This window comes from Marinobacter sp. G11 (assembly GCF_021282325.1).
Taxonomy (GTDB): Bacteria; Pseudomonadota; Gammaproteobacteria; order Pseudomonadales; family Oleiphilaceae; genus Marinobacter; species Marinobacter vinifirmus.
The window spans coordinates 1-47,338 of the sequence record NZ_JAJSPB010000028.1 but is presented as its reverse complement, the minus strand read 5'-3'; the positions used below and the strand labels follow the sequence as shown (position 1 = coordinate 47,338).

Genomic DNA, 47,338 nt, shown 5'->3' with positions numbered 1-47,338 from the left:
AGATCAACCGCAAGAGTGTGATTGTTCTGGCCGAGGACGGCCCCAAACAGTACAAGGTCTCGCCGGAGTTATTAAGGCCTCTGCGTGACGTGAAGTAGGTCAACTACGTCGTGGAATGAACGCTTACGAGGCTCTGGCGTTATCGAATGACCCAAAGCATGAGCCGGCGTGGCAACTGCTGGGACAACGCCCCGATGGAGAGGCTGTTCAGGAGCTTGAAATCTGAATGGATACCGGCACTGGGTTACCGCAGCCTATCCGAGGCTCAGAAAGATGTTGGGAGCTACTTGATGGGCTACTACAACCGGCAGCGGCCTCACGCATTCAACGGCGGCATTTCGCCTGTTGCGGCTGAGGAAAACCTTAAAATACTGTCCGGGATTAGTTGACCACTACATCTTGTTGGGCGACCATTTCTTTTGCCTTCTCTAGCTGCTCTTCTGAAGGCTCAGGCAAGTCTTGAAACCACTTGCCCCAACGATTCATCAGCGCATTGATTGAGATTTCATCATAGCTGCCCCTGTAGAGCTGGCCATTGATAATCGATGCGAGCTCGTCCGCAAGTGGTTTATTCTCCACATGTCGTTTGAAAATCCAAATGTATATATCAACGAGCTCCAACCCTGCACTATCCGTTCCGGCAGTGCATGTGATTGGAACAGTAGGCATATGAGACAAGTTCATCTGTGGTAACCCTGGCCCCATCACCCAAGGTACGTCACGAGCTTCGTGGTAGAAGTTAGATATGTATTCCTGAGCGGCATTGAACTGTGACTGACGATCTACAACGACCTTACTAGCCTTACATTTCGCTTTTACCAATCGAGAAGCTATTCCATGCATGACGGATTGAAAGCCAACTAGATTAGGTGATATCTGCAGAGCATCCCTTTTTGTGTCGATATTGTAGGAAATAGAACTGACATGATTAATAGCCCATGACAATCCGTCAGTTAATATTTCTCGAGATCTGGCATCAGGAATATTGTGAACTCGGCCTAAAATAGTTTCACAAACCTCGATTAAAAGCTTGTGGGCTTTCTGGTCGTTAACACTTATGCGTGCATCCCAAGCCTTTTTCAAAGTGTCTTCATCGAAGAGGTAGGCAAGTTTAATAAGAAGTACATATCGTAAAGGTGTCCAGTAAGCATTCCAAGGTACTGCCGGATTCATACCTTGATCAAACACTTGGTCAAAAAAACTTATTAATGCATGGTCCGCCTTTGCAACTCGGCAGAAATCGAAACTGAGATCATACTTTTTCTTAATCTTATTAAGTTCGCTAGCTATCTCTACCAAGCGGCCATTTCCGAGCTCAGCTGCGTGCAATCTTTCCACCTCGAGCTTTCGTCGAAGATGTTTTAAGCTCTTTTCAGCAAGTACATCTAAGTTCAACTTAGAGCGTAATACTCCGTAATATAGGAAGGGTTGAGACTCATCGAAAAGGTTCAATCCGGTCTGACCGCTTTCATCTATATAGAAATACACTCTCTTCTCCTATAGCCTAACGCCAATGTTCGAGGCCCTTTGGGCCAGAACGTACTGCAACTATTTGTTAGGTTACTTGTTAACGGCATACTCCGCGAGCTGGTGGTGGCGCACCAGAGAGTCCTCTATTCCAATGGATGACATGGCGGCGGCGTTATCTTCGATACTGGAGAGACTATAGTGACTAACATGCCAAGTCGGGCGATTTTCGTTGGTAATAGCCGCGACTTCAGAAAAATATGGAAGATCAACGCTTGATAACGAGTGCCCCCAAACATAAATGTCAGACACATTCACCAAACCATCGAAGAAACTCTGATTTCTCTTTATGATTTTATTGGTTGGTTTGAATGTACCCTCAAAATAGTTTTCTATAAGTTCGTAGCCTTCCATGACTCGTGTGTCTACATCATCGAACTCATTCCATTCGTTTAATTTCGGCCGCTCAGTGGCGCTCCAACCATGACCGAGAATAATCTCCTCCTCTCCATCTTCGACTGAGCCATGAATATGGAGTACTTGAGGCTGATACGCTGAGTAAAGCTCTTGAATCGTATTTGTGTAATTGAAATTGAGAAACAATGCGTTCGGCTCTATTTTGAGAAGTTTTCTTTCTGCCTCATCGGGGATTTGAATTGTCTGTACCCAAGAAAAAAACTCTTCTTTCAGCCGGCTTGATACAGCTTGCACGATTTCATTTATTTCATACTGATAGTCATGATGGTATGAATCACTCCAATCATCCGCTCCATAAGATACTAAGAAGTTCGAAGCATGATCTATGACTTGATCCGTGTCGAAATAAGCCAAGGCTTCTTCCAGATTTGCCCAGTTTCCGCTGAGAGCGCAAAGATACTCTTCAACCGTAGATTGAAGATCGGGGTTACGACGAGCTACAAATTCTTTGAAATTTGAAAAGCTGGTCGCGAGGCCATGATGGAGGTCAAATCCATTACCAATTATATAAAGTACCTTGGCTGACAATCTTCGATCTCCTTGGAGCCTAACGCCAGCCAGCATGCGCGGCTACGGAATGGAGGCGAAGCCGCAATGCAGTAGGCGTCGCGTGCCTGGCCTTGTTATGGGCGGCCAACAAAGGTAACCCTGATAATTCCACCGTCAATATCTTCACCCTCAATGGTCTCGATTGCACGGTGCGCTGTCTGATATACCAAAAAGGCATGGCCCATGCTGGGTACACCTCGTGAGACCCACATTAGGGAAACTTCGGCGTAAAAACTGTAAATGAGTGCCCATTTTTTCCCGAGCCAACCAGTATTTTGCCTAAGCATGATGAGAGACCTTTTCTGCCTCTGGATGTTTAGGGCAAACTGCTTTTTTCTGGCTGCGGGCATATCGAACGACAAACTTCCGCGACCACTGAGTGCAGCCAGAACTTCAGTGTGAGTTTTCGGAATGTCATCTCTCATACGAGAGCCCCATAACAGCTTATTAGTTTGCATTCTTATTAAACCGCAACACCATCACCCAGTCCAATACTGCTTCACAACCTGAATAACCTCGATTTTTCAGATCATTACCCCTCCATCTCAGGGGGCTTTTGAGCTTTTGGTTCTGTGAAAAGTGTGCACGCGGGATATTTATGCACGTTTTTGCACGTTAAATCCAGTGGGTCGAATTTTTCCCATGCTGAAACAGATACCTACAGAGATGCATTGTGAAAAGTGAGCAGGGCCGTGCAAATTAAGCCGCAAGAATTTTGGCGTTTTTGGGTGTTTTTTATTATAACTGTACGTACATACAGCATTCAGCCACGGAGGGCGAGCGTGTCGAAATCACCGTTTCTACAATCGGTCCGCACAGAAATTAGGACAAAGCAGTACAGCTACCGAACCGAGAAGTCCTATCTTTACTGGGTTCGTCAGTTCATCCTTTTCAATGACAAGAAGCACCCAAAAGTCATGGGTAATCACGAAATTGAGCGCTTCCTGAATCACCTCGCCGTCAATCGGGGAGTCAGTCCGGGCACTCAAAATCAGGCGCTATGCGCGATTATTTTTGTCTACAAGCATGTGCTGAAGCGGGAGATTGAAAACCTACAGTACAAGATGACGAAAACGCCTCGACGCATGCCAACCGTTCTGAGTCCCGATGAAGTTGCTTCTATTCTTCAAAACATGGATGCAGAGTATTGGCTCATCACTGCGCTTCTTTATGGATGCGGTTTGAGAATCAACGAAGCTCTTTCGCTTCGCGTGAAAGACATCGACCTAAAAAGCCGCAGTTTGCTCGTATTCAACGGTAAGGGACGAAAAGATCGATACACACTGATTCCAGGCAATCTAAGAGAAAACATGGAGCGACAATTCGCCCATGTCAGGGCTGTACATGAGTCCGATCTGGCCGATGGATTCGGGCTTACGTCAGTGCCGGCCTCAGTTCACAAGAAGTATGGACCGGCCATGAAGGACTTTGGTTGGCAGTACCTGTTCCCATCCGTAACAAGATGCGTTCATCCCATCGCTGGTTATGTGTGCCGCCACCATCTTCATCATTCATCGTACTCGCGGCGATTGAGGCAGGCCGTTCTGGCCACGGGAATCACCAAGCGTGTGACGGCTCATACCTTTCGGCATGCCTTTGCGACAGAGTTATTGAGATCGGGGAGCGATATCAGGACGGTTCAGGAAATTCTTGGGCATAGCGACATTCGAACGACAGAAATCTACACGCATGTCATTGGCGATCGACGTGCTGGAACCGTCAGCCCTTTTGATCGTTTGCCAAGTTCTTGATGGGGCATTGCTTACCCGTTTAAGGGGCGTAAAGCCTGGAATTGGGGGTGCGGCGAATGTTCGCTTTTGTTTAGAAGCGGGAGAAAAAGATTCTGGCCAAAATCTGCGTAGCGCTACTCACCCAATTTCCCCCTAAAAACTCTAACGTTTTTACTTTCCAAGATTGCCGAGAGCCGGCGATTTTCGAGTTCAAGAGTCGCGTTTTTCGAAGCAAGTTCGTTGCGCTGCTCGGTCAAATCTACGATTTTTTGCCGTAACTGACGATTCTTGAAACGCTCTTCCTTGAGTTTCTCGTGCTTCTCATCACGTTGCCTCTGGATCGCCTTGTTGGCATTGCCCCGGATGCGCTCCATCAAGTCTGGGTAGTCTTTGTGGATCAAGGCTCGACTGACTCCGGCCTCTTCGGCAACAGCGGCCACCGAGACTTTCCGGCCCTTCTCAACCATTTTGGGCTGGCCTTTTTCCAATCGAACAATGGCCAGGCGAATACGCTTGTGAGTTTCGGATTCAGATGGCTTCGACATCGGCCAGTTGCCCCCTCAGACGGCTGATGTCTACGCCGAGATCGGTCAATACCTTTTCGCAGCGCTCCATGGTGCGCTCGACGGTCTTTGATCCCGAGTCGTCCAGATCATCGATCTGGCGTAGCTCAATCTGTTGCATGTAAAGTCCTTCCCAGAACGGTTTATGGCTGTCATCAATACAGCCGTGCTCACAGCCCTCGCATTGGCCACCCGCACAGTCCACGCCGGTATCGTTGGTGCACCAAGCGATACCGGTGGACCGCAGGTACACGAGCTCGCTGATGGCCTCAATCATCTCTCGCCGATCCTTGTAGGTGCGCACCTTTTCCGAGCGGCTACGCATTTGACGAATGTGACCGGCCATGCCACCGGAGAGCGGCGTATCGGGCTCCAACCAATGGCCGACAATCGCCTGACGCTTGCCGTCAAAAGCGGCGTAAATTTCGTCATAGAGTTCCAGATCCTGCGTCTCGTTCATTGCATACAGGATGGTCATATCCAGACTCCAGTGCTTGAAGTGATCCCTCAGATATCGCAGATCGCCCAGCTTGTGGTGGACAACATAGTTGGCGAAGGTGCGCCGGAATTGGTGAGATGCGAGGTTCCAGTCCAGCCTAAGTTTCTTCGCAAAGTCTTTGAGGCATTTGTTCAGACCCAAATAGCCGAGAAGGTTAATGCGATTGCTTTGGTTCCAACCCTTGGTCAGTCCAACCGTGCCTGAGATAGACCGTAAGCGGGTAATTTCTTCGTAATCTCTCGCCACTTTGGCTGCTTCCATCGCCTGATTCAGTTCGCGTTGCAAAGGCAATGAGAGCCGTTCCAGCACCTTCACGGCTTGAACGGTAATCTCAGGGCACAGCCATGAGGTTTTACCCTCGTGGGTTTTGTCCGAGCGCGAGCCGAGGAAGTAAATCCGCTCACCCTCCCGATCTTCGCTGTACCACTCATCTCGACGGATGTTGCCGAGTTCGTGAGCCCGGATACCGGTCGTGGCTAGAATGATGATAAAACATCCGTCACGCAGGTCGCGCAGTGTCGTGTTCAGTGCACGTAGCCCCTGATCCCAACCTCGGGTTTTCAGGTAGCGAGCCTTCTCTTTGTTAAGATCCGTGCGATTTTTTGAGCGATACTGGAAGGCGGCTAGGGTATCCCGGTGCTGCAACAATTCGTCAGCTCGGCGGAGCAGAGATTCAGCATGTTGGAACAAAGTTCGGAGCACTTCGTCGGGAATGATGTCAGTCTTGGCTTGTCTTGATCGCCCGTCGTATCCCGACAGCGCATGAGCCGAGCTTTCGGGCCAGGGGTGATCAAAACCGCAGGGCGTATCTCGCAGGAATTGCCAGCATCGTTCAACAGCCGATAACTTATTCCACTTCGTTATGCTGGCCAGTGGCTTCCCCGGCTTATGCGACGAGGTCAAACCATGGATGTATCGAACGTAGCGGACAGCGACAAGAGGGGTGACTTGCTCCTGACTGTAAATGCCGTGTTCGCGTAACCAGCTCAACCAAGACACCAAGTGATGGAAAGCGTTTTTGATCGAGCTGTTGCTCAGCGAGTGCTCTCCCCAGATCAAGCGTGCCAAGACGATTTTTGCTTCTGCCTGCAATTGCGTGCCTTTGATCCGGGTAAAATCCAGTTTTCGACTGTTGTCCGGCTGGTTACCGGTGCTCTTCGATTTCGGCAACCACCACTCCGGATCTTCGTACCGTGAGAGCACGTACAGCACACCATCGGCCCGATCCGTGGTGATGATGCCGTGCAGTCCCTCACCGCTGGGCAAGGCTTTAAATAGCCGTTCACGGTCGACCAGAACCTCTGCGCCGTTGATCTCGGTCATATCGCCATCCTCGCCATGCTCAGGTCTCGCCAGAACGGATGCGGCCGGTGTTTGGCCCTCTCTCGCTGCTCGGCCACCCGGGGCGCATCAAAGCTAGGGGCAATCTCCTCATCGATCAGCCGGATAACTTGCTTGAGGTATTTCGTCCAGCGCTTGCCACCGAAGGTGTCGTAGTTGCGCAGAGCGGCCCAATAGAAGCTGAACAGCCGATAGAGATCATCGCCGGTCACCACGAAGCTCTTGCATCGGAAGCAGCCCAGGTAGTCCTGGCAGGGCTCCCCATTGTTGGGGGCGCGGTGCCCTTGGCGGACATCTTTGCAGGACGCGACGGGGGTTCGATCGCTGGCAATGATGATTGGCGTGCTGAGCAGCTCTTCCACTCGGGCTTCGCCGAGGAACCGCATGTTAGTCTCGGCTTCAGGCGGCGCTTCCCAGTAGTGGGCATTGCCAGTCTGAGAGGTGTGTCGTCCCGTTCTGGCCGTGATCAACGGATCTTGGCCAGACATCTCCCACACGCGATTCAGGAGCGTCTGACGCAACCGAGTGACGTTCAACGTGAGCGGCTTCCCATCGTCCGTTTGAAGCTGGTGTTGGTCGACAAGTAGCTTGATGATGTGGTGCAAATGGCCGGCAGTAAGTCGACATGGTTTGCCCGCGTACTTGCCCCGCACTCCCTCGTAGACCAGCAGTCGATCCTGATCAACGAACTCGGCGCGTATAGCGGCATTCCTCGTAACAATCAGATCAATGGCATCAGCGGCATAAAGATGGATACTGGCCATTTCCGACACTTCCTCAGACTTTCTCAGGGCAACCACTTGCGTGGCGTTACCCCGGCGCTTAAAGCCCACTAACAGACGCAAGTTGGATTTGAGCGGGTGGGGCTGTACGCAGTCCGTGGTCAGTTCCAAGATGGGGGCCGGATTCATTCCGGTAGACAGCGCGATGGACAGAACGCAGACGGTCAAATCGTAGCTATTCAGGGGCTCCGAGTGGGCCACAATCCGCTCCATCTCTATGCGCAGCGCTTTGATTAAAAACCGCTTTTCATTTTTGCTGAGCGCCTTCTGGCTCTTACGTCGTTTGTTGGAATTCGGAAATGGATTGGCAGGCCAGACCGCTTTCATATCCACTTCCGGCCAGAATCCAAACCGATGGCATGCCACAAGCAGAGATTTGGTTTTGGTAAAGTGACCTTTCTGCGAACCGTATTCTATGGGCTCGTTTCTCAGGTGCTGAATAAATCGCTTGATCGTTTCGGCGTTGATATCCGCCATGGTAAGACGTTCACCACTAGCGGCATGGAGTAGCGACAGGAAGGGCGCAAAGTGACGAAAGCCAACATTCCAGTAACCCACAATCGTGGTCAGGCTGAGGGACTTCCCCTTGGTTTTGGCGCTCTCTGCGACCAGCTTTTCGAGGGTGAACTGACAGGCAGCGGTGATGTCGTCAAACCCCTGACCGTAAAATGGCCCGAAGTCCGCGTTTCTTGTGTTTGTTGTGTTTTCGGGAAAGGCAACGACGGTGTTCGCCGGTTTTGAAACACGCGCCTGATCAACGGCGGTGGTTGTCGCCTCGGTCGCAGTCTCGCCACCCTCCTGAACCCCAATCTCATACCCATCTAACGTGAAATCCTTTTTCATGCGCAGGCTGCCTCCTTCGCCGTTTCCTCAATTTCTTCCTGATAACTGGTGCGCAGGTCGTCTTCGATATCGTCGAGAAAATGCAGGTATTTTTCCGTCGTCGTGATGCTGCTGTGGCCGAGGCGATCTCGGACATAGATCAAGGGATTGAAAGTCGTGCTCTTTCGGGACATCAAAGATTTCAGGGTGTGCGTCGCGTAGGTATGACGCAGGATGTGGGGATGGCAGGCGAACGACAGCTTCAATCGGTTCAGTTGATTGTTGAGCGAGGTTCGAATGCTCCAGGGGTTGCCCTTGGCGGTTATAAAGAGGTTTTTTGGGTCTGTCCCATGCTTTCGGATTGTTTCATGACGCTCGTGGATCACGTAATCCCAGAGATCCGCCATCAATGATATCGGCACATGGATCGTCCGTGGTTTGTCTCCCTTGGTGCTCATCTCTTGAGGATCAAGTTCAACCACCACATGACTTCGAGCCGAGAACGACTGGGGGGCAGATATGTAATGAACTGGAATCGTCAGCAGCTCTTCTTTACGCAAACCCGTTAGCAACGCCAACCGAACGATCAATCGGAGAGTTTTGTTCTTGGTGGTTTTCAGCAGCTCATCGACCTGCTCTTTGTTGAGGACTTTGATCTTGGTTGGCGTGGTTTTCAGCAGCACATCAGGCTTTACAGCATACCCCCCGGACGTGTCTGTGTGTGCCAGAAAACCCTTTGTCTGCCGAACTCTCACCGTTTCAAGGTCATACGGCAATGTGCTTACCCAACCTTGTTTGAGGGCAAACTGATAAAACTTGATCACGAGGTGAAGTCGTCGGTTTACCGTGGAGGCGCTGAGGTTAAATCGATCAAAGGAAACGTCGCGATACAGGGCTAACAGGGTTTCGTGGTTTCGGTGATCAAGCTCTCTCCAATCAAACCCATTGGCTTCAATGAACTCGAAATAATCACACAGATCCCTTCCAAACGTTTCCCAGCTACGTCTGCTTTGCACACTTCCACGTTTTAAGCAGTGATGAACGAGAAATTCCATTCCTTCGACAAACACATCATGATTGGCTTTGAGGAGAATCGGGAACCCTTCATAGGAATGGCCCCTGATTTCAAACTCTGGTGTAGCAAGAAGAAACTCCACCCTCGGACCTCCAATACTGTATTTTTATTCAGTATAAAGGAGTGGTTTAAGACTGCAACAGGATAGTTACATTAGCTGTGGTACAAAACATGGTCTATCTTTCCTGCTGACAGCCCGGCATCATCGTGCCGGCAGTGAATCGGTAAAAAGTTGCCGCAGTATAGCATTCTGACCCCGGTTAAGGAGACACCCCTGAAACCAGACCATGGCATAGGCAAGCAACAGCCTGGCAGCTTTTACGTTCCCGATCTGTGCCGGGTGCGGGCGGTGTTCCTGATGCTGGTCACCAGCGAACTGTTCGTGCTGGTGTTATCCATTGTCCAGGCGGAACAGGGCTGGATTGACTGGAACTACTTCGGGCTGCTGTCGCTGTTTGTGCAATGGACCACCCTCACCAGCGCAGCGCTGATCTGCCTGCTGCGGCCCCGGCTGGCGCACATGGGCATAGCCGGCGCCACCCTGGCCATCGTCACCATCGTCCTGCTCGATGTACTGGCGTTCAGCCTGTTTGCCGACAAGGTTCTCAACCCGCAACCCGGCGGCATCCTGTGGCAAAGCATCGCCAAGAAACTGCTGCTGGCACTACTGATCTCCCTGATGGTGCTGCGCTACTTCTATCTGCAACACCAGTGGCAACAACAGCAGGAAGCCGAAATGCAGGCCCGGCTCACCTCCCTGCAGGCCCGTATCCAGCCCCACTTCCTGTTCAACAGCATGAACACCATCGCCAGCCTGATCGACAGCCACCCCGAACTGGCCGAAGAAGCCGTGCTGGACTTGTCCGAACTGTTCCGGGCCAGCCTGAGAACCACCGAACAGCTGGTCCCCCTGAGCCGTGAACTGGAACTGTGCCAACGTTACCTTGCCATTGAAGGGCTCAGGCTGGGCGAACGGCTGGCACTGGACTGGGCCATTGAGCCCGGGCTGGAGCAACAGGCGATCCCGCCGCTGACCCTGCAACCCCTGGTAGAAAACGCCATTTACCATGGCATACAGCCCAGGCCGGAGGGTGGCACCGTGCGGATTGAAGTTTCCGCCAAGGATCGATTTGTCTATCTGCTGGTACAGAACCCGGCCCCGGAGGCCGGCGAGAGCCGGCACAGCGGCAACCACATCGCCCTGGACAACACCCTGGCCCGGCTCCGGGCCCTGTTCGGGGAGTCCGCCGTGCTCAAGCGCAGCCGGCAAAATGACATTTATACCGTTACACTAAGGCTGCCCAGGCAGACGGTAAGCCAGTACAAACGCCTTGTTTCACGGTGAGACGATGGATTCACAACCGCAGCAAACCATATTGATTGCCGACGACGAGCCCCTGGCCAGGCAACGGATCCGCAGGCTGCTGGAAGACCTCCCCGGTTACCGGGTGTGTGGCGAGGCCACAGACGGCCACGACACCCTGCACAAAATTGCCGAACTGGAGCCGGATATCCTGCTGCTGGATATCCGCATGCCCGGCATGGACGGCATGCAGGCGGCCGGCCAGATCAGCCAGCTGGACAATCCGCCCGCGGTGATTTTCTGCACCGCCTACGACCACTTTGCCATCCAGGCCTTTGATGTGCAGGCCTCCGGCTACCTGCTCAAACCCGTACGCAAGGAAGCCCTGGCCCAGACCCTCGCCCGGGCCGGACGCACCAACCGGGTGCAGCGCCGCAGCCTGGCCGGACAGACCAGCCACGGCTCCAGCCAGCTGGCGGTTCGCACCCACCGGGGTACCGAGCTGATCGACCTGGACACCATCCTGTACTGCGAAGCCGACCAGAAATACGTCACCCTGCACCATACCCGGGGTGAAACCCTGTGCGATTACACCCTGAAGGAACTGGAGCAGGCCTATCCGCAGCAATTGCTGCGCATTCACCGCAATACCCTGGTGGGCGTGCGCTTTATCCGTGGGCTGCAACGCAGCAGCGACGGCCACCACAGCCTTGCGCTGAAAGGGCTGTCTGCGGAACTGCCGGTGAGCCGGCGCCATACCGGCCACGTGCGCCAGTGGTTACAGGAACACCAGCCCTCCCCCTGACGGGGTATGCCGGGGCAACCACGGGACTTTTTTACTGCCACAAGGTAACCTTGGGGCACATTTTCCCGAACGACAGTGAGTGCCATGTCCAAACGAACCCTTCGCATCGCAACCCGTAGCAGCGCACTGGCGCTGTGGCAGGCAGAATTCATCAAATCCGAGCTGGAGCGGCTGCACGACAACGTCACCGTGGAGCTGGTCAAGATCAAGACCCAGGGCGACAAGATCCTCGACGTTCCCCTGGCCAAGATCGGTGGCAAGGGCCTGTTTGTGAAGGAACTGGAAGAAGCCATGCTGGACGGCCGCGCCGACCTTGCCGTGCACTCCATGAAAGACGTACCCATGGAGTTCCCGGAAGGCCTGGGGCTGGTCGCCATCTGTGAGCGCGAAGACCCCACCGACGCCTTCGTCAGCAACCACTACGACAACCTGGACCAGCTGCCCCAGGGCGCCGTGGTTGGCACCTCAAGCCTGCGCCGTGAAACCCAGCTCAGGGCCAATCGCCCGGACCTAGAAATCAAGATGCTGCGAGGCAACGTGAACACCCGGCTGGCCAAACTGGATGCCGGAGAATACGACGCCATCGTGCTGGCCAGCTCCGGCCTGAAGCGTCTGGGTTTCCACGATCGCATCCGCTACTGCATGCCGGATACCGTCTCGCTGCCGGCCGTCGGCCAGGGCGCACTGGGCATCGAATGCCGCCTGAGCGATGACGAACTGCTGGGCCTGCTGGAGCCACTGAACCATACCGACACCGCAGACCGGGTAAAGGCCGAGCGCGCCCTGAACCGCCGGCTGGAAGGTGGCTGCCAGGTACCCATTGCGGCCTATGCCCTGCTGGAAGACGACAACACCCTTTGGCTGCGAGGCCTGGTGGGTGCAGTCGACGGCACCCGGATTTTCCGGGTGGAAGGCCGTGCGCCCCGCGCTGAAGGTGAACGCCTGGGCCGGGAACTGGCAGAACAGCTGCTGGCAATGGGTGCCGACAAGGTTCTGGCTGAAGTCTATGGCCACACTCCGAGCTGAAGCCCACCTGGCTCAACCGGAACTTGCTGGCCGGCGGATACTGATCTGCCGGCCGGAGCCGGAAGCCGACCGGCTGGCCGAAGCTTTCCGGGCGGCCGGCGCGCGGGTTCGGGTATTGCCCACCGTGGTTCGCGAACCCTTGCCGGAAACCCCGGAACGCCGCAGCCTGCTGCAGGAACTCGATAATTTCCACCATATCATTGCCGTCAGCCCCTATGCCGCACGGCTGCTGCTGGATGAGGTAGATCAGTGGTGGCCGCAGCCACCGGTTGGCGTGCACTGGTATGGCGTAGGCGCCGGCACTGCGGCGGCGTTTGCCGAAGCAGGGCTGCCGGCCGAGAAGCCGGATGACGGCTGGACCAGCGAAGCCCTGCTGGCGCACCCGTCGCTGCAGCACCTGGAACACGAAAAGGTTTTGCTGGCCCGGGGCGAGCAGGGTCGGGAGCTGATTCGCCAGACCCTGGAGCAACGGGGAGCCCGGGTAACGGTTCTGCCACTGTACCGACGCCTCCAGCCGTACTATCCTGCAGATAAGCTGAGTGAGATTTTTACCGGGTTCCGGCCCGAAGCGGTGATCGCCCTGTCCGGCGAAACCCTGAACAATCTCAAAGACATGGCCCGGGAATACCCGCATGCCCTGGACACTGCCCTGGTGGTTGTCCCGGCAGACCGGGTGGCCGAGCAGGCCCGGGCGGCCGGATTCAGCAACCCGGTGGTTCCGGATGGCCTGTCCGACCGGGAACTGGTGAATTGCGTGGCTGTGCGGCTCGGGCCGCAGGCCGGTAACAACGGATAACCAAGCAAGGATGCCCGTGACTGAAACAACAGAACAACTACCCGCCACCGTCGAGCCCGACAACACCGCCGAAAAACCGCGCCTTTGGCCAATCTGGGTGGTCGCCGGTATTGCCCTGCTCATTACGCTGATACTGGCCCTGTGGAGCTGGCAGCAGTGGAACAACCACCAGGCCACCCTGCAGGTGATTACCGACCTGCGCCAGGATACCGCCCAGCTGGAGGACCTCTACGGCAGCCGGGGCAGCGAGCAGAGCCAGCGCATGCAGGCCATGGAGCAGAAGCTGGCCGAACAGCGTGAGCTGATTGCCACCCAGCAGCGCCAGATTGACCACAACGCCCGGGAACTGCTGGAAGCCGGGAACCGCACCCGTACCGACTGGCTGCTGGCCGAGGCCGAATACCTGCTGCGCATTGCCAACCAGCGCCTGCTGATTGAAAAAGACATCAAGGGTGCCTTGTCGGCCCTGGAGTCTGCCGACGAAGTGCTGGCAGAGTCTGACGACATCGGCGTGTTCCCGGTGCGACAGCAACTGGCTAAGGAAGTGCTGTCCCTGAAAGGTATCGAGGGGGTCGACCGCACCGGCCTGTACCTGAAACTGGAAGCCGCCATTGCCAGCCTGCATGACCTGACCGACCAGGCCCTGATCCACGACCGTGCGCCCGGGTTCAGCATGGTCGGAGACGACCAGGCCCCGGAAGACGGCAGCAACATGCTCACCCGCGGCTGGAACCGGTTCGCCGATACCATGAAACAGGTGGTTGTGGTGCGCCGGCTGGACGAACCGGTCAAACCGCTCTTGTCTCCTGACCAGAGCGCCTGGGCCCGGCTGAACCTGCAACTGATGCTGGAAGAAGCCGAAATGGCGGTATTGCGGGGCAACCAGCCGCTGTACGAGCGGGCGCTGAACAAGGCCATCAGCACCGTCAACGACTGGTATGACAACACCAACCCGGCTATCCAGGGCATCAGCGGCACGCTGACCGAACTGGCTGACCGGAATGTGGATCCCCAGTTGCCCGATATCAGCAAGTCCCTGGACCTGCTGAAAGAGCGCCTGGCCGGACGCACCGCTGCCGGCAGCAACGGAGGCGATGAATCATGATCCGCCTGCTGCTGATCCTGCTGATTGCCCTGCTGGTGGGCACCGGGCTGTCTCTGGGGCTGGCCTATGATCTCGGCTATATCCGTGTCAGCCTCGGCAACTATCTGATCGAAACCAATTTCTGGGTTGGCCTCGGGCTGATCGTTGTCCTGGTGGTGCTGAGCCTGTTCCTGATCGGCCTGCTGAAGCGGTTCCGTCAGGGCACCGGCCTGATGGCCACCTGGGTCAGCCGCGGCAACGAACGCCGTGCCCGCCGGCGCACCACCAAGGGCCTGCTGGCACTGGCCGAAGGCAACTGGCCACGAGCCAGGAAACTGCTGGTGAGCTCCGCCAACCATGCCGATACACCACTGATCAACTACCTGGCGGCAGCCCAGGCCTCGTTCGAATCCGGTGACCACGACTCGGTCGACCAATTACTGCGCCAGGCCTTTGAAAGCACCCCCGGCTCCAGCCTGGCGGTCGGCCTGACCCAGGCCCAGCTGCAGCTGGCGGGCAACCGGCTGGAACAGGCCCTGGCCACCCTGCTGCGCCTGCGTAAAGAAGCACCGCACCATCCGTTCGTACTCAAGCTGCTCAAGAACACCTACCTGCGGCTGGAAGACTGGCGGGAATTGTCAAAACTCCTGCCGGAATTGCGCAAGCGCAGCGTGCTGACGGAAAAAGAACTGGATGACCTGGAACGACAGGTATGGCACAACCTGCTGGAACAGGCTGCCACCGACTGCGAACGCCGGCGTAAGGAAGATCCGGAAGCGACCCTGGAACCGCTGACCCGGCTATGGGACGAACTGCCACGCTTTGTACGCCGCGACGAGTACACCATCCGGGACTACGCGGGGTTACTGGCCCGTCTGGGCGATGAGGGGCAGGCCGAAACCCTGCTGAGAAAAGTGCTGCGTAACCACTGGAGTGACGAGCTGATCAACCTCTACGGGCGGCTTGAGGGCCACCAGCCGGATGAGCAGTTAATCATTGCCGAACAGTGGCTGAAAGACCGCCCGAACAATCCGGAACTGCTGCTGGCACTGGGCCGCCTGAGCCTGCGCAACGAACTGTGGGGCAAGGCCCGGGAATATTTCGAAACCAGCCTGCGCCTGAAGCGCAGCCGTGAAACCCTCGCGGAACTGAGCCGCCTGAACGCCCATATGGGCCATGAAGAAGCCAGCATCAAGCTGCTGATGCAGGGGCTGGAGACCGACAACGGCCTGCCCGAGCTGCCGATGCCCCGGGCCTGAGCCTTCAGCGCACAACATGAGCCCTCAGCCGCACAACATGAGCCTTCAGCGCCACAACATAAGCCATCAGCGCCACACTCTAAGAGAGTCAGGCTAAGCAATCAGGCCCTGGGGGCATACTCCAGCACATCCGAGAAAAACGCCTGCTCAGGCAGGCCTTTTTCCAGCAGTGCATCCATCAGAGTATACACCATGGTGGGCGAGCCACTGGCATGAACTTCCACGTTCTGCCAGTCGGCCCCGGACGCCAGTACAGCCCGCACCAACTGGTCATGGTGACCACCCCAGTCATTATCCTCGTCATCCCCGACGACAGGCACAAAGCTGAAATTGCTCCAGTCTTCATGCCACTGCTGCGCCAGCGACCTCAGGTACATGTCCTCGTGCTTGCGCACGCCCCAGAACAGGGTCACGGGGTGGCTGTACCGGGTTTCCTGGAGGAATTCCACCAGGCTTTTCATCTGGGCAAAGCCGGTTCCGGCCGCCACCAGCAGTAAAGGCTTGTCCGGCGCCGCAGCCAGGCAGGCCTTGCCATTGGGCAGTTCCACCGTCACGTCCTGGCCGGAGGTGAGCGCATCAATCACCTTGCGAGCTGAAACCCAGTCCGGGGAAGCCTGGATGTGCAATTCGATATGCTCGGCGGCGGGGCTGCTGGCGATGGAGAAATAACAGGGATCTTCCCCCGGCAGGATGACCGAAAGATACTGACCGGCATGGAAGGCCACATCGCGGCGCCTCGGCAGCTTCAGCTCAACCCGGAACACATCGTGACTGATCGAGCGCACATCAACTACTTTGGCTGCATACTGACGGGGCAGATGGTTCGCAGTTGCCATAATGGCAGGTATCTCCAGTTTCAGGTCGGTCAGGGCAAGCGTCCGGCACATCATCAGCCGATCACCCACCGATAAGGTTTGTTGGTTCCGGGTATTCAGGGCCTGCCCCGTTATCAGGGTTGCCTCACAGATCTCGCAGACACCGTTGCGGCAGGCTGCCGGCGCCTGGATACCCGCAGCCGCGGCAGCGGACAGCAAATCCTCATTGCCCGCCACGCCGTAGCCCAACCCGGCCGGCTGCAACTCAACCCGGTATGCAGCCTGTGCCTTGTCAGTCGGGGCGGGTGTCACGATTTTCAATACCGAGACTGTCCCAGATCTCATCCACCCGCTGTTTGACCTCATCGGTCATGGTAATGGCAGTGCCCCACTCCCGGTCGGTCTCGCCGGGCCATTTATTGGTGGCATCCATCCCCATTTTCGAGCCAAGGCCAGACACCGGCGACGCGAAGTCCAGGTAATCGATGGGGGTGTTCTCCACCAGCGTGGTGTCCCGGGCCGGGTCCATACGGGTGGTGATAGCCCAGATGACATCTTCCCAGCTGCGGGCGTTCACATCGTCGTCGGTCACAATCACGAACTTGGTGTACATGAACTGACGCAGGAACGACCAAACGCCCATCATCACCCGCTTGGCGTGGCCCGGGTACTGCTTCTTCATGGTGACCACCGCCAGCCGGTAGGAGCAACCTTCCGGGGGCAGGTAGAAATCCACAATCTCCGGGAACTGCTTCTGCAGGATGGGAATGAACACTTCGTTCAGCGCCACACCCAGCACCGCCGGCTCATCGGGCGGGCGGCCGGTGTAGGTGCTGTGGTAGATCGGGTCTTTGCGGTGGGTAATACGCTCCACGGTAAACACCGGGAACTGGTCCACCTCGTTGTAATAGCCGGTATGGTCGCCAAACGGGCCTTCAGGCGCCATATCATCCGGATAGATAAAACCTTCCAGCACAATCTCGGCACTGGCCGGAACCTGCAGGTCGCTCAGGCCGGCTTTCACCAGCTCGGTACGGCTGCCCCGCAGCAATCCGGCAAAGGCGTATTCAGACAGGGTATCCGGCACTGGCGTAACAGCGCCCAGAATGGTGGCCGGATCAGCCCCCAGGGCAACCGCAACCGGATAAGGCTTGTCCGGATTGGCCCGGCGAAACTCCTGGTAATCCAGCGCGCCACCGCGATGGCTGAGCCAGCGCATGATCAACCGGTTACGGCCGATCAGCTGCTGCCGGTAAATACCCAGATTCTGCCGCTCCTTGTTCGGGCCACGGGTAATCACCAGCGGCCAGGTCACCAGCGGGCCGGCATCCCCGGGCCAGCAGTGCTGCACCGGAATCTGGTACAGGTCGACCTTGTCTTTCCCGATCACCACGTCCTGGCAGGGCGCGGAACGGAGCACCTTCGGGCTCATGCGCATCACCTGCTTGAACAGCGGCAACTTCTCGATCGCATCCTTAAAGCCCTTGGGGGGATCTGGCTCCTTCAGAAACGCCAGCAGCTTGCCGATCTCCCGCAATGCCGAAACATCCTGCTGGCCCATGCCCATGGCTACACGCTTTGGCGTGCCGAACAGGTTGGCCAGCACCGGCATGTCATAGCCCTTGGGATTCTCAAACAACAACGCCGGCCCACCGGCCCGCAGCGTGCGGTCGCAGATTTCGGTCATTTCCAGGTGGGGGTCGACTTCTGCGCTGATGCGCTTGAGCTCGCCCTGCTTTTCCAGCTGGGCAATGAAGTCTCTCAGGTCGTTGTATTTCATGCTGTGCTCCGCTTCTGATCTACGGTACTACGGAGTTCGGGCTTCTCCGGACTGCCCTTGTAGTTGGTCTTGATACTTTTCTGTTCGGTGTTGGAACAAGGCCGGGAGGGGGTGTCAAAACGGAAAACAGTGGTTTTCCTGATGGTTTTGACACCCCCTCCCGGCCTTGTTCTTCCGACTTCTTTACTCGCGCCCCAAAATCAGGCGCGCAGAGAAATCAGTATCAACGACGCTTCATAGACTGGAAGAATTCGTCATTGGTCTTGGTATCCCGCAGCTTGTCGAGCAGGAATTCCAGAGACGCAGTGTCATCGTCCATGGAGTGCAGCAGCTTGCGCAGGATCCACACACGCTGGATTTCCGCTTCGCTCATCAGCAGGTCTTCGCGGCGGGTGCCGGAACGACGGATGTTGATGGCCGGGTAAACCCGCTTCTCGGCAATCTTGCGGTCCAGGTGCACTTCCATGTTACCGGTGCCCTTGAACTCCTCGTAGATAACCTCGTCCATCTTGGAACCGGTATCCACCAGCGCTGTGGCCAGGATAGTCAGGCTGCCGCCCTCTTCTACATTCCGGGCTGCACCGAAGAAGCGCTTGGGTTTTTCCAGGGCGTGGGCATCCACACCACCGGTCAGCACCTTGCCGGAAGACGGAATCACGGTGTTGTAGGCGCGGGCCAGGCGGGTGATGGAGTCCAGCAGGATGATCACATCCTTCTTGTGCTCCACAAGGCGCTTGGCCTTTTCAATCACCATCTCGGCTACCTGGACGTGGCGGGCCGGCGGCTCGTCAAACGTAGAGGCCACAACCTCGCCGCGCACGGTGCGCTGCATTTCCGTCACTTCTTCCGGGCGCTCGTCAATCAGCAGCACCATCAGGTGACATTCCGGGTTGTTGCGGGTGATGGACTGGGCAATGCCCTGCATCAGCAGCGTTTTACCGGCCTTGGGCGGAGATACGATCAGGCCACGCTGGCCTTTACCGATCGGAGCCACCAGGTCCAGTACCCGGGAAGAGAGATCCTCGGTACTGCCGTTACCCAGTTCCAGGGTCAGACGCTCCTGGGGGAACAGCGGGGTGAGGTTCTCGAACAGAATCTTGTTACGGGCGTTGTCCGGCTTGTCGAAGTTAATCTCGTTAACTTTCAGCAGGGCAAAATAACGTTCGCCATCTTTCGGCGGGCGGATCTTGCCGGAAACGGTATCGCCGGTACGCAGGTTGAAACGGCGGATCTGACTGGGAGAGACGTAGATATCGTCCGGACCGGCCAGGTAAGAGGCATCGCCGGAACGAAGGAAGCCGAAACCGTCCTGTAGAATTTCCAGTACACCATCACCGTAAATGTCTTCGCCGCTTTTGGCGTGTTTCTTCAGGATGGTGAAGATCACGTCTTGCTTGCGCGAGCGAGCCAGGTTATCCAGACCCATTTCTTGCGCAATATCGAGCAATTCGGGCACGGATTTCTGCTTGAGTTCAGTAAGATTCATAGTTTGTTGGATTTTCAGGAATGGAAGTAAACGACAGTTGGAATGACAGGGGTGCCCCTGAACGCATTGATCTGATTAAGCTGAAACAAGGTGCTGGCTCGATGGAGCTACCGGTGCAGATGAAATCCGGATTAAGTATGCTGAAGCCAGAGAGTGGGAACAATCGTTCGCCGGGCAAGCGGCATAATCGACCACCTTGAAGCCTGATGTCAAGACCTGTGACCAAAATTAAACCAGCGGCTTGCCCTGCATCAGACCAATGTCGACACCCAAAATCTCTCTGGCGGCCACCCTCTTCCATTTACCAGCGCCAATCCGGATACTGACTATATTATTGATACAGCCTTCTGGAGTCTTTCCATGAGCAGTGACCTTACCAGCGAACTCAAACCCCTGAACGTCGCCCTGTTAACCGTCTCAGACACCCGCGGCCCCGCCGAAGACACCTCCGGCCAGTACCTGGAGGACCAGATTATCGAAGCCGGCCACCGGCTCCTGGCCCGCCGTATCCTGCCGGACGACGTCTACCTGATCCGTGCGCTGATGTCCCTGTGGATTGCCGATCCGGAAGTTCATTCAGTCATTATCACGGGCGGCACCGGCTTTATGGAGCGGGACAGCACTCCGGAAGCCGTTGGTGCGCTGCTCGACAAGGAAATTGTCGGCTTCGGCGAAGAGTTCCGCCGTTTGTCCGCCGCCGAGATTGCCAGTTCCACCATTCAGTCCCGGGCCTTCGGCGGCATGGCCAATAACACGGTCATTTTCTGCCTGCCCGGCTCCACCGGCGCCTGCCGCACCGGCTGGGAAGGCATTCTGAAAAGCCAGCTCGACAGCCGCCACGGCCCCTGCAATTTCTCAGGGCTGACCTTGCGCAAGCCGGATCGTGCCTGCCAGCGGCTGCACGAAGTAATCGGCTCCCGGGCCGAGCGATAAGGAGACGTTATGGCTGGCCAGAACCTGATCTCCCTGGATGATGCCCTGAACCACCTGCTTGACCGGGCCATCCCGGTTACCCGTGCCGAGGCCGTCAACCTGACAGAATGTCTGGGCCGGATCCTGGCGGAAAACCATTATGTACCGGCCGATGTGCCGCCAGCCGACAACAGCGCGGTGGATGGCTACGCGGTTTACCACAGTGATGTACGTGATGGCGAAGCGCTGACCGTGTCTGACCGGGTTCCCGCCGGTACCGCCCCGGCACCGCTGCAGCCGGGCACGGCAGTGCGCATCTTCACCGGCTCGGAGATCCCCGAAGGCGCCGATGCGGTGGTGATGCAGGAGCGGGTAGAGCGTACCGGCGACAGCATCGTGATCAACGCTACGGTCAGCTCTGGCCAGAACATCCGGCAGCGCGGGCAGGACCTTACCAAGGGGGCCCTGGCCCTGGCCCGGGGTACACGAATCCGGCCACAGGAAATGGGCCTGCTGGCGTCCACCGGTATCAACCGGGTGCCGGTACTGGCGAAGCTGAAAGTGGCCATCCTGACCACCGGCGATGAGCTGGTAGACCCGGGCCAGCCGCTGGCACCGGGGCAGATCTACAACACCAACCGGTATACCCTGCTGGGCCTGCTGGCCGAGGCTGGCTGCGACGTAACCCTGTGTGAAAGCCTGGAAGACACCCGCGATGCCACCCGCCAGACCCTTGCACGGGCTGCGGCAGAGGCCGACCTGATCATCACCAGTGGCGGGGTATCGGTGGGCGAGGAAGACCATGTGCGGGCCGTGCTCGAGGAATCCGGCAAGCTGTCACTCTGGCGCCTGGCAATCAAACCGGGCAAGCCGCTGGCCTTCGGCGAAGTGGCGGGCACGCCGGTTATCGGACTGCCCGGCAACCCGGCGTCGGTACTGGTTACCTTTATGGTCGTGGCCCTGCCCTACATCCGCAAGCGCCAGGGCCGTTCCGATGTTGTGCTGACCGGTGAGCGGTTGCCTGCCGCGTTCGAGATTACCGAGGCCTCGGTGCGCCGCGAGTTTGTCAGGGCCCGCAAGGAGAATGCCGGCTCCGAAGTGCAGGTTGCGGCCTTCCCCAACCAGAGTTCCGGGGTAATGAGTTCCGCCTGCTGGGCTTCGGGATTGGCAATAGTGCCCGAGAATACCCGGGTGGCCCGGGGCGACCTGGTTACGTTCTATTCCTTTAACGAATTGCTGAGCTGATGATGACCGAGCCTACCCTGACCGTTCGTTTCTTCGCCCGCCTGCGGGAGGAACTGGATACCGATTCCCTGAGCCTGCCCGCCAATGACGGGCAAACCGTCAACGACCTTCTGAGCCAACTGGCCAGCCGTGGCGGCCGGTGGGCCCAGCTTAAGGGCGACCAGCCGGTTATGGTGGCGGTCAACCAGGCCATGGCAAAACCCGCTACAGTGGTCAAAGCGGGTGATGAGGTCGCGTTTTTCCCGCCGGTAACCGGAGGTTGAGATGATTTCTGTGCAGACCGGGGATTTTGATACAGGCGCGGAATATGCCGCGCTGAGAGCAAGCGGTTCAGGCACCGGTGCCATTGCCACCTTCACCGGACTGGTCCGGGATTCCGGAGACCTGTCCGGCGTAACGGGGCTGTTCCTGGAACATTATCCGGGGATGACGGAGGCGGTTATTCAGGGGCTGATTGACGAGGCTTCCCGCCGCTGGGATGTCCGTGAGGCCCGGGTGATTCACCGGGTCGGGCGACTAGCGCTTTCCGACCAGATCGTATTTGTTGGCGTGTGCAGCGCCCACCGGGGTGATGCCTTTGCCGCCTGCTCGTTCATCATGGACGCCCTGAAAACTTCCGCCCCGTTCTGGAAGAAAGAGATTACCTCTGACGGCGAGCACTGGGTGGAACAGAAGGAGTCTGATCGTGAACGGACCCAGGCCTGGTCTTCAGACTGACAGGCTCAAGGCACAAAAAAACCGCCCGTGAAGCGTTGTTCAGGGGCGGTTTTTTTTCAACAGCAGATCAGAGGTTGCTGTCGAGGAAGGCGGCCAGCTGTGACTTGGACAGGGCACCTACCTTGGTGGCGTCGACATTGCCGTTCTTGAACAGCATGAGGGTCGGAATGCCACGAATGTTGAACTTGGGCGGAGTCTGCTCATTTTCGTCGATGTTCAGCTTGCAGACTTTGAGCTTGCCTTCGTATTCGTCGGCGATCTCTTCCAGAACCGGTGCGATCATCTTGCACGGGCCACACCACTCGGCCCAGTAATCTACCAGTACCGGAACGTCGGATTTCAGTACGTCCTGTTCAAAGGAAGCGTCGGTGACATTAACGATATTTCCGCTCATTACCTTTTCCTGATTCAGGCGCTCCCGGGCCGTTCTGACCGGCCCCGGCGGAGTCGCTGTTGACTGTAGCAAACGGACTTTTCCGAAAGGGAAAATCCCGCCTGCCCGGATTTCGTTAGACAGATACTTTACGCGATTGGCCGCCTGAATGTGAAGCGGGAAGTATCCCGCGCAGGGTTGATTCGTGTCAGTAATGACCGCAGTCCGTTACTGACACACCCCTGTTTCTTCACTTATAGTACGACCAAGTTCACACCACACAGGATTCCTACCAACGTGACGGCCACCCCCAACGCCGAGAACGCAACACCCGCACCGGACATGCTGGCAGCCATTGACATGGGCTCCAACAGTTTTCACATGGTCGTGGCCCGCCTGGTGCACGGCGAGATCCGCACGGTGGAAAAAATGGGCGAGAAGGTTCAGCTCGGCGCTGGCCTGGACCAGTACAACCGCCTGACCGAGGCCGCCCAGCAACGGGCGCTGGAGTGCCTGAGCCGGTTTGCCCAGCGGCTTCAGGGCATGCCTGCGGCGGGGGTGCAGATTGTCGGCACCAACGCCTTGCGGGTGGCACGCAACGCCCACGAGTTTATTGCCCGGGCGGAGGACGTCCTGGGTTATCCGGTGGAAGTAATTGCCGGCCGGGAAGAAGCCCGCCTGATCTATCTGGGGGTATCCCACACCCTGGCGGACGATTCCGGTAAACGGCTGGTGATTGATATCGGCGGCGGCAGCACCGAGTTTATTATCGGCCAGCGCTTCGAGCCCCAGGAACTGGAAAGCCTGCACATGGGCTGCGTATCGTTCCGCAACCGCTATTTCCCGGACGGCAAGATCAGCCGCCGGCAAATGGACAAGGCCATCATCCACGCCGAGCAGGAACTGCAGAATATCCGCCAGCACTACCGGCAGGTGGGCTGGCAAAGTTCCGTGGGCTCTTCCGGGTCGATCAAGGCCATCGCCAATGTGCTGGCCGCCCTGAAGATTACCGATGGCACCATTACCCGCACCGCCATGGAAGAGCTGCGCAAGCGGCTGGTGGATATGGGCAAGGTGGAAAAACTGGCCGAGCTGGGTGTCCGGCAGGATCGCCAGAGCATTTTCCCGGCCGGCTTTGCCATTCTGCTGGCCGCCTTCCGGTCACTGGACATCGACGCCATGACCTTCGCAGACGGCGCCCTGCGTGAAGGCCTGCTGTACGACATCGTCGGGCGTATCCAGCATGAAGATGTGCGGGAGCGGACCATTTCCGCACTGCAGGAACGCTACCATGTCGACCAGGCCCACGGTGCCGCCGTTGAGCAGACCGCCATGGCCGCCTGGGAGCAGGTCGCCGACCAGTGGGGCCTGCGCACCGATGCCGACGAAGATGTGCTGCGCTGGGCCTGCCGGCTGCACGAAATCGGCCTGACCATTTCCCACAGCCAGTACCACAAACACGGCGCCTACCTGCTGCGTTACTCTGACCTGCCTGGCTTTACCCAGCAGTTCCAGAAAGACCTGGCCACCCTGGTGCGCGGCCACCGGCGTAAATTTTCAGCGGCGGTATTTGAAGGCATCGAGCCGGAAGACAAGCCCCGGCTGCGTTACCTGTGTGTGCTGGTCCGGCTTGCGGTGCTGATCCAGCATCCCCGCAACCTGGAACAACCGCCGGAATTTTCCCTGCACGGCCACGAGAACAAGCTGGTGGTGGAACTGCCCCAGGGCTGGCTGGACAACCGGCCGCTGACCCTGGCAGACCTGAAAAACGAGCGGGATTACCTGGCCCGGCAGGATTTCGTGCTGGAGATCAGCGGCCGCTGAGGCCGGCACTCAGCCGGCCAGTTCTGCCTCCAGGTTTTCCACGGTTTCACTGACCTCCAGCCACTCGGCTTCCACATCGTCCAGTTCCCGCTTCAGGCCGGTCTGCTGTGCCAGCAGCTCCTTCAGCTTCACCTTGGCGCTGTCGTCGTAGATGGCCGGATCGGACAACTGCTGTTCGACCCCAGCCAGCTCCTGCTGAAGCTGCTCCATCCGGGCTTCCAGGTTTCCCTGCTTCTTGCGCCAGGGGCTCAGTTTCTGGCGCAGCTCAGCTTCCTGGCGCTTGCGGACCTTGCGCTCATCGGCGGTCAGGGCGGTGGCGCCGGTGGCAACCTTGTTTTCTGCCGCCTGTTCGACCACCTCACGTTTCGGAGGCTCATCGTCGTCCTTGCGGCGTTCCGCCAGCCAACGCTCGTAGTCTTCCAGGTCGCCGTCGTATTCCTGCACCGCACCGTCTGACACCAGCCAGAACTGGTCCACAGTGTTGCGCAGCAGATGCCGGTCGTGGGACACCACCACAATGGCTCCGTCGAAGTTCTGCAGGGCCATGGTCAGGGCCTGGCGCATTTCCAGGTCCAGGTGGTTAGTGGGCTCATCCAGCAGCAACAGGTTGGGTTTCTGCCAGGCAATGATCGCCAGCGCCACCCGTGCCTTCTCGCCACCGGAGAAAGAACGGATCGGGCTCAGGGCCTCGTCACCGTGGAAATCAAAGCCGCCCAGGAAGTTTCTTACCTGCTGCTCGGAGGCCCTTGGGGCCAGGCGCTGCAGGTGCAGGAACGGGCTGGCGTCCAGGTCCAGCGATTCCAGCTGATGCTGGGCGAAGTAACCGATGGCCAGGTGCTCGCCACACGTTCGCTCACCGGCAAGCAGCGTACCAGTGCCACGCAGGGCATCCATAAAGGTGGACTTGCCGGCGCCGTTCGGGCCCAGCAGGCCGATCCGGGACCCCGGCAACAGGGTGACGTTAATGTTCCGCAGGATCGCGGTATCGCCATGGCCCGCTACGCCGTGTCGAATCGACAACAAGGGGTTCGATACCTTGTCGGCCATGGGGAATTCGAAGCTGAACGGCGAATCTACATGGGCCGGGGCAATCCGCTCCATGCGCTCCAGTGCCTTGACCCGGCTCTGGGCCTGCTTGGCCTTGGTGGCCTTGGCCTTGAACCGGTCAATAAAGCGCTGGATTTCGGCAATCCGGGCCTGCTGGCGCTCGAAGCCCGCCTGCTGCTGGGCCAGCCGCTCGCTGCGCTGAACCTCAAAGGCGGAATAGTTGCCGGTGTAGAGCACCAGTTTTTTCTGGTCGAAATGCACCAGGTGGGTGGCCACCCGATCCATGAAATCCCGGTCGTGGGAGATAAACAGCAGGGTGCCGGAGTAGCGACGCAGCCAGTTCTCCAGCCACAGGCAGGCGTCCAGGTCCAGGTGGTTGGTGGGCTCATCCAGCAGCAACAGGTCTGACGGGCGCATCAGCGCCTGGGCCAGGTTCAGCCGGATGCGCCAGCCCCCGGAAAACGCCGATACCGGCCGCTCCGCATCGCTGTCGGCAAAGCCCAGGCCCCGCAACAGGGCTTCTGCCCTCCGTGGAGCAGACCAGGCTTCGTGCAGGTCCAGCTCGCCGTGAGCGTGGGCGATGGCGTGGTCATCGCCCCGGGCTTCGGCCTCGGCCAGTTCCCGTTCCAGCCGGCGCAGTTCGAAATCACCATCCAGGATAAAATCCCGGGCCGAGCGTGCCGAGGCTTCGACTTCCTGCGCCATATGGGCAATCCGGCAACCGCCGGGCAAGGATACACCACCCTGCTCCGCCGCCAGCTGCCCCAGTAACAGCTTGAATAAACTGGACTTACCGGCGCCGTTGGCGCCCACAATGGCCACCCGCTGGCCGGGTTGAACTGTCAGGTTGACGTTTTCTAGCAACCAGACGCCGCCTCGTTGTAAACTGAGATCGGTTATCGTTAACATAGATTTACTTTATCCATGGAATTCTGCCGGAACGCGCCCTGCCATGACCGCTTGCCAGCCTGAACCGCTGAATCTGCCGGTAACAATGGAACCGGATAACCCACTCTGGCGTTATGCACTGGCCTGTTGGCGAAACCCCGGGCTGGCACAGGGCTGCCTGGAGCTTCAGAAGCAGGGCTGGAGTGTTACCCGAATTTTATGCGCCGCGTGGCTGGGCGTGAACGGGCGCGTGTTCACTGGTATCGAGGACGCTAAGGTAACAGAGTGGCGCGACCGTGTAACCGGTAGCATCCGGTCGGCGCGAAAATCCATTCCCCGGCACCATGAAGACTGCCGGCAACTGCGGGAAGCCCTGGCCAGCGCCGAATTACAGGCGGAACAAACGGAACTGGCCCTGGCCTGGCAATCCATCATGACCTTGAATCCGGAGACCGGCACCATGCAAGACACCACCGCTGCCATCCTGCAAAACCTGGATGCGGCAGCACCGGCCCGGACACCGGAGCCCGATCAGATGAATCAATTACATACGCTGGCTGCACAGCTGGCCGATACTGCCCGGGGAGACAGTCAGCCATGTTCATGAAATGGCTGATTCGCCTGGCCTTTCCGGCACTGGGCCTGCTGTTGCTGCTGATGTTTTTCGGCCTGGGCGACCCGGAGACGGTATCCAAACCCACGGCAGAGAAAAAACCTGAAGAGGTGCCCCGCTTCGAGGGCCTGCTGCCCTCACCCATTCCGGTAGAGGGCCCCGACATTGTATTCAAGTGGCAGGATACCGAAGGCAACTGGCACTACGCCGACCAGCCTCCGGAGCAGGGCTCCTGGAACGCCCTGGCCATCGACCGGCCGAGCCAGACACCCCAGGCCACAGGCGCCGATTCCGCCAACGACTGGCAGGCACCCTACCGCGCACCGTTCAGCCTCAATGGCTCCACCGACAGCAACGGTTCCTGACCTCCCCGGACAACTCCCTTACCACATGTTCAGTGGCATACTGGCGACGAACCCGTTACCTTGTCTTTCTTAACAAATCCAATAGGGCCCGGCGCCCTGATACACGTGTAAAGGACGGAAATATGAAGAAAACCCTGTTAGCTGTTGCCATGACCGGCCTGGTTGCCGGTTGCTCCAATTCCCAGGAACCGGCCAAGGACCCTGCCCTGGAGTCCACTCCGGAAAAGGTCAGCTACGGCATGGGCCTGGTACTGGGCGAGCGCATGGGCAACGACCTGCCAGACCTGCAGATGGAGCAATTTCTTCAGGGTATCCAGCACGGCCACGCCGGCGATGAAGATGCCAAGCGCCTGAGCCGCGAGGAAATCCAGGAAGCTCTGATGGCGTATCAGCAGGATATGCAGGCCCAGCAGGAGCAGCAGGTCGAGGAACTGGCCCAGAAGAACCAGGCAGCCGGTGAGGCGTTCCTGGCTGAAAACAGCGAGCGTGACGGCGTAGAGACCACCGAGTCCGGCCTGCAGTACGAAGTCATTGAAGAAGGCAATGGCACTCAGCCGACCGCCGAAGACCAGGTGCAGGTGCATTACACCGGAGAGCTGATCAATGGTGAGGTTTTCGACAGCTCCCGTGAGCGCGGCCAGCCTGTCACCTTCGGCCTGAACCAGGTTATTCCGGGCTGGACCGAAGGCCTGCAGCTGATGAGCGAAGGCGCCCGTTACAAGCTGTACATCCCGTCAGACCTGGCCTACGGCCCGGGCGGCAACCAGGCGATCGGCCCCAACGAAGTGCTGGTGTTTGATGTGGAACTGCTGGCAGTGAATCCGGGCGAAGAATAAACAAAGGCCCTGAACAGCAAAAAACCGGCCTGATTGCCCAGGCCGGTTTTTTTTATGATTCGGTTGTTGACCCTGCCCGGATCAGGCGGATGCCATTTTGCCGGCGTGGGCGTTGTGCAGGTGTTCGATCAGGAAATCTTCCAGCTCGAACCGGCTCTCAAGTACTTCGCCAAGCTTCGAGACTTCTTCAAACAGGAAGCTCACATCCTGTTCGGTCAGGATGCGGCCATCCACGTTGTCATTGAAGTTCAGCGCCACTTCCGTGGTTTCCTGGATGCGGGGATACACCTTGGCCGCCAGTTCTTCGCCACCGTCGTTGAATTCCCGGGCTTCGCGGATCAGCTGTTCGTAGATTTCAAAATGGCCGGTCGATACATAGTCCACCAGCACTTCGCACAGGCGAATAAACTTTTCCCGGAGCATGTCGGTTTGCGAGTAATCCGTCAGCGCTGACAGCTCACAGTAATGAACCAGCAGTTCCTGGCGCTCTTTCAGCCAACGGTCGATCAGCTCGCTGACGCCACCCCAACGCTCCCTGGCATTCCGGCAATTCTCCAACATGACGCCTGTCTCCCCTCAGTCTTTACGTCAGGCAACCAAGTTACCCCATGGCTGCAGCCTGCCGCAACTGTTTCAGCTATTCACCCAGTTTTTGGGTTGGTAGCTCCGGAACATGACAAACAAGCCAACCAGAATGACCAGGCTGAAGAACACCGCGGTCCAGCCCGGAATACTCAGACCCAGAAAACGCCAGACCACGGCTGCACAGTCTCCGGTGCCTTTGAGGGCGGTCTGCAGCACTTCAAACCAGGGCAGGACTTCGAGCATGTAATCCACTGAGGGGCCGCAGGCTGGCACCTGGTCTTCCGGCAGGCTTTGCAGCCATAACTGCCGTCCGGCTACGCCAAGCCCGGCACCGGCACTGAGCACCATCAGGAAGCCGTAAACCCGGTTACCGAAACCTTTGGGACCATGCAGGAATGCCAGCAAGCTGACCAGCCCGGCACCCATAAAGCCGAAGCGCTGCAACCAGCACAAGGGACAGGGTTCAAGCCCCATCACGTGCTCCATGTAGAAGGCCACCGCAAGCAGCCCGGCGCACACCAGAAATACAAGACCGAAAATCCATCTGCTCGTCAAAACACTACCCCGCATCACAGTTAGGGACTGCACGAAAACTCAGTGAGCAATCCTACCCCATGACGCGGGCAGAGCATAAGCGGTTAAAGCAAAAGGGGAAGAAAAATCGGGGATCAGGCGATGCGGGCAAACAGATCGTCGTCGCCCTGCTGGCCACCGGCCTGCACGGCTTCACCGGCGTCGTCCCAGCCGGCCTCCCAGGCCGCAATCACAACGTCACCGCGATAGGGGCAGCGGGTTTTGTCCATACCCATGGAACCGGCCATGTAACCCTGCCGATACGCCTTGTTCAAGGCTTCCACGTCCCATCCGAGTTTGATGTCTCTTGCCACGGTACAGCCTCCCTTACCTGATGTTAATAAACGTAACAACAGGTAAGGGAGGCGGCAAGCGGCAAAAGCACTTTCTGTGAGTCAGGTCGCTTTCAGGCTTTCAGATAGTCTTCCAGGAATTCGGAGAACGGCTGGGTATCGGCCGCTTCCATCGCCTGCTGCTCCGCCAGCGATTCCCGGGTCATGGCCTGGTAGGCCGACAGCACATCCGGCGCCAGAGTCTCATTACGGAGGGTTTGCTGATGCTGGCGGGACATTTCCAGGGTCCAGTCCCGGTGGCCAAGGCCGGACGCACTCATAGCATCGAGCACCCGGGCAGAAGGTACCGCCCAGTCTGAGCCCTGCAGCTTGTCGCGCTGTGCAGCCAGGGCGTTGCGGTAGGTCTCACCCTGCTCCCAGCCGTCGAGTTGTTCCGCCAGCGGCTGCAGCCGGTCCAGCAGTTCCCGCGCGGCGTTGCCGACAGGCACCCGTTCGCCGTTTGCCCGGCACAGGGCCAGTTCCTGCCAGCGGCCGGAAGCCACGACATCCTTGTAGTTGTCATCCAGCCGCTCGCATTCTTCGTCGCCAATACGCGGCGAGTCGGTCAGCAGGCAATCGAGCAGGAACAGGTCCAGGAAATCAACCTGCGCCTGGTTCACGCCGACCGGCGAGAAAGGATCGAGGTCCAGGCAACGCACTTCGATGTACTCCACGCCCCGGGCATCCAGCGCCTGTATCGGCTTTTCGCCCCGTTCGGTGGTGCGTTTCGGGCGCACCGCGCTGTAATACTCGTTCTCAATCTGCAGCACGCTGGTGTTGATCTGGATGAACTCGCCATCGCGCTGGGTGCCGATGGCCTCATAGGCCGGCCAGTTGGTGTGGATGGCGCGGTCCAGGGTGCGGGTGTAGGTGGCCAGTTCGTTGAAACAGATATTCAGGGAGGCCTGGGCATTGTTGTGGTAGCCCAGATCGCCCATGCGCAGGGAGGTCGCATACTGGCCGTGCCAGGTGCGGTCGTCGAAGCGGCTGAGATCGTACTTCATGTTGGCAACGAAGCTGGAATCCAGCGCCGGAGACGCCCCGAACAGCAACATCAGCAGCCAGCTGCGGCGGCGGAAGTTGCGGATCAGCCAGAAGTACTGGTCGGATTTGAAATCCTGCAGGGAATCGCTGTTGCCCGTGACTTCCTGCCACTTCTGCCAGAAGCTGTCGGGCAGCGACAGGTTGTAGTGGGCACCGGCAATGCTCTGCATCACCCGGCCATAGCGCACCGCCAGTCCCTGACGATAAACATGCTTGAGCTGGCCGATGTTGGAACGGCCATACTCGGCGATGGGAATGCTCTGGTCGCCATCGATTTCGCAGGGCATGCTGGCGGCCCAGAACACTTCGTCACCCAGGTTCTGCTGCACATAACGGTGGGTGTCCCGCAGGGATTCCAGCATGGCACCGGTGCTGTTGAACACCGGGGTAATCAGCTCCAGCAGGGCTTCGGAATAGTCGGTGGTAATCCGCCCGTGGGTCAGGGCAGAGCCCAGAGCCTCCGGATGGGGCGTCTGGGCGATGAAGCCGTTGGCATCCACCCTCAGACCTTCTTTCTCGACACCTTTCAGAAAACCGCTCCAGTCACTGGCGGCAAACTGCTGAAGCAGGGAGTGGCGGGAATCTGCCATGATTGGCTCCTGTTGAAGCGGCTACCCTTTTATGGGATGGCCGCCATTGATTCAAGGAAGTGGTTTAACGGCCGCCTTTACGGGCAGAGGCCAGTGCCTGTGCCAGCGCGCCAGCCATGGCACCCTGCGCGGGCTGGGAACCCTGGCCGCCACGGGGCTTGCGGTCGTTACCGCGGCCACCACTGCGATCGGCGCCACGGGCCGGCTTGGACGACGCCTCGGCACCGGGCTGGTCATCCATACGCATGGACAGGGCAATCCGTTTACGGGGAATGTCCACTTCCATCACTTTAACCTTAACGATATCACCCGCCTTCACCACTTCGCGCGGATCTTTGACGAAAGTATGGGACAAGGCAGAGATATGTACCAGACCGTCCTGGTGCACGCCGATGTCCACGAACGCGCCGAAGTTGGTCACGTTGGTGACGGAGCCTTCCAGCACCATGCCCGGCTTCAGGTCGTTCAGGGTTTCCACCCCTTCCTCGAAGTGGGCGAAACGGAATTCCGGACGCGGGTCCCGGCCCGGCTTTTCCAGCTCGGAGATGATATCTTTCACTGTGGGCAGGCCGAACTGCTCGGTCACGTAATCCTGCGGGTTGAGGCTGCGCAGGAACGCAGAGTCGCCAATAATGTCGTCCACTTTCTTGCCGTTGCGCTGGGCAATGGCTTCCACCACGCCATAGGCTTCCGGGTGCACAGACGAGCGGTCCAGCGGGTTATCGCCACCGGCAATGCGCAGGAAGCCGGCAGCCTGTTCGAAGGTGCGCTCACCCAGCCGGGAGACTTTCATCAGCTGCTTGCGGCTGACGAACTTGCCGTTCTGGTTGCGGAAATCGACGATGTTCTGGGCAATGCTCAGGTTCAGGCCGGACACCCGGGTGAGCAACGGTACAGACGCGGTGTTCAGGTCTACCCCCACCCCGTTTACACAGTCTTCCACCACCGCATCCAGGCTGCGGGATAATTGAACCTGGGACACATCATGCTGGTACTGACCCACGCCGATGGACTTGGGCTCAATTTTCACCAGCTCTGCCAGCGGGTCCTGCAAACGGCGGGCAATGGACACTGCACCCCGGATGGTGACGTCCAGGTCCGGCAGTTCCCTGGAGGCAAATTCGGAAGCAGAGTAAATCGACGCCCCGGATTCATTCACCACAATGCGGGCCAGCTTCAGTTCCGGGTAACGCTTGCAGAGGTCGCCCACCAGCTTCTCGGTTTCCCGGGACGCGGTGCCGTTACCAATGGCTACCAGCTCAATCTTGTACTTCTGACACCAGGCCGCCAGCTGCGCGATGGAGGGCTCCCACTGATTTTTGGGCGCATGGGGGTAAATCGCGCCGTGGTCGACCACCTGGCCGGTGCCGTCAATCACCGCCACTTTCACACCGGTACGCAGGCCGGGGTCCAGGCCCAGGGTCGCGCGCGGGCCGGCGGGGGCCAGTAACAGCAGATCTTTCAGGTTGGCGGCAAACACGTTGATGGCTTCAGCTTCAGCGGCTTCGCGTACCTGGGACATCAGGTCGGTTTCAATCTGGGTAGAGAGCTTCACCCGCCAGGTCCAGCGCACCACCTCGCCCAGCCATTTGTCGGCGGCACGGCCGTTGTCGCGAATGCGCCAGTGGGCGGCGATGCGCTGCTCCGCCGGATGGGGCTGGCGGCGGTCGTCTTCGGCATCACCCATCACAAGGCTGTAGGCCAGGATGCCTTCATTGCGGCCACGCAGAATGGCCAGGGCCCGGTGCGAAGGAACCTTCTTCAGCGGCTCGATGTGGTCGAAGTAATCGCGGAATTTCGCGCCTTCGTTTTCCTTGCCGTCCACCACGCTGACTTTCAGCTGGCCTTCCTGCCACACGAAATCCCGCAGCGCGCCCAGCAGCTCGGCATCTTCGGCAAAGCGCTCCATCAGGATGTAGCGGGCGCCATCAAGCGCAGCCTTGGTGTCGTCAATGCCGGCTTCGGCATTCAGGTAGCCGGCAGCGGTGGCTTCCGGGTCCAGTGTGGGGTCATCAAACAGGGCGTCCGCCAGCGGTTCCAGCCCCGCCTCCTTGGCAATCTGGGCCTTGGTGCGGCGCTTTGGCTTGTAGGGCAGGTACAGGTCTTCCAGGCGGTTCTTGGTGTCTGCCGCCTCGATGGCCGTGCGCAGCTCGTCGGTCAGCTTGCCCTGCTCCTCGATGCTGTTGAGGATAGTGCCCCGGCGGTCTTCCAGCTCCCGCAGGTAACGCAGCCGCTCTTCCAGGGTACGCAGCTGGCTGTCGTCCAGGGAGCCGGTGATTTCTTTCCGGTAACGGGCAATAAACGGAACGGTGGCACCTTCATCCAGCAGGGCGACGGTGGCGTTTACCTGCTGCTCACGTACGCCGAGTTCATCAGCAATGCGCCGGGAGATACTGTTCATGCGACCTCTGTTATCTTGCTTACAAAATTAATGGGCAAAGGTACAGCGGCTTGGTGTTGCAGGCAAGCTGGATGCTGCGTGGTGGTGTAGAATAGCCGGACGCAACACTCACCCCGGTTTATTCTCTGGCGTCTTTATCGTGAACAAGCTCAACCCCAGACAGCGCGAAGCGGTTCGCTACGCCGACGGCCCCCTGCTGGTGCTGGCGGGCGCCGGCAGTGGCAAGACCAGCGTGATCACCCGCAAGATTGCCTACCTGATTGAAGAACTGGGCATCCCGGGCCGGCACATTGCCGCCGTCACCTTTACCAACAAGGCCGCCCGGGAGATGAAAGAGCGGGTCGGGCGCATTGTTGACCGGGGCAAGACCCGGGGGCTGATTGTCTCCACTTTCCACAACCTGGGCCTGAACATGATCCGGGAGGAACATGCCCACCTGGGTTATCACCCCGGCTTTTCCATCTTCGATGCCGAAGATGCCAAGGCCCTGCTGCAAGACCTGATGCTGCGCGAAGCCAGCGCCGAGGCCGGTGATGAGCTGAACGATGTGCAGATGACCATCTCGTCCTGGAAGAATGCCATGCGCAGCCCCTCCGAGGCCTACAGCAAGGCGGCAGACGAGCGTGAGCAGCGCATTGCCATCGTTTACAGGCACTACAACGAATACCTGAAAGCCTACAACGCGGTAGATTTTGACGACCTGATCCTGCTGCCGGTGCAGCTGTTCCAGGACAACCCGGAGGTGCTGGCCAAGTGGCGCCGGAAAATCCGCTACATGCTGGTGGATGAGTACCAGGACACCAACGTGTGCCAGTACGAACTGGTGAAACAGCTGGTGGCCGAGCGGGCCGCGTTTACCGTGGTGGGCGATGATGACCAGTCCATATACGCCTGGCGCGGCGCCCGGCCGGAAAACCTGGCCCAGCTGAAGGAAGACTTCCCGAGCCTGAAAATCGTCAAGCTGGAACAGAACTACCGTTCCACCAGCCGGATCCTGCGCTGCGCCAACACGGTGATTGCCAACAACCCCCACGTGTTCGAGAAAGCCCTGTGGAGTGACCACACCGTGGGTGACGAAATCCGCATCATTCGTTGCCGCAACGAAGACGCCGAAACCGAGCGGGTGGCCACCGAAATTCTCGACCAGAAGCTGAAGAACGGCCTGGATTTCAAGGATTTCGCCGTTCTTTACCGGGGCAATCACCAGGCCCGACTGCTGGAGATGAAGCTGCAGGCCTACCAGATTCCCTACCGCATCTCCGGCGGCCAGTCGTTCTTCTCCAAGAACGAGATCAAGGATGCGATGTCGTACCTGCGGCTGATGATTAACCCGGACGACGATGCCGCCTTCCTGCGGGTGGTGAACGTGCCGCGCCGGGAAATCGGCCCGCGCACCCTGGAGCAACTCAGCCACTATGCCCGCTCCCGCAACGTCAGCCTGTTCAAGGCGCTGGGTGATATGGGCGCAGCAACCCATGTCACCGAGAAAGGCCTGGACCGGCTGCGACGCTTCGCCCACTGGGTCGACAAAACCTGCGAGCGCCTGTTCTCGGAAGACCCGATTCCGGTGATCAAGCAGCTGTTCACCGACATCGAATACGAAGAGTGGCTGCACCAGCATTCCGGCAGTCCGAAGCAGGCCGAACGGCGGATGGAGAACATCTGGTACCTGGTGGAGTCGATCCAGCGCATGCTGGACGACGGCAAGGGCACGGCCGACGAGATCGGCATCGAGGATGCCATCGCCAAGCTGGTACTGCGGGACATGATGGAGCAGCGTGAAGAGGAAGATGACAGCGACAAGGTTCAGTTGCTGACCCTGCATGCTTCCAAGGGCCTGGAATTTCCCCATGTGTTCATTATGGGCCTGGAAGAAGAGATCCTGCCGCACCGGAGCAGCATCGAAGAAGGCAATGTGGAGGAAGAACGGCGCCTGATGTATGTAGGCATCACCCGGGCCCGGGAAACCCTGGCGCTGACCTATGCTGCCTCACGCAAGCAATACGGAGAAAAGCTGGAGACCATTCCCAGCCGGTTCCTGGACGAACTGCCGGAAGACGATGTGCGATGGGAAGGGCTGGGGGAGTCTGACCAGCAGGTCAACCAGAAAAAGGGCAAGGCCACTCTCAGCGCCCTGATTGGCGACCTGGGCCTGTAAAACGACAAAACCCCGCACGAGCGGGGTTTTGCGTCACAAGCCAGGGATTACTGGCTTGATTCCACCATGTGTTCAACGGCGGCAACAATTTCTTCATCAGAACAGCTGGCACAGGCACCTTTCGGCGGCATGGCGTTGAAGCCGTTGATGGCGTGGCTGATCAGGGTTTCCATGCCCTGCTCGATGCGAGGCGCCCACTGGTCGGCATTGCCGACAATCGGAGCACCAGCTGCACCGGTGGCGTGGCACGCAGTACAGGCTGCGTTGTACACGTCGCTGCCGGAACGGGCAGCAGCACCGGCGCTGGCTTCCTGGGCAGGCGCAGCTGCGGCTTCGCCACACTCTTCACCCTGCAGGCACACTTCGCCAACCGGCTTGATGCGGTCGCGGATTTCGTCTTCAACACTTGCTACTGCGGCGCCGGCGGCCAGGCCAAAACCAAGCAGAACTACAGCCAGGACTCTCTTCATCTTCACAATGCACCTCGCATTTGAGCGTTATAATCTTTCGGTCGCCGCATTATAGCGACTGTGCCCCGGCAAAAAAACCAAATGGCAGAATCAGAAATTGATTTCAACCATTTTAGTGACAGTTTCGTAGGGTGTATCTGAACTGTTACCGTTTCCGGTTACCATAGTCATCCGACATTCCTCCACCAGGTACCTTGAGCCCGACCATGCCACAGACGCCCGCCCCACGCCCGGATAAACGACGCAAATCCCTGCTGATCCTGGAGTTCTCCAGCCTGGCTGTCCTGTTGGTGTCCATGGGCTGGTTCAGCAACCTGTCCAGCGCCGGCAACCCGGTGCATCCGGCCTGGCTGCTGGTTCCTGCGGTGGCCAGTCTGGGTGTTTTTCTCAGCTTTATCGGCCTGATGTACCTGCGCTGGGTAGCCTCAGTCAGCGATGACCGCCGCACCCGGCACCGGATTATTTTTGCACTTCTGACCTTAACCCTGCTGGGCGTCTGGGTGTATGGCATTGCCAACACCTGGCTCAGCCTGACCGCCAGCCAGTAAGGACACACCATGCACCTGACCGCCCGTTTTCCCCTTGCCTTGATTGTATTGGCGCTGACGGCAAGCCCGGCGAGTTTCGCACAGGATACCGGCGACAGCTCCGTAAACTGCGCCCTGATCCGGGACGGCGTGCAGCGGCTGGCCTGCTACGACGCCCGGAATGATCCCCAGACAGCCCGGGATAACGCCAGCGAAGAGGCACTGGAAACCTCTGAAGCACAGGCGGAACAACTGGCTGCCGACAAGGAGACCCGCGCGGAGATTGTCGGCAACGCCCTGGAGGATGACCCGGACGAAGGGGTCATGAAATCACTGGTGAATAATTACCTGGCGGCCGAGCAGGCGGTGTTTTCCTTTGCCGGCAGCCTGGTAACCCACAAGCCCAACTACATCCTTCCGCTGACCTGGGTAGACCACCCCAACCCAAACCCGGTCAGCCCGCGGCTGGGCACCACTGGCTACGACTACTTCCTGGAGAATGAGGAAGCCAAATACCAGATCAGTTTCAAGGTACCGTTGCTGACCGGCTTCTTTGATAAGCGGACCACGTTCTGGTTCGGCTATACCCAGAAGTCGTTCTGGCAGGTGTACAACCAGGACGAATCAGCCCCCTTCCGGGAGACCAACTACGAGCCCGAGCTGTTTTTCCGGCACCAGCTGGACTGGGATATCGGACCGGGCACCCTGAACGGGGTCACCATTGGCTTCAACCACCAGTCCAACGGCCAGGCGGACCCCCGGTCCCGGAGCTGGAACCGGATCAAGGCGTCCGCCGCGTATAGCTATGACCGATGGTTGTTCCAGGTGGAGCCGTGGTACCGGCTGCCGGAGAGTTCCAGCGAGAATGATAATGCGGATATCGAACGGTATCTGGGGCACGCCAGTTATAACGCGGTGTACAAGCTGACGGAGGATCGGACGTTTTCGCTGAAGTTGCTGAATAATTTGCGGTCGGATAACCGGACGTCGGTGGAGTTTGGGTACAGCTTTCCTATCGGGGAGACGTTGAAGGGGTTTTTCCAGTATTACAACGGGTATGGGGAGAGTTTGATTGACTACAATGAGCGGATTGAGCGGTTTGGTATCGGCATTATGTTGAATGACTGGCTTTGAGCCGGGCACTCAATCTCCTTTAACACCGGAGCCCTGCCCGTCTGGGGGTGATCCCTTCTGAAACACGCTCCTTGCGGCACATCCATGTGGCGCTTGAGCTCCGCCATCCATGGCTCCGCACAGTTTCAGAAGGGATCACCCCCAGCCGGTCACCCGACATTGGCTGGGGATTCCGCCAAAGTCAGCCTCTGTTTAATTTCTCCATTTCCGCCAGCAGTTCTTCCGTTTTCTTTTCCATCAGGGCCTTGTCCGCCCGTGCTTCCACGTTCAGGCGAACCACCGGTTCGGTGTTGGACATGCGCAGGTTGAAGCGCCAGTTGTCGAACTCTACGCTCAGGCCGTCTACGTAGCTGACGTTTTTGGCGCCGGGGCTGTAGAGGGCTTCCATCGCGGCGAGGACTTTGGCGGGGTCGGATATGGTGCGGTTGATTTCGCCGCTGGCCGGGTAGGCTTTTATTCTAGCGTCGATGAGGGACGACAGGGTTTGGCCGCTCTGGCACAGGCGTTCGGCGATGAGTAGCCAGGGGATCATGCCGCTGTCGCAGTAGGCGAAGTCGCGGAAGTAGTGGTGGGCGCTCATTTCGCCACCGTATACGGCGTCTTCGTCGCGCATTCTTTGTTTGATGAAGGCGTGGCCGGTTTTGCTTTCGATGGCTTCGCCGCCGGCGGCTTCTACCAGGTCCTGGGTGTTCCAGGTGAGGCGGGGGTCGTGGATGACTTTTCCGCCGCCGGTTTTTCTGAGGAACTGGTCCGCCAGCAGGCCGACGATGTAGTAGCCTTCGATGAAGCGGCCGGTTTCGTCGAAGAAGAAGCAGCGGTCGTAGTCGCCGTCCCAGGCGATACCCATGGCGGCGCCGTGTTCGATGACGGCATCTGCCGTGGCGGTGCGGTTTTCCGGCAGGATGGGGTTGGGTACGCCGTTGGGGAAGTGTCCGTCCGGCTGGTGGTGCACTTTGATAAATTCGAACGGCAGGTGTTGTTCCAGTTCATCAATCACCAGACCAGCGCCGCCGTTGCCGGCGTTGCAGACGATGGTCATGGGCTTGAGGGAGCTGGCGTCGATGTAGCCCAACAGGTGGTCTGTGTAGGCGGCCATCACTTCCAGGGTTTCGTACCTGCCCTGCTCCGGCGCACCAAAGAAGGGTTCGCGCACGCGGTCCCGGATGTCGTTCAGGCCGTTATCGGAGCTGATGGGCCGGGACTGGGGGCCGACCATTTTCATGCCGTTGTGGTCTTTCGGGTTGTGGCTGGCGGTGACCATGATGCCGCCGTCCATGCCGTAGTGGCTGGTGGCAAAGTACACCTGTTCGGTGCCACACAGGCCGATGTCGTAAACGTCGGCACCGGCCGCCATCAGGCCGGAGCTGAGCGCCTCGGAGATTTCCGGGCTGGACAGGCGGATGTCATAGCCGACGATGACTTTTTTTGCACCGGTGATTTCCACATAGGCCCGGCCGATTTTTTCTGCCAGGGGCGGGTTCAGCTGGTCCGGAACCCGGCCCCGGAGGTCATAGGCTTTGAAGCAGGACAGATCCATTGTCGGTGATTACTCCGCTGCCGAGGACTGCAGCTGGATGTAGTTCTGGATACCCATCTGGGAAATCATCTCCAGCTGGGTTTCGAGCCAGTCGATATGCTCTTCTTCGCTGTCGAGGATGCTCCGGAAGAGTTCGCGGCTGGTAAAGTCCTGAACCTGTTCGCAGTAGATGATAGCTTCTTTCAGGTCTGTGTGTGCGGTGTGCTCAAGTTTGAGGTCGCACTCGATCATTTCCTGAACGTTCTCGCCAATCAGCAATTTGTTCAGATCCTGCAGGTTGGGCAGTCCCTCCAGGAACAGAATGCGCTCGATCAGCTGATCGGCGTGCTTCATTTCGTCAATGGATTCTTCGTATTCCTTGGCTGCCAGCTTGGTAATGCCCCAGTCCTTGTACATTCTGGAATGCAAAAAATACTGGTTGATGGCGGTCAGCTCGTTGGCAAGAACCTTGTTCAGATACTGGATGACTTTCTTATCGCCTTTCATAACCAAATTCCTTATGTCGCAGTTGCTTTAATTCACAAGGATAGTCGGTTTACCGGCAATAAAAAATCACGGATGTGAAAGAGGTGCAATTGCAGTATCGGGACAGGTCAGCCCGTCAGGCGGGCTGGGCCAGCATGTTGGCAAGCGCCAGATAATCCGGTGACCGGGCTTCCTTAAGGATCTCCCGCGCGGTGCAGGCGCAGCGACCACACTGGCGGCCGACACCCAGCTCCTTACCCAGCTGGCGCATGGAGCTGACACCATTTTCGGCGGCTTCGCGGATTTCTCTGTCTGTTACCCCGTAACACAGGCAAACGTACATAGGGCGCTCTCACTAACAGCACTAAAGTTAGTGATAATTATTGTTATTAACAAACAGGAATGCAACCCTTTTAACCGCGGAATTTGTTGAGAAAGGTTACCGTTCTGTTTCCCGGGTCAGGTTGCGGGCACCGGAGGCTGTTACCGCTACGTTGTCCTCAATACGAATACCCCCACAGCCTTGCAGCTCATCAAGCAGGCCCCGGTTCAGGTACTTTGCCTGCGGCCCGTTCAGCACAGGCTCCAGCAGTGACGGAATAAAATAGAGGCCGGGTTCGATGGTGACCACCATGCCCTCTTCCAGGGTGCGGGTCAGGCGCAGGAACGGCGCATCTTCCGGGGGCGGCGTCGGCTTGCCGGCGACATCGTGCACCTGGATGCCCAGAAAATGGCCGATGCCGTGGGGGAAGAAGGCCCGGCTGATGCCCTGCTCTACGATCGCCTCGTCACTCAACCCGGAAACAAGCCCGGACGCAGACAGCAAGGCCGCGATGCCCTGATGGGCCTTGCGGTGAATATCCACGTAATCCACGCCGGGAGCCACCATCTCGCAAAGCCGCAGCTGCAGTTTTTCCAGGCCGTGCACCAGTGCCGCAAACCTCGGCTCCCCGGGGCCGGCCGTAGTGCGGGTAATGTCGGAGCAGTAGCCCCGATAACGCACACCGGCGTCGATCAGAAGGCTGCGGGGCCGGCGCGGCGGCTGAACGTCGTAATACTGGTAATGCAGGGTGCCCGCGTGTTCGTTCAGGCCGATGATGCTGTGGTAGGGCGCTTCGGCTTCACGTTGGCTGGTGGCCTGCTGGTAGGCGAGGTTGATCCCGAATTCGCTGTCGCCAGCCAGGAAGGCATCCCGGGCGGCATTATGGCCAGCCAGGGCAATCCGGTTGGCATGGGCCAGGCATTCGATTTCGTAGGATGTTTTGCGCACCCGGGTTTCTTCCACAGCCGCCACCAGTGCCGCCGGGTTATGCTCTCCCGGCACGCCGTCCAGCACCAGCGGATCGCCGATCACCGCCAGCCGGCCCGGGTTGTCCAGCTCCGGAGCGCCGGGCTGCTGCCGGCTGCGCACTTCAACAACCTCTTGCCAGGGTTCTTCAGGCAGCGCCGGGTTGGCATGCCAGAAATCCACCGGCTGGTAAAGCCAGAGCACCGGTTTGTGGCCGGGGCGAATCAGCAGCCAGCTGTGCTCCTGACCGGCCAGGCCGGTCCAGTGCAGAAACGGCCCGAAGCCCTGAAACACGTAGGTTTGATCATCCCGGTACCGGTAGGGGGCAGCGCCGGAGGCAATCAGCAGGCTGTCGTATCCGTGTTCAGTCAGCGCCTGGTCGTACCGGTTCTGCAGCTCCTGGATGTGGGTGGGCTGCAGGTCGAGGATGTCTTGGTTTGGCATAGATGAAGCAGAACTCCTAGAACGGAAAGGTAAACGGCAGGAACAAAGCCGTAAACACCCCGGTCAGCCCCATACCCAGAGACGAAAAAGCACCGGCTGTTGGGCTGATTTCAAACGCCCGGGCGGTGCCAATGGCATGGCCATTCAGGCCCAGTGCGAAACCGATAATCCGGTCGTCCCTGATGTTGAGCCAGCGGGCGCACCAGTCTACAAACACCGAGGCCAGCACGCCGGTAATCAGCAAGCCGCCCAGGGTAAGCGACACAGAGCCACCCAGCTGCTCGGCAATACCCATGGCTATGGGTGCCGTCACCGACTTTGGTGCCAGGGAAGACAACACCAGGGGCGATGCCCCCATCAACCAGGCGATCCCCAGGGCATAGACCGCCGCCAGCGTGGCCGCCAGGGGCAAGGTCACCAGGATGGGCTTCCAGAGCGCACGAATGTGGTGCATTTGCTGATACAGGGGCACCCCAAGCGCCACGGTGGCCGGGCCCAGCAACACCGTGAGCCAGCGGGCGCCCTGCTCGTACTCTTCAAAGCCGATGCCACTGAGGGCCACCACGGCGGCCAGCAACAGCGCAGCAATCAGCACCGGCGGCATCCACAGCGGCCGACGGAAGCGGGCAAACAACCAATTCGCCACCAGGAACGCCGCCAGCGTAAGCGCGATGGAAAGCATCGGGCCCGCCGTCCAGACCGAGAGCAGTTCGGCAAAGGCATTATTCATGGCTTTTCTCCCCCGCACTGCTCTCCGACACCTTCTTCATCAGCCATAAGGTGGTCAGTACACTCAGCAGCGTACCGGCAATCAGGGCGACAATGACCGTTGTCCAGTGGCCGTAGAACTGGTCGACAATAAAAAATACACCCACCACCCCCGGCGTAATCAGCAGTACCAGCACCGAAATCAGGCCACGACTGGCTTCTGCCAGCTCGTCACTGACCCGGCCACGCAGCATCAGGGTAAAGGTGGCCATCACCATCCCCAGCACCCCGCCACTGACCGGCAAACCCGCCAGCACCCGCAGCGCCTCACCCAGCAGGAAGAACACCACCAGAACCAGAAAACCCCGCAACAACACCATGCCGCTATGCACCGCCTCGCTGAAATTGCTTTACACTAATGCCCTGCCCACCAAAACCACAGGACGCTCAATGGCACTGAAAGCCACCATCTTCAAAGCCACGCTCCATATTGCCAATATGGACAGGCACTATTATGCCGACCACCACCTGACCGTGGCACGCCACCCGTCAGAGACCGATGAACGCATGATGATACGCCTGTTGGCCTTCGCGCTGAACGCCAGCGACACCCTGGAGTTTACCAAAGGCCTGAGCACCGACGACGAACCGGAGCTGTGGCAGAAATCCCTGAGCGATGAAATCGAGCTCTGGATTGATCTGGGGCTCCCGGAAGAAGACCGCATTCGCAAAGCCTGCAACCGCTCACAAAGGGTGATCCTGTACACCTACGGCGGGCGCGGCGTGCCTGTGTGGTGGGACAAGCACCATAACAAGCTGGAGCGATTTGGCAACCTGACCATTGTCGACCTGGCCGCCGAACAGACCAGCCAACTGGCCGCCCTGGCAGAGCGCTCCATGACCTTTCAGGTATCAGTACAGGACGGAGAAGTGACCTTCAGCAACGACAGCAATCTGGTGAGCATTACTCCCGAACAGAAAATGCCGAAAATCTGAGGGATGAGTTGAGCTCTGGGGCTGGACAGACGCCCCCCGCGCACGTAAGATTGCGCACTCGAAATTGACGAGTAATTCGCGGTTTCGAATGCGCCCGTAGCTCAGCTGGATAGAGCGCTGCCCTCCGGAGGCAAAGGTCATAGGTTCGAATCCTATCGGGCGCGCCATATTTATCAAGGGCTTGCAGGCAACTGCAAGCCCTTTTTCATTCTCTCTCCTCGAAAAATAACCACTTTTGTAACCACACGATACAAAGCGAAACTTCTATCCGGACGCCCGCCACTCAAAACACATCAAGAGACAACGAATCTCCAAAGAGCATTCGTCCCAAGCCAGTATTGCAGACTGCCCAACCAACCCGGCCCGAGATACGCCTCTACTGCTAGCTCCTTTTAGACTAGACGCCACTATAGACACGAAAAAACCAACATGTAGGACTGGCAAAAAGAAAGGCTCATCTGGCCTGAATATGGACGGCGGCACACCTAATCAAGTCCTGAGAGTCTATAGCCCCTGAATTGGCCACGCAGCCCTACCAGCCCCTTGACCGACAGACCACTGAACTGAGCCACAAGCTCGCCGCCTGTAACGATACGTATCACTGTATCGTTACATATCACGGGACCACCACGTATCAAACTGTATCGTTACAGTGATACGTATCGATACAGGGACGATTAAACGAAAAAGTGTTCTTGAGCTCATAGTTTAGCCGGCCGTTGGCACTGAAGAGTGCCCGCCTGCTTGCTAGATAGTGCTGACATCATCGGGAACTCGCGGTGGCCTCCGGACTAACGAGAACGAGTCGAACTTAACCGGCATAACTAAGGAGTGAGGGGTTCAGCGATTGGCGACGGAGCACTGGCGATATACCGGGGGCGGAAAACTTTAGCCAACATTGCGACTGAAACCGGGATGCTCGCAGATTGATTGGCGGAGGTACAAACGCAAGCTATGGTCGCAAAGCGAACCCTCAACCTAACGGCGTAAGTATTAAACGCTGCGGATTGCCCTCATCAATCAAAAAGCACGCAGCCTGACATAGAGCCGGAAGACCGGATTATTAAATTCATATATCCCTTGGCCCTCTGGTATTCTTCGAAGAACTGGGCCATATTTGCTATCCAGTAATCTCGGTAGGTTTTGATCGAGATAATCGACGTTAAAATCCTCAGCATCTTGCCTTGCGTGCTTTAGGAAGATTCGGCCTACATCCTCGTGGAAGAGAGTTTTTTGCTCCGTCTGTTCCGCCATTAAGTGAAGTAGCATTTGACGGTTTTCTGAGGTCCCGATGGCTCGCTGGTACGCGCTTTCAAGTGTAGGAAATGCAACCCCATTCTTAATATCTCCCAGCACAGCCTGATAGATCTCAGTATCGACCCGATTTGTTTTACTTTGCGAAGCTTTAGTCACGCATGATTTTCCAATCATCTGAACAAAATATGGATAGCCTTGGGACACATCAACAATGTCGCGCTTTACATCGGGGTCAAACTTTAGCTCTCCTTGGTAAAGCTCTTCAGCCTTATCTAGCACAGCCAATGCTTCCGGTTCTGGCATCGGTCTAACGTGAATTGCTCCCTGCTCTAATAGGCGTTCTACAGATGCGTGATCCTCTATTAGGTCTGTCAGATCTTGACCGATACCACAGATGGCGAATTTAACGTCCTTTGAACTTAATGACTTGATGAGCGAACCTAAGCCTTTTTTATTGGCCAAAACATCAAATTCATCTAGCAATATCAATAAACCATCTCTCTTCATCCTTTTTTTAACCTGGTGTTGGACAATCGAAGAGAGAAAATTCCGAAAGGTTTGAACAGTGTCGTCGGGGACAACTTTGGCATACTTGGTGGACTCAATCCCTTTTGCTCCCCAGTTTACAACCTTCAAGTCGGCACCTGCGGAAGCTTCCTTTGCCCGAGTGAACTCGATGACCTCTTTTCCTTCGTCCGGGACAAGTCTAAGAAGCCCATCTTCATCATCTTGGTCATTGATTAGTCTGGATAGGAGAGCCTCTCCAGAATCAATCATTGAATCACAGGTGTAAAATACCGTCAGGTATGTTCTGGGCCTCTGAGGTATCTCGTGCCCTAAACCAGCATTTTCAGCAAGGGTGTAGTCACCCAGCGCCATTTGCTGAACCTGCCGAAGCAATGAAGACTTCCCAACACCTCTCTTCCCGTAAATCGCAATCAAGCTAGTGGGTGAGTTGAGCGCCTGCATGCATGCCCGGATCAAATCCGTTCTACCAACAAACCTATTTGGGTCTGTAATTACATCCGATGTGAAACCTTTCTCCGGGTCTAACATTTTCTCTCCAGAAAGACAGTTTTGTTTTATCGACCAGCTTAGCACCCCAAACCAGCAAGCCACGAAGTTATTCGAATCGACCGGCGGTAGTTCAAAGCTCTCAAATTGCCGAAATATTCAATTTTTCAGGAATCGCCTTGGATACGGGAGGTCGCAAAGCGGACATTCAGGTAGGACAATTAACGCCTGCACCATGCACTCCCATGGAGTGAAGCCAAAGGCGCAATGTAATGGGAGTCGCCGTGCCTGTAATTGTTAACCAATCCAAAAACCAAATCTAAATTTTTCTTTGCTCGAAGAGTTCGTCGAGCTCGGTTTGCTTTTCTTCGAGGAAGCTTTGAAACTCTCTCTCACCTAACTGATTGCAATTATATTTCAAGTAGCTCATGCCGAAGTTCGGTGTCATTACAGTGAGCACCATGTTCTGTCTATCTAATCTAAAGTCCAAATATTCCTCACGGCTATTTTTCAGGCCAAATGAGATTTCGGTGCTGTTTTTTTGAACTTTTTGAATATCATAAATATACCCGACCCTAGCAGCACTTTGACCTTGAGAATCGACGAGATGACCGGCGGTAATATATTGATTATTTTCATTATATTTGAATACAAAATGCGAATATCCAGTCACGGGATTTTTGAATTCTTCGGTGGACTTGCACTCAATAATTATGTGATCCGCCAGTTTCTGCTTTAATTCCGCCTCAGTATCGTCCGCGCAACCGGTTAGGGCTACGATGGCACCGGCCAAGAAAAACCCGAAAACAGTGAGCGTTTTTCCTTTGAGCACGAGCACCCAATCTCCTTTTATCTGGTTAACGCCAGCCAGCATGCGCGGCTTCGTAGTGGAGGCGAATCCGCAACGAAAAGGCGTCGCCGTGACTGACCTTGTTTTAACAACTTGCTTGAAAATTTACTGTTAGTGACTTTGACCTTCATTGCCCGGGATGGAAGCCCGCAAAGAGGTAAAGATACGCTCTGCGCTCTCCCTCGCTACAGCTCGCTGCGAGTCATTTAAAGTAGTTTTTTCCATGCTTTTGGCGAAATGCTTTGCACAATCGTCGAGAGCTGCTTTGGGATCTGAGCAGTGCGTCAACACAAGAGCAAAAGATTGTGTAAGGGTATATTCCAAAACAGCCAATCTACCCACAATGTGATCAAAATCCATGCGTATTCCGGCGAACGTGACCGGTCATTCCGGGGATCGTGACCGGTTTGCACACGGCCATCACGCTGGAGTCAGTTTTGTACTCTGAGCGGTCACGATGGGTCAACCGATTCCGTGTTTTGTGCC

Annotated in this window: 47 protein-coding genes, 1 tRNA gene and 1 pseudogene; 22 read left to right on the top strand and 27 right to left on the bottom strand. The window is 57.6% G+C overall.

The window, feature by feature from the left end; all coding sequences use genetic code 11:
* Positions 1-128 precede the first annotated feature (128 nt).
* A pseudogene (locus LWH94_RS15430) lies at positions 129-389 on the top strand (integrase core domain-containing protein); the annotation flags it as partial.
* On the opposite strand, the gene LWH94_RS15425 reads toward LWH94_RS15430, so the two are convergent.
* From LWH94_RS15425 to LWH94_RS15415, 3 genes are all read right to left on the bottom strand, one after another.
* Positions 382-1,488 carry a DUF3800 domain-containing protein gene (locus LWH94_RS15425; protein ID WP_232902772.1) on the bottom strand — a complete coding sequence of 369 codons (1,107 nt, stop codon included), beginning with the start codon at positions 1,486-1,488 and terminating at the stop codon, positions 382-384. The pseudogene LWH94_RS15430 and the gene LWH94_RS15425 sit on opposite strands and share 8 nt — an antisense overlap.
* A 72-nt stretch (positions 1,489-1,560) precedes the next feature.
* A complete protein-coding gene (locus LWH94_RS15420; protein ID WP_232902771.1) occupies positions 1,561-2,472 on the bottom strand; it encodes a bacteriophage abortive infection AbiH family protein in 912 nt (303 codons plus the stop codon).
* A 95-nt stretch (positions 2,473-2,567) separates the two neighbouring features.
* A complete protein-coding gene (locus tag LWH94_RS15415) occupies positions 2,568-2,918 on the bottom strand; it encodes an RNA recognition motif domain-containing protein (RefSeq protein WP_232902770.1) in 351 nt (116 codons plus the stop codon).
* Positions 2,919-3,275: 357 nt separating this feature from the next.
* Between LWH94_RS15415 and LWH94_RS15410 the strand changes: the two genes are divergently transcribed.
* Positions 3,276-4,244: an integron integrase gene (locus LWH94_RS15410; RefSeq protein WP_232902769.1), complete on the top strand. Its 969-nt coding sequence runs from the start codon at positions 3,276-3,278 to the stop codon at positions 4,242-4,244.
* A 113-nt stretch (positions 4,245-4,357) separates the two neighbouring features.
* On the opposite strand, the gene LWH94_RS15405 is transcribed toward LWH94_RS15410, so the two are convergent.
* Genes LWH94_RS15405 through LWH94_RS15390 form a run of 4 tightly spaced genes read right to left on the bottom strand, consistent with a single transcriptional unit; the run spans position 4,358 to position 9,387 of the window.
* Positions 4,358-4,768 (bottom strand): DUF6262 family protein, encoded by a 411-nt coding sequence (locus LWH94_RS15405; RefSeq protein WP_232902768.1) that lies wholly within the window; start codon positions 4,766-4,768, stop codon positions 4,358-4,360.
* Positions 4,752-6,608, bottom strand: coding sequence for a hypothetical protein (locus LWH94_RS15400; protein WP_232902767.1), 1,857 nt, complete (start codon positions 6,606-6,608; stop codon positions 4,752-4,754). The genes LWH94_RS15405 and LWH94_RS15400 overlap by 17 nt, the downstream gene beginning before the upstream one ends.
* Positions 6,605-8,251, bottom strand: coding sequence for a hypothetical protein (locus LWH94_RS15395; protein ID WP_232902766.1), 1,647 nt, complete (start codon positions 8,249-8,251; stop codon positions 6,605-6,607). Before LWH94_RS15395 ends, LWH94_RS15400 begins: the two co-directional genes overlap by 4 nt.
* A complete protein-coding gene (locus tag LWH94_RS15390) occupies positions 8,248-9,387 on the bottom strand; it encodes a tyrosine-type recombinase/integrase (RefSeq protein ID WP_232902765.1) in 1,140 nt (379 codons plus the stop codon). Before LWH94_RS15390 ends, LWH94_RS15395 begins: the two co-directional genes overlap by 4 nt.
* A 150-nt stretch (positions 9,388-9,537) precedes the next feature.
* Between LWH94_RS15390 and LWH94_RS15385 the strand changes: the two genes are divergently transcribed.
* The 6 genes from LWH94_RS15385 to LWH94_RS15360 all read left to right on the top strand — a co-directional run bounded on the left by LWH94_RS15385 (position 9,538) and on the right by LWH94_RS15360 (position 15,578).
* A complete protein-coding gene (locus LWH94_RS15385) occupies positions 9,538-10,650 on the top strand; it encodes a sensor histidine kinase (RefSeq protein WP_232902764.1) in 1,113 nt (370 codons plus the stop codon).
* A 4-nt stretch (positions 10,651-10,654) separates the two neighbouring features.
* A complete protein-coding gene (locus tag LWH94_RS15380) occupies positions 10,655-11,413 on the top strand; it encodes a LytR/AlgR family response regulator transcription factor (protein ID WP_232902763.1) in 759 nt (252 codons plus the stop codon).
* Positions 11,414-11,497: 84 nt separating this feature from the next.
* A complete protein-coding gene (gene hemC, locus LWH94_RS15375) occupies positions 11,498-12,439 on the top strand; it encodes a hydroxymethylbilane synthase (protein ID WP_022987544.1) in 942 nt (313 codons plus the stop codon).
* Positions 12,420-13,235 carry a uroporphyrinogen-III synthase gene (locus LWH94_RS15370; RefSeq protein WP_232902762.1) on the top strand — a complete coding sequence of 272 codons (816 nt, stop codon included), beginning with the start codon at positions 12,420-12,422 and terminating at the stop codon, positions 13,233-13,235. Before hemC ends, LWH94_RS15370 begins: the two co-directional genes overlap by 20 nt.
* Before the next feature lie 10 nt (positions 13,236-13,245).
* A complete protein-coding gene (locus tag LWH94_RS15365) occupies positions 13,246-14,340 on the top strand; it encodes a uroporphyrinogen-III C-methyltransferase (RefSeq protein ID WP_232902761.1) in 1,095 nt (364 codons plus the stop codon).
* Positions 14,337-15,578: a heme biosynthesis HemY N-terminal domain-containing protein gene (locus LWH94_RS15360; protein WP_232902760.1), complete on the top strand. Its 1,242-nt coding sequence runs from the start codon at positions 14,337-14,339 to the stop codon at positions 15,576-15,578. Before LWH94_RS15365 ends, LWH94_RS15360 begins: the two co-directional genes overlap by 4 nt.
* 101 nt (positions 15,579-15,679) lie before the next feature.
* On the opposite strand, the gene LWH94_RS15355 is transcribed toward LWH94_RS15360, so the two are convergent.
* The 3 genes from LWH94_RS15355 to rho form a co-directional block, all read right to left on the bottom strand.
* The gene (locus tag LWH94_RS15355; protein WP_442915002.1) at positions 15,680-16,714 is read right to left on the bottom strand and encodes a 2Fe-2S iron-sulfur cluster-binding protein; all 1,035 of its coding nucleotides are present in this window, start codon (positions 16,712-16,714) and stop codon (positions 15,680-15,682) included.
* Positions 16,686-18,173, bottom strand: a complete 1,488-nt coding sequence (ubiD, locus tag LWH94_RS15350) for a 4-hydroxy-3-polyprenylbenzoate decarboxylase (protein ID WP_232902758.1) — start codon at positions 18,171-18,173, stop codon at positions 16,686-16,688. The genes LWH94_RS15355 and ubiD overlap by 29 nt, the downstream gene beginning before the upstream one ends.
* A 223-nt stretch (positions 18,174-18,396) precedes the next feature.
* A complete protein-coding gene (gene rho / locus LWH94_RS15345) occupies positions 18,397-19,659 on the bottom strand; it encodes a transcription termination factor Rho (protein ID WP_022987538.1) in 1,263 nt (420 codons plus the stop codon).
* Positions 19,660-19,679: 20 nt separating this feature from the next.
* Here rho and LWH94_RS15340 point away from each other — a divergent pair, with 20 nt between their 5' ends.
* From LWH94_RS15340 to LWH94_RS15320, 5 genes are all read left to right on the top strand, one after another.
* Positions 19,680-19,859 carry a hypothetical protein gene (locus LWH94_RS15340; protein WP_152521743.1) on the top strand — a complete coding sequence of 60 codons (180 nt, stop codon included), beginning with the start codon at positions 19,680-19,682 and terminating at the stop codon, positions 19,857-19,859.
* Between the two features lie 160 nt (positions 19,860-20,019).
* Positions 20,020-20,592 carry a molybdenum cofactor biosynthesis protein B gene (gene moaB, locus LWH94_RS15335; protein ID WP_232902757.1) on the top strand — a complete coding sequence of 191 codons (573 nt, stop codon included), beginning with the start codon at positions 20,020-20,022 and terminating at the stop codon, positions 20,590-20,592.
* 9 nt (positions 20,593-20,601) lie between these two features.
* Positions 20,602-21,816: a molybdopterin molybdotransferase MoeA gene (locus tag LWH94_RS15330; RefSeq protein ID WP_232902756.1), complete on the top strand. Its 1,215-nt coding sequence runs from the start codon at positions 20,602-20,604 to the stop codon at positions 21,814-21,816.
* Positions 21,817-21,818: 2 nt separating this feature from the next.
* On the top strand, positions 21,819-22,079 hold the full coding sequence (gene moaD / locus LWH94_RS15325) for a molybdopterin converting factor subunit 1 (protein ID WP_199456881.1): 261 nt from the start codon (positions 21,819-21,821) through the stop codon (positions 22,077-22,079).
* 1 nt (position 22,080) lies between these two features.
* Positions 22,081-22,533 (top strand): molybdenum cofactor biosynthesis protein MoaE, encoded by a 453-nt coding sequence (locus tag LWH94_RS15320; RefSeq protein WP_232902755.1) that lies wholly within the window; start codon positions 22,081-22,083, stop codon positions 22,531-22,533.
* A 67-nt stretch (positions 22,534-22,600) separates the two neighbouring features.
* Here the strand turns inward: LWH94_RS15320 and trxA are convergent, their stop codons facing one another.
* Complete coding sequence (gene trxA, locus LWH94_RS15315; RefSeq protein ID WP_014420340.1) at positions 22,601-22,927, bottom strand: thioredoxin TrxA; 327 nt, start codon at positions 22,925-22,927, stop codon at positions 22,601-22,603.
* A 321-nt stretch (positions 22,928-23,248) separates the two neighbouring features.
* Between trxA and ppx the strand changes: the two genes are divergently transcribed.
* Positions 23,249-24,730, top strand: a complete 1,482-nt coding sequence (ppx, locus tag LWH94_RS15310; RefSeq protein WP_206768879.1) for an exopolyphosphatase — start codon at positions 23,249-23,251, stop codon at positions 24,728-24,730.
* A 9-nt stretch (positions 24,731-24,739) separates the two neighbouring features.
* Here the strand turns inward: ppx and LWH94_RS15305 are convergent, their stop codons facing one another.
* Positions 24,740-26,686 (bottom strand): ATP-binding cassette domain-containing protein, encoded by a 1,947-nt coding sequence (locus LWH94_RS15305; RefSeq protein WP_232902754.1) that lies wholly within the window; start codon positions 26,684-26,686, stop codon positions 24,740-24,742.
* Positions 26,687-26,729: 43 nt separating this feature from the next.
* On the opposite strand from LWH94_RS15305, the gene LWH94_RS15300 reads away from it, so the two are divergent.
* The 3 genes from LWH94_RS15300 (at position 26,730) to LWH94_RS15290 (ending at position 28,479) form a co-directional block, all read left to right on the top strand.
* Positions 26,730-27,272, top strand: coding sequence for a TIGR02444 family protein (locus LWH94_RS15300; protein ID WP_232902753.1), 543 nt, complete (start codon positions 26,730-26,732; stop codon positions 27,270-27,272).
* Entirely contained in the window at positions 27,263-27,643 is a 381-nt protein-coding gene (locus LWH94_RS15295) for a DUF4124 domain-containing protein (protein WP_232902752.1), read from the top strand. The genes LWH94_RS15300 and LWH94_RS15295 overlap by 10 nt, the downstream gene beginning before the upstream one ends.
* Before the next feature lie 122 nt (positions 27,644-27,765).
* A complete protein-coding gene (locus LWH94_RS15290) occupies positions 27,766-28,479 on the top strand; it encodes an FKBP-type peptidyl-prolyl cis-trans isomerase (RefSeq protein ID WP_232902751.1) in 714 nt (237 codons plus the stop codon).
* An 81-nt stretch (positions 28,480-28,560) separates the two neighbouring features.
* Here LWH94_RS15290 and LWH94_RS15285 read toward each other — a convergent pair whose 3' ends face one another.
* The 5 genes from LWH94_RS15285 to LWH94_RS15265 form a co-directional block, all read right to left on the bottom strand.
* Positions 28,561-29,040 carry an Rsd/AlgQ family anti-sigma factor gene (locus LWH94_RS15285; RefSeq protein WP_058339969.1) on the bottom strand — a complete coding sequence of 160 codons (480 nt, stop codon included), beginning with the start codon at positions 29,038-29,040 and terminating at the stop codon, positions 28,561-28,563.
* 72 nt (positions 29,041-29,112) lie between these two features.
* Positions 29,113-29,619, bottom strand: a complete 507-nt coding sequence (locus tag LWH94_RS15280) for a disulfide bond formation protein B (protein WP_199456867.1) — start codon at positions 29,617-29,619, stop codon at positions 29,113-29,115.
* Positions 29,620-29,732: 113 nt separating this feature from the next.
* Complete coding sequence (gene rmf / locus LWH94_RS15275) at positions 29,733-29,951, bottom strand: ribosome modulation factor (RefSeq protein WP_022989524.1); 219 nt, start codon at positions 29,949-29,951, stop codon at positions 29,733-29,735.
* 92 nt (positions 29,952-30,043) lie between these two features.
* The gene (gene gshA / locus LWH94_RS15270) at positions 30,044-31,603 is read right to left on the bottom strand and encodes a glutamate--cysteine ligase (RefSeq protein WP_232902750.1); all 1,560 of its coding nucleotides are present in this window, start codon (positions 31,601-31,603) and stop codon (positions 30,044-30,046) included.
* Positions 31,604-31,667: 64 nt separating this feature from the next.
* A complete protein-coding gene (locus LWH94_RS15265; RefSeq protein ID WP_232902749.1) occupies positions 31,668-34,004 on the bottom strand; it encodes a Tex family protein in 2,337 nt (778 codons plus the stop codon).
* A 139-nt stretch (positions 34,005-34,143) separates the two neighbouring features.
* Between LWH94_RS15265 and rep the strand changes: the two genes are divergently transcribed.
* The gene (rep, locus tag LWH94_RS15260; protein ID WP_232902748.1) at positions 34,144-36,162 is read left to right on the top strand and encodes a DNA helicase Rep; all 2,019 of its coding nucleotides are present in this window, start codon (positions 34,144-34,146) and stop codon (positions 36,160-36,162) included.
* Positions 36,163-36,209: 47 nt separating this feature from the next.
* Here the strand turns inward: rep and LWH94_RS15255 are convergent, their stop codons facing one another.
* Positions 36,210-36,632 (bottom strand): c-type cytochrome, encoded by a 423-nt coding sequence (locus tag LWH94_RS15255; protein WP_232902747.1) that lies wholly within the window; start codon positions 36,630-36,632, stop codon positions 36,210-36,212.
* A gap of 206 nt (positions 36,633-36,838) precedes the next feature.
* On the opposite strand from LWH94_RS15255, the gene LWH94_RS15250 reads away from it, so the two are divergent.
* Entirely contained in the window at positions 36,839-37,180 is a 342-nt protein-coding gene (locus LWH94_RS15250; protein WP_022989529.1) for a hypothetical protein, read from the top strand.
* Positions 37,181-37,189: 9 nt separating this feature from the next.
* Entirely contained in the window at positions 37,190-38,293 is a 1,104-nt protein-coding gene (locus LWH94_RS15245) for a phospholipase A (RefSeq protein ID WP_232902746.1), read from the top strand.
* A gap of 181 nt (positions 38,294-38,474) precedes the next feature.
* On the opposite strand, the gene LWH94_RS15240 is transcribed toward LWH94_RS15245, so the two are convergent.
* The 6 genes from LWH94_RS15240 to LWH94_RS15215 form a co-directional block, all read right to left on the bottom strand.
* The gene (locus LWH94_RS15240) at positions 38,475-39,830 is read right to left on the bottom strand and encodes a phosphomannomutase (RefSeq protein ID WP_232902745.1); all 1,356 of its coding nucleotides are present in this window, start codon (positions 39,828-39,830) and stop codon (positions 38,475-38,477) included.
* Positions 39,831-39,839: 9 nt separating this feature from the next.
* Positions 39,840-40,316, bottom strand: coding sequence for a bacterioferritin (gene bfr, locus LWH94_RS15235; protein ID WP_029654367.1), 477 nt, complete (start codon positions 40,314-40,316; stop codon positions 39,840-39,842).
* A gap of 115 nt (positions 40,317-40,431) precedes the next feature.
* Positions 40,432-40,638 carry a bacterioferritin-associated ferredoxin gene (locus tag LWH94_RS15230; RefSeq protein ID WP_058339978.1) on the bottom strand — a complete coding sequence of 69 codons (207 nt, stop codon included), beginning with the start codon at positions 40,636-40,638 and terminating at the stop codon, positions 40,432-40,434.
* Between the two features lie 96 nt (positions 40,639-40,734).
* A complete protein-coding gene (gene pepQ, locus LWH94_RS15225; RefSeq protein ID WP_232902744.1) occupies positions 40,735-42,027 on the bottom strand; it encodes a Xaa-Pro dipeptidase in 1,293 nt (430 codons plus the stop codon).
* Positions 42,028-42,043: 16 nt separating this feature from the next.
* Positions 42,044-42,757: an LrgB family protein gene (locus LWH94_RS15220; protein ID WP_232902743.1), complete on the bottom strand. Its 714-nt coding sequence runs from the start codon at positions 42,755-42,757 to the stop codon at positions 42,044-42,046.
* Positions 42,750-43,115, bottom strand: a complete 366-nt coding sequence (locus LWH94_RS15215) for a CidA/LrgA family protein (protein ID WP_232902742.1) — start codon at positions 43,113-43,115, stop codon at positions 42,750-42,752. The genes LWH94_RS15220 and LWH94_RS15215 overlap by 8 nt, the downstream gene beginning before the upstream one ends.
* Positions 43,116-43,185: 70 nt before the next feature.
* Between LWH94_RS15215 and LWH94_RS15210 the strand changes: the two genes are divergently transcribed.
* Together LWH94_RS15210 and LWH94_RS15205 are read left to right on the top strand one after the other, a co-directional pair.
* Complete coding sequence (locus tag LWH94_RS15210; RefSeq protein WP_199456876.1) at positions 43,186-43,731, top strand: YaeQ family protein; 546 nt, start codon at positions 43,186-43,188, stop codon at positions 43,729-43,731.
* Positions 43,732-43,821: 90 nt separating this feature from the next.
* Positions 43,822-43,898: transfer RNA gene (locus LWH94_RS15205), tRNA-Arg, on the top strand.
* A gap of 853 nt (positions 43,899-44,751) precedes the next feature.
* On the opposite strand, the gene LWH94_RS15200 is transcribed toward LWH94_RS15205, so the two are convergent.
* From LWH94_RS15200 to LWH94_RS15190, 3 genes are all read right to left on the bottom strand, one after another.
* Entirely contained in the window at positions 44,752-46,044 is a 1,293-nt protein-coding gene (locus tag LWH94_RS15200; protein ID WP_269802619.1) for an nSTAND1 domain-containing NTPase, read from the bottom strand.
* A gap of 277 nt (positions 46,045-46,321) precedes the next feature.
* On the bottom strand, positions 46,322-46,876 hold the full coding sequence (locus LWH94_RS15195) for a hypothetical protein (protein WP_232902741.1): 555 nt from the start codon (positions 46,874-46,876) through the stop codon (positions 46,322-46,324).
* 87 nt (positions 46,877-46,963) lie between these two features.
* Positions 46,964-47,212, bottom strand: a complete 249-nt coding sequence (locus tag LWH94_RS15190; protein WP_232902740.1) for a hypothetical protein — start codon at positions 47,210-47,212, stop codon at positions 46,964-46,966.
* Positions 47,213-47,338: the final 126 nt, after the last annotated feature.

Excerpts from the sequence above, each read along its gene's own strand:
- LWH94_RS15295 (WP_232902752.1), top strand. The coding sequence starts at position 27,263 with ATGTTCATGAAATGGCTGATTCGCCTGGCCTTTCCGGCACTGGGCCTG.
- LWH94_RS15210 (WP_199456876.1), top strand. The coding sequence starts at position 43,186 with ATGGCACTGAAAGCCACCATCTTCAAAGCCACGCTCCATATTGCCAAT.
- LWH94_RS15255 (WP_232902747.1), bottom strand. The coding sequence starts at position 36,632 with ATGAAGAGAGTCCTGGCTGTAGTTCTGCTTGGTTTTGGCCTGGCCGCC.
- LWH94_RS15245 (WP_232902746.1), top strand. The coding sequence starts at position 37,190 with ATGCACCTGACCGCCCGTTTTCCCCTTGCCTTGATTGTATTGGCGCTG.
- LWH94_RS15330 (WP_232902756.1), top strand. The coding sequence starts at position 20,602 with ATGGCTGGCCAGAACCTGATCTCCCTGGATGATGCCCTGAACCACCTG.
- bfr (WP_029654367.1), bottom strand. The coding sequence starts at position 40,316 with ATGAAAGGCGATAAGAAAGTCATCCAGTATCTGAACAAGGTTCTTGCC.
- moaB (WP_232902757.1), top strand. The coding sequence starts at position 20,020 with ATGAGCAGTGACCTTACCAGCGAACTCAAACCCCTGAACGTCGCCCTG.
- ubiD (WP_232902758.1), bottom strand. The coding sequence starts at position 18,173 with ATGAAATACAACGACCTGAGAGACTTCATTGCCCAGCTGGAAAAGCAG.
- LWH94_RS15320 (WP_232902755.1), top strand. The coding sequence starts at position 22,081 with ATGATTTCTGTGCAGACCGGGGATTTTGATACAGGCGCGGAATATGCC.
- pepQ (WP_232902744.1), bottom strand. The coding sequence starts at position 42,027 with ATGCCAAACCAAGACATCCTCGACCTGCAGCCCACCCACATCCAGGAG.
- LWH94_RS15365 (WP_232902761.1), top strand. The coding sequence starts at position 13,246 with ATGCCCGTGACTGAAACAACAGAACAACTACCCGCCACCGTCGAGCCC.
- LWH94_RS15405 (WP_232902768.1), bottom strand. The coding sequence starts at position 4,768 with ATGTCGAAGCCATCTGAATCCGAAACTCACAAGCGTATTCGCCTGGCC.
- LWH94_RS15190 (WP_232902740.1), bottom strand. The coding sequence starts at position 47,212 with ATGGATTTTGATCACATTGTGGGTAGATTGGCTGTTTTGGAATATACC.
- LWH94_RS15400 (WP_232902767.1), bottom strand. The coding sequence starts at position 6,608 with ATGACCGAGATCAACGGCGCAGAGGTTCTGGTCGACCGTGAACGGCTA.
- LWH94_RS15215 (WP_232902742.1), bottom strand. The coding sequence starts at position 43,115 with ATGGTGTTGTTGCGGGGTTTTCTGGTTCTGGTGGTGTTCTTCCTGCTG.
- LWH94_RS15415 (WP_232902770.1), bottom strand. The coding sequence starts at position 2,918 with ATGAGAGATGACATTCCGAAAACTCACACTGAAGTTCTGGCTGCACTC.
- LWH94_RS15240 (WP_232902745.1), bottom strand. The coding sequence starts at position 39,830 with ATGGATCTGTCCTGCTTCAAAGCCTATGACCTCCGGGGCCGGGTTCCG.
- moaD (WP_199456881.1), top strand. The coding sequence starts at position 21,819 with ATGACCGAGCCTACCCTGACCGTTCGTTTCTTCGCCCGCCTGCGGGAG.
- rho (WP_022987538.1), bottom strand. The coding sequence starts at position 19,659 with ATGAATCTTACTGAACTCAAGCAGAAATCCGTGCCCGAATTGCTCGAT.
- LWH94_RS15340 (WP_152521743.1), top strand. The coding sequence starts at position 19,680 with ATGGAAGTAAACGACAGTTGGAATGACAGGGGTGCCCCTGAACGCATT.
- LWH94_RS15300 (WP_232902753.1), top strand. The coding sequence starts at position 26,730 with ATGACCGCTTGCCAGCCTGAACCGCTGAATCTGCCGGTAACAATGGAA.
- LWH94_RS15395 (WP_232902766.1), bottom strand. The coding sequence starts at position 8,251 with ATGAAAAAGGATTTCACGTTAGATGGGTATGAGATTGGGGTTCAGGAG.
- LWH94_RS15195 (WP_232902741.1), bottom strand. The coding sequence starts at position 46,876 with ATGCTGGCTGGCGTTAACCAGATAAAAGGAGATTGGGTGCTCGTGCTC.
- hemC (WP_022987544.1), top strand. The coding sequence starts at position 11,498 with ATGTCCAAACGAACCCTTCGCATCGCAACCCGTAGCAGCGCACTGGCG.
- LWH94_RS15360 (WP_232902760.1), top strand. The coding sequence starts at position 14,337 with ATGATCCGCCTGCTGCTGATCCTGCTGATTGCCCTGCTGGTGGGCACC.
- LWH94_RS15305 (WP_232902754.1), bottom strand. The coding sequence starts at position 26,686 with ATGTTAACGATAACCGATCTCAGTTTACAACGAGGCGGCGTCTGGTTG.
- LWH94_RS15230 (WP_058339978.1), bottom strand. The coding sequence starts at position 40,638 with ATGTACGTTTGCCTGTGTTACGGGGTAACAGACAGAGAAATCCGCGAA.
- gshA (WP_232902750.1), bottom strand. The coding sequence starts at position 31,603 with ATGGCAGATTCCCGCCACTCCCTGCTTCAGCAGTTTGCCGCCAGTGAC.
- LWH94_RS15250 (WP_022989529.1), top strand. The coding sequence starts at position 36,839 with ATGCCACAGACGCCCGCCCCACGCCCGGATAAACGACGCAAATCCCTG.
- LWH94_RS15370 (WP_232902762.1), top strand. The coding sequence starts at position 12,420 with ATGGCCACACTCCGAGCTGAAGCCCACCTGGCTCAACCGGAACTTGCT.
- LWH94_RS15285 (WP_058339969.1), bottom strand. The coding sequence starts at position 29,040 with ATGTTGGAGAATTGCCGGAATGCCAGGGAGCGTTGGGGTGGCGTCAGC.
- LWH94_RS15290 (WP_232902751.1), top strand. The coding sequence starts at position 27,766 with ATGAAGAAAACCCTGTTAGCTGTTGCCATGACCGGCCTGGTTGCCGGT.
- LWH94_RS15200 (WP_269802619.1), bottom strand. The coding sequence starts at position 46,044 with ATGTTAGACCCGGAGAAAGGTTTCACATCGGATGTAATTACAGACCCA.
- LWH94_RS15380 (WP_232902763.1), top strand. The coding sequence starts at position 10,655 with ATGGATTCACAACCGCAGCAAACCATATTGATTGCCGACGACGAGCCC.
- LWH94_RS15220 (WP_232902743.1), bottom strand. The coding sequence starts at position 42,757 with ATGAATAATGCCTTTGCCGAACTGCTCTCGGTCTGGACGGCGGGCCCG.
- ppx (WP_206768879.1), top strand. The coding sequence starts at position 23,249 with ATGCTGGCAGCCATTGACATGGGCTCCAACAGTTTTCACATGGTCGTG.
- LWH94_RS15265 (WP_232902749.1), bottom strand. The coding sequence starts at position 34,004 with ATGAACAGTATCTCCCGGCGCATTGCTGATGAACTCGGCGTACGTGAG.
- trxA (WP_014420340.1), bottom strand. The coding sequence starts at position 22,927 with ATGAGCGGAAATATCGTTAATGTCACCGACGCTTCCTTTGAACAGGAC.